Origin of the sequence: Streptomyces sp. NPDC060194, from assembly GCF_042728285.1 — a bacterium.
In the GTDB taxonomy this organism is placed as follows: Bacteria; Actinomycetota; Actinomycetes; order Streptomycetales; family Streptomycetaceae; genus Streptomyces.
The window spans coordinates 1-40,959 of record NZ_JBHWZH010000049.1 but is presented as its reverse complement, the minus strand read 5'-3'; the positions used below and the strand labels follow the sequence as shown (position 1 = coordinate 40,959).

Annotated in this window: 35 protein-coding genes and 1 tRNA gene; 18 read left to right on the top strand and 18 right to left on the bottom strand. The window is 72.8% G+C overall.

The genetic code is table 11. The annotated features are described in order from the left end of the window. The first annotated feature begins 235 nt into the window (after nucleotides 1–235). The 3 genes from ACFWEG_RS13700 to ACFWEG_RS13690 all read left to right on the top strand — a co-directional run bounded on the left by ACFWEG_RS13700 (nucleotide 236) and on the right by ACFWEG_RS13690 (nucleotide 4,402). Nucleotides 236–1,702, top strand: coding sequence for an FG-GAP and VCBS repeat-containing protein (locus ACFWEG_RS13700; RefSeq protein ID WP_387213626.1), 1,467 nt, complete (start codon nucleotides 236–238; stop codon nucleotides 1,700–1,702). A gap of 214 nt (nucleotides 1,703–1,916) precedes the next feature. Beyond that, on the top strand, nucleotides 1,917–3,338 hold the full coding sequence (locus tag ACFWEG_RS13695) for an FG-GAP repeat domain-containing protein (protein ID WP_387213623.1): 1,422 nt from the start codon (nucleotides 1,917–1,919) through the stop codon (nucleotides 3,336–3,338). A 50-nt stretch (nucleotides 3,339–3,388) separates the two neighbouring features. Beyond that, nucleotides 3,389–4,402: a Yip1 family protein gene (locus tag ACFWEG_RS13690; RefSeq protein ID WP_387213620.1), complete on the top strand. Its 1,014-nt coding sequence runs from the start codon at nucleotides 3,389–3,391 to the stop codon at nucleotides 4,400–4,402. A gap of 93 nt (nucleotides 4,403–4,495) precedes the next feature. On the opposite strand, the gene ACFWEG_RS13685 is transcribed toward ACFWEG_RS13690, so the two are convergent. Both ACFWEG_RS13685 and dcd read right to left on the bottom strand, forming a co-directional pair. Then, a complete protein-coding gene (locus tag ACFWEG_RS13685; protein ID WP_387213617.1) occupies nucleotides 4,496–4,993 on the bottom strand; it encodes a phosphoribosyltransferase in 498 nt (165 codons plus the stop codon). Between the two features lie 19 nt (nucleotides 4,994–5,012). Beyond that, the gene (gene dcd / locus ACFWEG_RS13680) at nucleotides 5,013–5,588 is read right to left on the bottom strand and encodes a dCTP deaminase (RefSeq protein ID WP_387213614.1); all 576 of its coding nucleotides are present in this window, start codon (nucleotides 5,586–5,588) and stop codon (nucleotides 5,013–5,015) included. 390 nt (nucleotides 5,589–5,978) lie between these two features. Here dcd and ACFWEG_RS13675 point away from each other — a divergent pair. The 7 genes from ACFWEG_RS13675 to ACFWEG_RS13645 all read left to right on the top strand — a co-directional run bounded on the left by ACFWEG_RS13675 (nucleotide 5,979) and on the right by ACFWEG_RS13645 (nucleotide 11,079). Continuing rightward, nucleotides 5,979–6,052, top strand: a tRNA-Gly gene (locus ACFWEG_RS13675). Nucleotides 6,053–6,222: 170 nt separating this feature from the next. Beyond that, a complete protein-coding gene (locus tag ACFWEG_RS13670; protein ID WP_387213611.1) occupies nucleotides 6,223–7,452 on the top strand; it encodes a hypothetical protein in 1,230 nt (409 codons plus the stop codon). A gap of 48 nt (nucleotides 7,453–7,500) precedes the next feature. After that, nucleotides 7,501–7,815 carry a hypothetical protein gene (locus ACFWEG_RS13665; RefSeq protein ID WP_387213608.1) on the top strand — a complete coding sequence of 105 codons (315 nt, stop codon included), beginning with the start codon at nucleotides 7,501–7,503 and terminating at the stop codon, nucleotides 7,813–7,815. Between the two features lie 172 nt (nucleotides 7,816–7,987). After that, entirely contained in the window at nucleotides 7,988–8,488 is a 501-nt protein-coding gene (locus ACFWEG_RS13660; RefSeq protein WP_387213605.1) for a hemerythrin domain-containing protein, read from the top strand. 114 nt (nucleotides 8,489–8,602) lie between these two features. After that, nucleotides 8,603–8,857 (top strand): hypothetical protein, encoded by a 255-nt coding sequence (locus ACFWEG_RS13655; protein ID WP_387213602.1) that lies wholly within the window; start codon nucleotides 8,603–8,605, stop codon nucleotides 8,855–8,857. A gap of 137 nt (nucleotides 8,858–8,994) precedes the next feature. Further along, complete coding sequence (locus ACFWEG_RS13650) at nucleotides 8,995–9,483, top strand: MarR family winged helix-turn-helix transcriptional regulator (protein WP_387213599.1); 489 nt, start codon at nucleotides 8,995–8,997, stop codon at nucleotides 9,481–9,483. Between the two features lie 105 nt (nucleotides 9,484–9,588). Beyond that, nucleotides 9,589–11,079 carry an MFS transporter gene (locus tag ACFWEG_RS13645; protein ID WP_387213596.1) on the top strand — a complete coding sequence of 497 codons (1,491 nt, stop codon included), beginning with the start codon at nucleotides 9,589–9,591 and terminating at the stop codon, nucleotides 11,077–11,079. A 126-nt stretch (nucleotides 11,080–11,205) separates the two neighbouring features. On the opposite strand, the gene ACFWEG_RS13640 is transcribed toward ACFWEG_RS13645, so the two are convergent. The 9 genes from ACFWEG_RS13640 to ACFWEG_RS13600 form a co-directional block, all read right to left on the bottom strand. Then, entirely contained in the window at nucleotides 11,206–11,544 is a 339-nt protein-coding gene (locus tag ACFWEG_RS13640) for an SCO5918 family protein (protein ID WP_387213593.1), read from the bottom strand. 145 nt (nucleotides 11,545–11,689) lie between these two features. Further along, on the bottom strand, nucleotides 11,690–13,228 hold the full coding sequence (locus ACFWEG_RS13635; RefSeq protein WP_387213590.1) for a DEAD/DEAH box helicase: 1,539 nt from the start codon (nucleotides 13,226–13,228) through the stop codon (nucleotides 11,690–11,692). 255 nt (nucleotides 13,229–13,483) lie between these two features. Further along, entirely contained in the window at nucleotides 13,484–13,687 is a 204-nt protein-coding gene (locus ACFWEG_RS13630; protein ID WP_003991681.1) for a cold-shock protein, read from the bottom strand. A 294-nt stretch (nucleotides 13,688–13,981) separates the two neighbouring features. After that, the gene (locus tag ACFWEG_RS13625) at nucleotides 13,982–15,484 is read right to left on the bottom strand and encodes an aminotransferase class I/II-fold pyridoxal phosphate-dependent enzyme (RefSeq protein WP_387213587.1); all 1,503 of its coding nucleotides are present in this window, start codon (nucleotides 15,482–15,484) and stop codon (nucleotides 13,982–13,984) included. Continuing rightward, nucleotides 15,474–17,681 (bottom strand): germacradienol/geosmin synthase Cyc2, encoded by a 2,208-nt coding sequence (gene cyc2 / locus ACFWEG_RS13620; protein ID WP_387213584.1) that lies wholly within the window; start codon nucleotides 17,679–17,681, stop codon nucleotides 15,474–15,476. The genes ACFWEG_RS13625 and cyc2 overlap by 11 nt, the downstream gene beginning before the upstream one ends. A 145-nt stretch (nucleotides 17,682–17,826) precedes the next feature. Beyond that, nucleotides 17,827–18,156, bottom strand: coding sequence for a fluoride efflux transporter FluC (locus ACFWEG_RS13615; RefSeq protein WP_387213581.1), 330 nt, complete (start codon nucleotides 18,154–18,156; stop codon nucleotides 17,827–17,829). Continuing rightward, entirely contained in the window at nucleotides 18,153–18,578 is a 426-nt protein-coding gene (gene crcB, locus ACFWEG_RS13610) for a fluoride efflux transporter CrcB (protein ID WP_387213578.1), read from the bottom strand. Before crcB ends, ACFWEG_RS13615 begins: the two co-directional genes overlap by 4 nt. A gap of 28 nt (nucleotides 18,579–18,606) precedes the next feature. Beyond that, nucleotides 18,607–19,476, bottom strand: a complete 870-nt coding sequence (locus tag ACFWEG_RS13605) for an ABC transporter permease (RefSeq protein ID WP_387213575.1) — start codon at nucleotides 19,474–19,476, stop codon at nucleotides 18,607–18,609. Further along, nucleotides 19,473–20,543 carry an ATP-binding cassette domain-containing protein gene (locus tag ACFWEG_RS13600; protein WP_387213571.1) on the bottom strand — a complete coding sequence of 357 codons (1,071 nt, stop codon included), beginning with the start codon at nucleotides 20,541–20,543 and terminating at the stop codon, nucleotides 19,473–19,475. Before ACFWEG_RS13600 ends, ACFWEG_RS13605 begins: the two co-directional genes overlap by 4 nt. A gap of 236 nt (nucleotides 20,544–20,779) precedes the next feature. Here ACFWEG_RS13600 and ACFWEG_RS13595 point away from each other — a divergent pair, with 236 nt between their 5' ends. The 4 genes from ACFWEG_RS13595 to ACFWEG_RS13580 all read left to right on the top strand — a co-directional run bounded on the left by ACFWEG_RS13595 (nucleotide 20,780) and on the right by ACFWEG_RS13580 (nucleotide 24,986). Beyond that, nucleotides 20,780–21,205: a hypothetical protein gene (locus tag ACFWEG_RS13595; RefSeq protein WP_387213568.1), complete on the top strand. Its 426-nt coding sequence runs from the start codon at nucleotides 20,780–20,782 to the stop codon at nucleotides 21,203–21,205. Between the two features lie 234 nt (nucleotides 21,206–21,439). Continuing rightward, on the top strand, nucleotides 21,440–21,979 hold the full coding sequence (locus ACFWEG_RS13590; RefSeq protein WP_387213566.1) for a hypothetical protein: 540 nt from the start codon (nucleotides 21,440–21,442) through the stop codon (nucleotides 21,977–21,979). A gap of 79 nt (nucleotides 21,980–22,058) precedes the next feature. Then, nucleotides 22,059–23,000 carry an endonuclease/exonuclease/phosphatase family protein gene (locus tag ACFWEG_RS13585; RefSeq protein WP_387213629.1) on the top strand — a complete coding sequence of 314 codons (942 nt, stop codon included), beginning with the start codon at nucleotides 22,059–22,061 and terminating at the stop codon, nucleotides 22,998–23,000. Nucleotides 23,001–23,045: 45 nt separating this feature from the next. Next, nucleotides 23,046–24,986, top strand: coding sequence for an FUSC family protein (locus tag ACFWEG_RS13580; RefSeq protein WP_387213564.1), 1,941 nt, complete (start codon nucleotides 23,046–23,048; stop codon nucleotides 24,984–24,986). A 180-nt stretch (nucleotides 24,987–25,166) separates the two neighbouring features. Here ACFWEG_RS13580 and ACFWEG_RS13575 read toward each other — a convergent pair whose 3' ends face one another. Continuing rightward, complete coding sequence (locus ACFWEG_RS13575) at nucleotides 25,167–27,218, bottom strand: PhoX family protein (protein WP_387213560.1); 2,052 nt, start codon at nucleotides 27,216–27,218, stop codon at nucleotides 25,167–25,169. 337 nt (nucleotides 27,219–27,555) lie between these two features. On the opposite strand from ACFWEG_RS13575, the gene ACFWEG_RS13570 reads away from it, so the two are divergent. Then, nucleotides 27,556–29,100 carry a VWA domain-containing protein gene (locus tag ACFWEG_RS13570; protein WP_387213557.1) on the top strand — a complete coding sequence of 515 codons (1,545 nt, stop codon included), beginning with the start codon at nucleotides 27,556–27,558 and terminating at the stop codon, nucleotides 29,098–29,100. Between the two features lie 81 nt (nucleotides 29,101–29,181). After that, the gene (metG, locus tag ACFWEG_RS13565; protein ID WP_387213554.1) at nucleotides 29,182–30,786 is read left to right on the top strand and encodes a methionine--tRNA ligase; all 1,605 of its coding nucleotides are present in this window, start codon (nucleotides 29,182–29,184) and stop codon (nucleotides 30,784–30,786) included. A 74-nt stretch (nucleotides 30,787–30,860) separates the two neighbouring features. On the opposite strand, the gene ACFWEG_RS13560 is transcribed toward metG, so the two are convergent. The 3 genes from ACFWEG_RS13560 to aspS all read right to left on the bottom strand — a co-directional run bounded on the left by ACFWEG_RS13560 (nucleotide 30,861) and on the right by aspS (nucleotide 33,880). Next, nucleotides 30,861–31,448, bottom strand: a complete 588-nt coding sequence (locus ACFWEG_RS13560; protein WP_387213551.1) for a Uma2 family endonuclease — start codon at nucleotides 31,446–31,448, stop codon at nucleotides 30,861–30,863. A gap of 71 nt (nucleotides 31,449–31,519) precedes the next feature. Next, nucleotides 31,520–31,891: a DUF6344 domain-containing protein gene (locus ACFWEG_RS13555; RefSeq protein WP_387213548.1), complete on the bottom strand. Its 372-nt coding sequence runs from the start codon at nucleotides 31,889–31,891 to the stop codon at nucleotides 31,520–31,522. A 195-nt stretch (nucleotides 31,892–32,086) separates the two neighbouring features. Beyond that, entirely contained in the window at nucleotides 32,087–33,880 is a 1,794-nt protein-coding gene (aspS, locus tag ACFWEG_RS13550) for an aspartate--tRNA ligase (protein WP_387213545.1), read from the bottom strand. 166 nt (nucleotides 33,881–34,046) lie between these two features. On the opposite strand from aspS, the gene ACFWEG_RS13545 reads away from it, so the two are divergent. Beyond that, complete coding sequence (locus tag ACFWEG_RS13545; RefSeq protein WP_387213542.1) at nucleotides 34,047–36,137, top strand: SpoIIE family protein phosphatase; 2,091 nt, start codon at nucleotides 34,047–34,049, stop codon at nucleotides 36,135–36,137. 7 nt (nucleotides 36,138–36,144) lie between these two features. Here ACFWEG_RS13545 and ACFWEG_RS13540 read toward each other — a convergent pair whose 3' ends face one another. From ACFWEG_RS13540 to ACFWEG_RS13530, 3 genes are all read right to left on the bottom strand, one after another. Then, nucleotides 36,145–37,257 carry an AI-2E family transporter gene (locus tag ACFWEG_RS13540; RefSeq protein ID WP_387213539.1) on the bottom strand — a complete coding sequence of 371 codons (1,113 nt, stop codon included), beginning with the start codon at nucleotides 37,255–37,257 and terminating at the stop codon, nucleotides 36,145–36,147. A gap of 64 nt (nucleotides 37,258–37,321) precedes the next feature. Beyond that, nucleotides 37,322–38,290: a pirin family protein gene (locus tag ACFWEG_RS13535; protein WP_387213536.1), complete on the bottom strand. Its 969-nt coding sequence runs from the start codon at nucleotides 38,288–38,290 to the stop codon at nucleotides 37,322–37,324. Between the two features lie 151 nt (nucleotides 38,291–38,441). After that, on the bottom strand, nucleotides 38,442–38,885 hold the full coding sequence (locus tag ACFWEG_RS13530; RefSeq protein WP_387213533.1) for an SseB family protein: 444 nt from the start codon (nucleotides 38,883–38,885) through the stop codon (nucleotides 38,442–38,444). 188 nt (nucleotides 38,886–39,073) lie between these two features. Between ACFWEG_RS13530 and ACFWEG_RS13525 the strand changes: the two genes are divergently transcribed. After that, entirely contained in the window at nucleotides 39,074–40,906 is a 1,833-nt protein-coding gene (locus ACFWEG_RS13525; RefSeq protein WP_387213529.1) for an acyl-CoA dehydrogenase, read from the top strand. The last annotated feature ends 53 nt before the right edge of the window (nucleotides 40,907–40,959 follow it).

The window sequence follows — 40,959 nt, the reverse complement described above, 5'->3', positions numbered from 1 at the left end:
GCCCCCACGGTTGTGGGGGCCGGCCGCCGTTCGCATGCCCTCACCTGGCACGTCGCGGAAGAAAGCGGGGGTGGGCATACAACCCTCCCCCCACCCCGCGGGTCTCCTGTGCACCTACCGCCTCACGCGCACGTGTTCGACCCCGGACGGGTGCGGACGAGTGGTGGCGAAGGCACACCATCGACTGCGAGGCCGGAGCACCCGGCCTCCCCGCATGCCGCAGGAGACACTCCGCATGCAGCACCAGTTCCGCACCGCCCTGGCCACCGCGGCCGCCGTCGCGCTCACCGGCGGCCTGCTCGTCGTCGCAGCCGGCACCGCGACCGCCGCCGACCCGACGAAGACCGCCCAGGCGGACTTCAACAACGACGGCTTCGGCGACGTCGCCTACTCCGCCGGCTCCTCGACCGTGGCCGGCAAGAAGACCGCCGGACAGATCGTCATCGTCTACGGCACCCCCTCCGGCATCTCGTCCGCCAAGCGCCAGACCTTCAGCCAGGACTCCGCCGGCGTCCCCGGCACCGCCGAGACGGGCGACGGCTTCGGCTGGACCAGCGCCTACGGCGACTTCAACAGCGACGGCTTCGACGACCTGGCCGTGGGCGCGCAGTGGGAGGACGTGTCCGGCGACACGGACGGCGGCACCGTCGTCGTCCTCTGGGGCTCGGCCTCCGGCCTCAAGGGCGGCACCACCGTCGCCGACCCGGCTCCCTCCGCACACGACAAGTGGGGCGGCTCGCTGGCGGCCGGGGACTTCAACGGCGACGGCAAGGACGACCTCGCCGTCGGCACCACCTCGAACACCGTGCACGTCATCCGGGGCGGTCTCACGCCCTCCGGCGCGACCGGCGGCCGCTACACCGTCAAGGCCCCGATCATGGCCCAGGGCAACGGCTCCCGGATGCTCACCGCGGGCGACGTCACCGGCGACGGCCGCACCGACCTCGTCGTGGAAGGCTTCACCGACAAGGCGCCGAACTACTTCGCGGAGAACTACTTCTTCCCCGGCAGCTCCTCCGGCCTGACCGCCTCCGGCATGAAGAAGCTCAAGCCCGGCATCATCACCGACATCGGCGACGTGAACGGCGACGGCTACGGCGACATCGTCTCCGGCGTCGACTGGGACGCCGTCGAGGACGGCGTCACCTACCCGGGAGCCCACAAGGGCGGTCAGGCGAACATCACCTACGGCTCCGCGAGCGGCCCGGCCGCCTCCGTCGCCGTCCACCAGGAGACCGGCGCCGTGCCCGGCGGCTCGGAGACGGACGACTTCTTCGGCGGAGAGCTCTCCCTGGGCGACATCAACGGGGACGGCTTCCTCGACCTCGCCGTCGGCGCCTACGGCGAGGACCTCGGCAGCTTCCGGAACGCCGGTTCGGTGACCGTCCTCTACGGCTCCGCGAGGGGCCTCGACACCACCGGCGGCATCCAGTACTTCCACCAGGACACGCCGGGCGTCCCCGGGTCCTCCGAGACCGACGACGGCTTCGGCACCGAGATCAAGCTCGACGACCTCAACGGCGACGGCCGCGCCGACCTCGCCGTCAGCTCCGCCTACGAGAACGCCGGCGACGGTCTCGTGACCTACCTGCCCTCCGACGGCACCCGGATCACGACCGCCGGCAGCCGCACGATCTCGCCCTCGGCCGTCGGCGTCTCCACCGCCGGCACCCCGCTCTTCGGGGCCAACGCGGCCAACTGACGTCCCGCTTCACCCTGTTCCGAGATGTTTCACGTGAAACATGCCCTCATGTTTCACGTGAAACACGAACGCGGTCCCTCCGGGCCCGTCCCCTCGCGGGGACGGGCCCGGATGCCGTTGCCGACCCTCCATCCGTCACACTGTCTTCATTCGCCCCACACCTCCCGGTCGCGCCGCGTTCCCGGCCGCCCGGTTCTCCCACCGGAGTTGCGCCATGCGCCGCCACGCACCCGCTCGCCGCCTCCTGACCGCGTCGCTCGCCGCGGGCCTGCTCACCACGGGTCTGCTGACGGCCGGGGCCGAGGCCGGCACGACGGCGGGCGCGACGACCGAGGCCGTGTCGACCGAAGCCGCGGCGGCGCCCGCCGCCGCGCCCCGCGCCCCCACCCGCGACGCCCGCCCCGGCGACGACTTCAACGGGGACGGATACCGCGACTACGCCAACGCCGTCCCCGACTCCGCCGCCGGCGCGGTGGAGATCGTCTACGGCGGCCCCGAAGGCCCCGGCCTGCGGACGCAGACCGTCGACCAGGACACCCCGGGCGTACCCGGCGGCAACGAGCGCGGCGACGACTTCGGCGGCCACCTCGCGGCGGCCGACTTCGACGGCGACGGCTACGGCGACCTGGCCGTCGGGGCCGCCTACGAGGAGTGGGGCGGGGCGCGCTACCAGGGCAACGTCACCCTCCTGTGGGGCTCCCCCGACGGCCTGCGCTCCGGCACCACCCTGCCGAACACGGATCCCGCCCCCTGGGGCCTCTTCGGCCGCGAGCTGGCCGCCGGGGACTTCGACGGCGACGGGACGCCCGACCTCGCCGTCATCAACCGGAGCACCACCTACCTCTACACCGGCGGCCTGGACCGCGAGGACGGCCTCGCCGACGGCGGGCGCGTCGTCCCGCTGAAGCGGGACGACCTGCACGCCAAGGCCCTGGTCGCGGGACGGGTCACCGGCTCGGCGGCCGACGACCTGGTCGTGATCGGCGGCCTGGACGGCCGGCCGGACGCCTCCTCCGGGGCCTGGTTCGTCAAGGGCGGCGCCACCCCCGACCCCGGCCCCCTCCTCCGGCTGAAGAGCACGGCCGCCTCCGGCTTCCCGGTCACCGGCACGGTCGCCGACTTCGACGCCGACGGCTTCGGGGACATCGCCCTCGGCCACCCCTACGCCGACGACGAGGCGGGCGAGCTCGTGATCTGGCCCGGTGGCCCCGCAGGGCCCACCTCGTCCGTCACCTTCGAGCAGGGCAAGGACCTGCCCGGCGTCTGGGAGAGGGGCGACCACCTCGGCAGCGTGGTCTCCGCCGGGGACGTCGACGGGGACGGCCGCGCGGACCTCGCGCTCGGGCTGGAGGGCGAGGACACCCTCGGCATGACCGACACCGGCGGGTTCTTCGTCCTCTACGGCTCCCCCGGCGGCATCACCGCGGCACGGGCCCAGTGGCTCGACCTCGCGGCGAAGGGCGTCGACCGTCCGACCATGTCCGCCGCCCGCTTCGGCTCCCAGGTCCGGCTGCGCGACGCGGACGGCGACGGCCACGCCGACGTCTTCGCCGACGGCCTGCTCTTCCCCGGCTCGGCGAACGGGGTCGTCACCGTCCACCCGCGCGGGACGATCAGGGCGGGGTTCGTGAACTGACGGTCCGTAGGCCGCGACCTGCGGTTGTCCCCCCAGGGTTCCCCTAGGGGATGTCACAGCTCGGCCGCAAAGGCCGGCCCGGTCCCCCCGGCCCGGCCCGTCCACCCGCGGAACCAGGTACGTTCGACGACGTGGCTGGATTCAGGATCGGACGCGGCCGGGACAACCGCACGCAAACGCAACAGCCCCGTCGGCAGCCCTCGCAGGCGCCCCGGGGCCCTCAGCCGTACGGCGGCGACCCGCACGGGCAGAACCCGCCACCGTACGGCCGCCAGGGGTACGAGCAGCAGGGCCACCAGGGGTACGGCCACCCCGGGCAGCAGGGCTACGGCACCCGGCCCGGGCCCGCGCGGCACGGCGGCCAGGGCTACGACGAGCCGGAGTACTTCGGCGGGCAGCCGGAGCACGACCCCTACGCGCCGCACAACAACCCGGGGCACACCCAGGCGTTCCAGGTCGGCGAGGACCCGTACAACGACGGCGGGACCTACCGCGCCGGCGCCCACAACGCCCCGCCCGCCGGCCCCCGGCTGCACTGGAAGGACCTGCTGCGCGGCATCGTCGTCCGCCCCGAGCAGACCTTCTTCCAGATGCGCGACTACCCCGTGTGGGGCCCCGCGCTGATCGTCACGTACCTCTACGGGATGCTCGCCGTCTTCGGCTTCGACGCGGCCCGCGAGGACGTGATCAGCGCGACGCTGACCTCCGCGATCCCGATCGTGCTGTTCACGGGCGTCGCGGTCCTGATCAGCTACCTGATCCTCGGGGTGGTGACCCACACCCTGGCCCGGCAGTTCGGCGGCGACGGCGCCTGGCAGCCGACCGTCGGCCTCGCCATGCTGATCTCGGCGATCACCGACGCCCCCCGGCTGCTGTTCGCGATGTTCCTCGGCGGTGACAACACGCTGGTCACCGTCCTCGGCTGGGTCACCTGGCTGGCGGCCGGCGCGCTGCTCACCCTGATGGTGAGCCGTTCGCACGACCTGCCGTGGCCGAAGGCGCTCGGCGCGTCGGCGGTGCAGCTGCTGGCGCTGCTCTCGCTGATCAAGCTCGGCACGATCTGAGCGCGCGTCGATCCGAACGCGGCACACACGCGAAGGGGCCCCTCCGGTATCGGAGGGGCCCCTTCCGCACGGCTCACGCGCCGTGCGCACGGCTCACGCGTCGAGGATCTGCCCCTCGCGCCGCACGACCGGCGGCTCGACGCTCCACGGGAAGTTGATCCAGTCGTCGGTGCGCTTCCACACGTACTCGCACTTCACCAGCGAGTGCGACTTCTCGTAGATCACGGCGCTGCGGACCTCGGCGACGGCGCCGAGGCAGAACTCGTGGACGAGCTTCAGCGTCTTGCCGGTGTCGGCGACGTCGTCCGCGATCAGCACCTTCTTGTCGGTGAAGTCGACCAGGTCGGGGACCGGGGCGAGCATGACCGGCATCTCGAGCGTGGTGCCGACGCCGGTGTAGAACTCGACGTTCGCCAGGTTCAGGTTCTTCACGTCGAGCGCGTAGGCCAGGCCGCCGGCCACGAAGACGCCGCCGCGGGCGATGCTGAGGATGATGTCGGGCTCGTACCCGTCGTCCGCGACGGCCTGCGCCAGCTCGCGGACCGCGACGCCGAACTTGTCGTACGTCAGGTTCTCTCGTACGTCACTCATGTCTGCCTGCAGCCGCCCGTCACACCTGGGTCCGATGGAAGTTGAGGAAGGAACGCGAGGCCGTGGGGCCGCGCTGTCCCTGGTACCGCGAGCCGTACCGCTCGGAGCCGTACGGGTGCTCGGCGGCCGAGGAGAGGCGGAACAGGCAGAGCTGCCCGATCTTCATCCCGGGCCAGAGCTTGATCGGCAGGGTCGCCAGGTTCGACAGCTCCAGCGTCACGTGCCCGGAGAAGCCGGGGTCGATGAAGCCGGCCGTCGAGTGGGTGACCAGGCCGAGCCGGCCGAGGCTCGACTTGCCCTCCAGGCGGCTCGCCAGGTCGTCGGGGAGCGTGATGACCTCGTACGTCGACGCCAGCACGAACTCGCCGGGGTGCAGGATGAACGCCTCGTCGCCCTCCGGCTCCACCAGCCGCGTCAGATCGCCCTGCTCGACCGCGGGGTCGATGTGCGGGTAGCGGTGGTTCTCGAACACCCGGAAGTAGCGGTCGAGTCGCACGTCGATGCTCGATGGCTGGACCATCGACTCGTCGAACGGATCGATCCGCACCCGGCCGGCGTCGATCTCTTTCCGGATGTCTTTGTCAGAGAGGAGCACGAGCCGAGGATACGCAGGACGCACGCGACCCCCGCAATCGGGACGAATCCCGGGCGGGGGCGGCGTCCGGGCGGCTACCGCCCGCGGTTCGGGCCCACCGGCACGGCGTGCCGCAGGCGCGCGCACCGCGGACACCGGATCAGCCGCCCCGGCCCCAGCCGGGACGCGCTCTGCATCGGAAACGACGCGGTGCTGAAGACATGCCCCTCGGCACAGCGGACGACGGTGCGTTCCATCGGGCTCTCGCCCCTTTCCCCATCCACACACATGACGACAAAAGCCACGCTAGGGGATCCCCCGGACACCTCTCCACCCGCCGCACCGCGCATTCACCGCGGGCCGCACATGAGGTAACGTATGCACCGTCGCCGTGCCCTCCGGCGCGGCCGCGCGAGTGTAGTTTAATGGTAGAACATAAGCTTCCCAAGCTTAGAGCGCGGGTTCGATTCCCGTCACTCGCTCCATACGAAAGGCCCAGGTCAGCGACCTGGGCCTTTGTCGTGTGCGGGGGCGGCGGCAGTGGGACGACGGGGCTTTCGCGCGGGCGGCAGGGCTGGGCCATCTGCGGGTGTGCGGTGGCGGGGGTGGGGGTGGGGGCGTTCGGTGGGAGGGGCCGAGCGGACGGAGGTGCGGGATGAGCGGGGACGGTGGGCGGGTGCGGGGGCGGCGCGGGAGGGCCGTGGGGGCGGTGGTGCTGATGCTGGTCGCCGCGCTGCTGACGCCGCTCGCCGTGGTGGCGGTGTGGGCGAGTGACGTGGTCGGGGACACGGACCGGTACGTGGCGACGATGGCGCCGCTCGCGGACGACCCGGACGTGCAGGACGCCGTCGCGGAGCGGGTGACGACGGCGGTGATGGAACGGCTGGACCTCCCGTCACTGATCGACGGGGCGGACGCCGCGGACCGGCCGCTGCTGGACGACCTGTTGGGCGGGCTGAGCGAGCCGGTGACCAGCGGGCTGACCGGGTTCGTGCGGGACCGGGTGGACGCGTTCGTGGCGAGCCCGGCGTTCGCGTCGGTGTGGGACGACCTCAACCGGGCGGCCCACCAGGCGGTCGACAACGCGCTGACGGGGAACGACGAGGGTGTCGTCGAGTTGACGGACGACACGGTGACGCTCGATCTGGCGCCCGTCATCGAACGGGTGAAGCAGCGGCTGGTCGACGACGGGCTCGGGGTCGCGGACCGGATCCCGGAGATCCACACGGACTTCGTGCTGGTGCGGTCGGACGACATCGGCGCGGCGCGCAAGGGGTTCCGGCTGCTCCAGATCCTCGGGGTGTGGCTGCCGGTCGCCGCGGCCGTGATCGCCGCCGCGGGCGTGCTCGTCGCGGTGCGCCGCCGGCGTGCGCTGGTCGCCGCCGCACTGGCCGTCGCCGCCGGGGCCGCGGTGCTCGGGCTCGCGCTGTGGGTGTTCCGCGCGTTCTACCTCGACGGCCTGACGGAGGGCGTCTCGCAGCCGGCCGCCGCGTCCGTCTACGACACCCTGACGCGCTTCCTGCGGGACGCCGTGCGGACCGTAGTGGTGCTGGGCGCGGTCGTCGCGGTCGGCGCCTGGTTGGGCGGGGCGGGCCGCTGGGCGGTCCGGGTGCGGTCGGGGTGGGCGGGCGGCATCGGGGCGCTGCGGCGGGCCGTCGGGGTGGGCGGCACCGGAGCGGTGGGCAGGTGGGTGGGCCGGGCCCGGCCGTGGGCGGACCGGACGGTGGTCGCGGTCGCGGCGGCCGTCTTCGTGGTGTGGGACCACCCGACGGGCGCGGTCGTCGTCGGGATCGCGTTGTGCGCGCTGCTCGCGCTCGCGGTGATCGAGTTCCTGGACGAGGGCGGCGCCCCTGAGAGGGTGCGGGCCGAAGTGGGGGATCTGTAGGGGTTCTCCCGGATTGCGGGGGTGACGGCCAGCCGGTTTCGTGGGGGTATGCGAAAAAAGAACCGCGGCAAGGACGCGAAGGCCGAGAAGCACGACGACGGGGCGGGCCTGCCTCCGACGCGTCCCAAGGGCCTGCGCGGCTCCAAGGCGGGGCTCGCGCTGAGCCTCGGCAGCAGTGCGCTGGCCGTCACCAGGTCGATCAAGCAGGCGCGCAAGGTCCACGGCACCCACGACAAGCTGCGGATGGCGGACGCCGTCGCCGGGGCCGTCCCGGTCGTCACGTCCGCGGCGCTGATCGCGCGGGAGCTGCGGCGGGCGACCCGCAAGGGCAAGGGCGCCGACGGGAGGCCGGCGGCGGCGTAGCCGGTCGGCCTGCGCGCGCCCGCGGCACCTGACGCGGGCGCGCCCGCACGAGGCTGATCCCGGGCGCACCGGGAGCCCCCGATCCCGCGCGCACCCGGAACCGCTGATCCCGGGCGGGCGGGGTACGCGCACCGCGGAGGACCGCTACGCACCGCACACCGAGGAGCCCACCATGCCCGCGCAGCACGACGTCGTCGCCCTGATTCTCGAGGACCACCGCACGATGGAGCGCCTGTTCCAGGACATGCGCAGCGTCGAGGCCGACCGCGCGAAGGCGTTGCGCGAGTTCGCCGCCCTGCTCGTCGCGCACGCCGAGGCGGAGGAGTCGGAGGTGTACCCGGCGCTGAAGCGGTTCCGGAACATCGACGACGACGAGGTCGAGCACGGCTCGGAGGAGCACCAGGAGGGCAACGAGGCCCTGCTCGCCCTCATGGAGGTCGACGACGTCGGCTCGGACGAGTGGGACGAGAAGCTGGAGGAGCTGGTCGAGGCGATCACCCACCACACCGACGAGGAGGAGCGCACGATCCTCAACGGTGCCCGGGAGAACGTCCCCGACGACCGCCGGGCCGAGCTCGGCAGCGCGTTCGTCGAGGCCCGCGCCCGCCTCCTGAAGGAGGACTGCGGGAGCGTCGAGAACGTTCGGAAGGTCGTCGGCAAGGACAACGGGTAGGGCGCGACGGCGGGGCGCGGGCTGGCTCCGGAGGCGTGAACGGCGGCGCACGGGACACCCGTGGGGCGAGCCCGCGGTCGAGCCGGCGGGCCGGCCGACGAGGGGAGTCGCACCATGGAACAGGGTGACGCGCACGCGCCGATGTCCGATCTGGAGCCGGGTACGGTCCAGCGCCGCCAGCTGCAGATCCGGATCTCCGACATCGCCTGGACGGCGCTCTGCGTCCTGCTCGCCCTCTGGGCGCTGTGGGGCGCGGTCGGGATCTTCCGCGGCGTGGGGACCGCGTGGGCGTACTGCCTGGCCGCCGCGGTCCTGTTCGTGGCCGCGACCGGGGCGCGGATCGCCGCCACCCGCCGCAGGCACCTGTGAGGGCCGCTCCGACCTGACGGCGCCGCGGACCGGCGTCCCCGCGTCCGGCCGACCGGCCCGCCCCGTCCCGTCGCGCACGCCGGATCCGGACGCTCACGGATCATCTCTCACGGAACGATGGTGAGTACCCTGGCCGCATGACAGCCATGGCACCCGCCCGTCGCGAGCCCGACCTCTCCTACCTCCTCGACCACACCAGTCACGTCCTGCGCACCAAGATGGCCGCCGCGCTCGGCGAGATCGGCCTCACCCCGCGCATGCACTGCGTCCTCGTGCACGCCCTGGAGGGCGAGCGGACCCAGGCGCAGCTCGCCGAGCTCGGGGACATGGACAAGACGACGATGGTGGTCACCGTCGACGCCCTGGAGGCCGCCGGTCTCGCCGAGCGCCGGCCGTCGAGCACGGACCGCCGGGCGCGGATCATCGCCGTCACCGAGGAAGGCGCGCGGACGGCGGAGAAGAGCCAGCGGATCGTCGACGGCGTGCACGAGGCGGCGCTCGGCAGCCTGCCGGCGACCGTCCGGGACGCGTTCCTGCGCGCGTTGGACGAGCTGACCACCGGCCACCTCTCCGAGCCCGTCGAGACCCCGCAGCCCGCCCGCCGGGCCCGCCAGCGCGCCCGGTGAGCGCCGCTCCCTGAACCCTTCACAAACTCGTCCCGCTATATATCGTCTCTAACAAAACTATCTGCTACGGTCACTCCTGTCGCCACTTCGACAGGAGATCCGGCCATGACCGTCGCCCCCGACGCCGCCCAGGCGTCCACTCCCCCGTCCTCGCCCCCGCCACCGCCCGCACCGCGCCCCCGCTCCCCGCGACTCGCCCTCGCCGTCATCGCCGGCAGCATGCTGATGATCGTGCTCGACGGCAGCGTGGTGACCGTCGCGATGCCCGCCGTCCAGGCAGACCTGGGCTTCACGCCCGCCGGGCTCAGCTGGATCGTGAACGCCTACCTGATCGCGTTCGGCGGACTGCTGCTGCTCTCGGGGCGGCTCGGCGACCTCATCGGCCGCAAGCGGATGTTCCTCGCCGGGACCGCCGTGTTCACCGGCGCCTCGCTGCTCGCCGGGCTCGCCGGGAGCCCCGCGATGCTCATCGCGGCCCGCTTCCTGCAGGGCGTCGGCAGCGCGATGGCCGCGGCCGTCAGCCTCGGCATCCTCGTCACGCTGTTCACCGAACCGCGCGAACGGGCGCGCGCCATCGCCGTGTTCAGCTTCACGGGAGCGGCCGGCGCGTCCATCGGCCAGGTGCTCGGCGGCGTCCTCACCGACGCGCTGGACTGGAACTGGATCTTCTTCATCAACCTGCCGGTGGGCCTCGCCGCACTCGCGCTGGCCGTCCCCGCCCTGCCGGCCGACCGGGCCGGCACGGGCACGGGCGTCCGCCGGCTCGCGGCACGGGCCGACGCCTTCGGGGCCGTCCTCGTGACGAGCGGACTCGTCCTCGGGATCTACACGATCGTCGAGGTCGAGTCCCGCGGCTGGCTGTCCGCGCACACGCTCGGGCTCGGAGCGCTCGCCGTCGCCCTGCTCGGCGGGTTCGTCGCCCGGCAGGCGACCGCCCGCACCCCCCTGCTGCCGCTGCGCCTGCTGCGCTCGCGGGCGGTGGTCGGCGCGAACCTCGTCCAGATGCTGGTGATGGGCGCGATGTTCGCCTTCCAGGTGCTCGTCGCGCTCCACATGCAGCGGGTGCTCGGGTACGGAGCGGCGGAGACCGGTCTCGCGATGCTGCCGGCCGCGGTCGCGATCGGGGTCGTCTCGCTCGGCGTCTCGGCCCCGCTGATCGCCCGGTTCGGCGAGCGGGCGGTTCTGCTCACCGGTCTGACGCTGCTGCTCGCGATGCTCGCCCTGCTGGCCCGGGTGCCCGACGACGCGGACTACGCCACCGACCTGCTGCCGCTGATGCTGCTGATCGCCGGCGGCGGGCTGGTGATCCCCGCGCTGACCTCGCTGGGCATGTCCGCGGCGGGCGAGGAGGACGCCGGGGTCGCCTCTGGCGTCTTCAACACCACCCAGCAGATCGGGATGGCGGTCGGCGTGGCCGTGCTCTCCACCCTGGCCGCCGCGCGGACCGCGCGCGGTACCGCGGCGGGCGCCGACGCGACGGCCGCGCTGGCGGACGGCTACCGGTTGGCGTTCGGGGTCGGAGCGGGACTGACCGCGGCGGCGATCGTCGTCGCGGTGGTCGTCCTGCGCCGCCCGCCGCGGCCGGTCGGCCGGTGACCGGAGCGGTCACGGAGAAGGCCCCTGGGCCGGACACCTCGCGGGTGCCCGGCCCAGGGGCCGTGCCGTGGGCCCGCGGGCCGGCAGCCGTGGGCCGGCAGCCGCGGGCCGTACGGCTGCGGGCCGTCAGCGCTCGCCCTCGCCGGGCGGGTCCGCCTGCGGCGTGCCGCCGAGCAGCACCGAGGCCTCCTCCAGCACGCTGCGCCGGTCGGCCGGAGCCGGCACCGCCCCGGCGGCCGGGTGGCAGGTGAAGCCGAGCTTCGTGAGCGCCCGGACCACCTCCGCCGCCGAGAAATCCCGACGGTCCTGGCGGGTGATGATCTCGCCCACCTGCTTGACGGGGAACGCGCGGCGGCCGATCGTCACCGACTCACCGGTCACCGGCTCCGGTTTCCGGCCCTTCATCGCCTCCTGCACCTCGCTCTTGGTCAGGTCGAAGGGGTAGCGGGCGATGACGAAACGCATAGTGCCTCAACAGGGGTGAGTGGAAACGGACATGCGAATCGCGAGCATCCCACAGGGGGCGACGGGGAAGAAATGTGCGTTTACCGTGCACTCGAAAACGCGGTCGACTTCGAGGTAAATGTTCGCAATTCCGCGAAACGCCGGGTCAGGCCGCCCGGCGCACCCGCGCCGCCGCGCGCGCCTCAGCCGTCTGCCGGGCCTCCACGGCGCGCCGCGACTCCCCGGAGCGGCTGCCCCGGCCGCGGAACGGCGCCCCGCCCCGACCCGCGCCGCCTCCACGCGGCCGGCGGCCGGCCGCGGACTCCTCGCGCGGGGAGCCGACCGTGACCGGCACGCCCGACGGCGCCTGCGCCCCGGTGATCCGGCTCAGCTCCGCCTCGCCCGACCGCACCTGCGCGACCCGCGGCGTGATGCCCGCGTCCCGCATCAGCCGGTCCATGTCCCGGCGCTGCCCCGGCAGCACCAGGGTGACGACCGAGCCGGACTCGCCGGCCCGCGCCGTACGGCCGCCGCGGTGCAGGTAGTCCTTGTGGTCGCTCGGCGGATCGACGTTGACGACCAGGTCCAGGTTGTCGACGTGGATGCCGCGCGCGGCGACGTTCGTGGCGACCAGGGCCGTGACGTCGCCCGTCTTGAAGCGGGCGAGGGTCCGGGTGCGCTGCGGCTGCGACTTGCCGCCGTGCAGTGCGGCGGCGCGGACCCCGCTGGCGAGGAGGTGCTCGGTCAGCTTGTCGACGGCGTGCTTGGTGTCGAGGAAGAGGATCACGCGCCCGTCGCGGGCGGCGATCTCCGTGGTGGTGGCGTACTTGTCGGCGCCCTGCACGTGCAGCACGTGGTGCTCCATCGTGGTGACCGCGCCCTGGGACGGGTCGACCGAGTGGACCACCGGGTCGCTGAGGTACTTGCGGACGAGCAGGTCGACGTTGCGGTCGAGGGTGGCGGAGAACAGCATCCGCTGCCCGTCCGGGCGCACCTGGTCGAGCAGCTCGGTGACCTGCGGCATGAAGCCCATGTCGGCCATCTGGTCGGCCTCGTCCAGGACGGTGACCGCGACCTGGTCGAGCTTGCAGTCGCGCCGCTCGATCAGGTCCTTCAGCCGGCCGGGGGTCGCCACGACGACCTCGGCGCCGCCACGCAGCGCGCTCGACTGCCGGCCGATCGACATCCCGCCGACGACGGTCGCCGTCCGCAGCCGGAGCGCCCGGGCGTACGGGGCGAGGGCGTCGGTGACCTGCTGGGCGAGCTCGCGGGTGGGGACCAGGACGAGGGCGAGCGGCTGCTTGGGCTCGGCGCGGCGGCCGGCGGTGCGGGCGAGCAGCGCGAGGCCGAAGGCGAGCGTCTTGCCGGAGCCGGTGCGGCCGCGGCCCATGATGTCCCGGCCGGCCAGCGAGTTCGGCAGGGTGGCGGCCTGGATCGGGAACGGCTCGTGCATGCCCTGGTCGCCGAGGGCCTTCTTGACGACGGCCGGCAGCTCCAGCTCGTCGAAGGTCGCGGCGGCGGGCAGCGCGGGGGTGACCGTCTCCGGCAGCGCGAACTCGGTCGGGCGGGCGGCGGCGGGCCGGCGGCCCGGGCCGCGGCCCTTGGGGGCGCCGCCCCGGCCGGCGGGGCCGCCGGCGCGGTTGCGGCTGAAGCCGTAGCGCTCGTCGGGACCGGATCGGGACGTGCGGGACGTGCGGTGGTTCATGCGGAACCTTCCTCGATGGCATGCGGTGCGTGCGGCACGTATCGAGGGATCCGCGGGCGCACGGGGGCGGCCGGAGGAAGCGCAGGAACGAGCCGGATGGGGGAACGCGGCCCTGGCCGGGCTGGACGTCACCGGCGGGCGACGGTGGCCGCGAGAGGTGGTGCTGACGGCGCGCGGTGCGCCGGAGAAACGGCCGAGGCCCGCACCCCGGGGATGCGGGCCTCGTCCATGGTAGACGCGAGTGCGTCCTCCGCGTCAGGCGGGAACGATGTTCTCGGCCTGCGGGCCCTTCTGGCCCTGCGTGACGTCGAAGGTCACCTTCTGGCCTTCCTGAAGCTCACGGAAGCCGGACGTGGCGATGTTCGAGTAGTGGGCGAAGACGTCGGGGCCGCCGCCCTCCTGCTCGATGAAGCCGAAGCCCTTTTCCGAGTTGAACCACTTCACGGTGCCAGTAGCCATGATTTCTCTCCTTCTGGGCAAAGCCCGGGAAACGCACTGCGCGCATCCCGCGTCGCGGAGACGATCACCACGCCCGGAAGAAGATCCGGAAATACAAAAGTGCTCCCGCGACGTCGTGTCGCAAAGAGCACTTCAGGTCCTTGGTAACCACAACTGCAACTGGTCTCCAGACTAGCACGAGGAGCTGCGGCAGGCCCGTTATTCGCACGTCCGCGGCGCGTCGGCGTGTGTTTTCCCGCCGCGTTTCCCGCGGTTATTCACGCGCCGCTCACCTCGTATTCGCCCGGGGGGCGCTCAGATCGGACGGCGTTTTCCCGTGGACGCCTCCTCGTCGAGCACCCGGATCGTGCGCAGCTCGGGGTCGGCCGGGTCCGGCAGGTTCATTCCGGAGGCGAGGCCGGTGCGCAGGTAGCGCAGCACCAGCTCGGTGAGCCGCTCGCCGGGCAGGGCGGCGGGGATGCCGGGCGGGTACGGCGTCAGCATCTCGGCGGCGACCCGGCCCACGGCCTGCGAGACGGGCACGTCCTCGACCCGGCCGAAGTAGGCGTCGCGGGGCGGCACGACCTGCTCCATGCGCAGCTCGTCCGGCGAGGGGATGTACACCTCGGGCGCGGGGCGCAGCTCGTCGGCGCGGCGGACCAGGTCCTCGAGCGCGGTGAGCAGCGCGCCGGTGGTCTGCTCGTCGTCGGCGTGGGTGAGCAGGGCGCTGATGCGGCGGTGGTCGCCGAGGTGGATGTCGATGCGGTGGTTGCGGCGCAGCCAGTCGGCGGCGTCGTAGCCGGTGATGCCGAGCCGGTACAGGTCCATGGTGACCGGCAGCGGGTCGAAGCCGTGCCCCTTGCCGGGCCCGCAGAAGTCCTGCTCGTCGTTGACGTGCAGGTCGGGGTGGATGCGTGCGATCTCGCTCCGGACGTCGGCGGCGCGGGCCAGTGCCCCGCCGAGCAGGGCGCGGCCGTTCAGGGCCATCTGCCGCCGCCAGCCGTCGAGGCCGGCGTAGATGAGCGTGGACGGGCTGGTGGTGCCCAGGAGTTCCGCGCGGGAGCGCACGACGGCGGGGTCCACCAGGTTGCCGCTGAGGTGGATGACCGAGCCCTGCTCCAGACCGCTGCCCATCTTGTGGATGCTGGTGACGCAGAGGTCCGCGCCCGCGTCCATCGCCCAGGTGGGCAGGTCGGGGTGGAAGGGCAGGTGGGCGCCCCAGGCCTCGTCGACGATCAGCGGGCGGCGGCGCGCGTGGCAGACCTCGGCGATCCCCCGCAGGTCGGCGCTGGTGCCGTACGGGGTCGGGCTGGTGACGAGGGCGCCGCGCGCGTCGGGGTGCTCGGCGAACGCCTTCTCGTAGGCGGCGGCCGACGGGGCGTGGGCGAGGTGCCGGTCGGCGTCCCACTGGGGCTCGACCCAGATCGGGCGGATGCCGGCCAGGATCAGGCCGGAGACGACCGACAGGTGGACGTCCCGGCCGATGAGGAGCTTCTCGTGCGGGTGGGCGACGGCGAGCATGGCCGCCTTGACGGAGAGCGAGCTGCCGCAGGTGGTGAAGAAGGTGTGCTCGGCGTGGACGGCGTCCGCCATCAGTTCCTGGGCCCGCTCCAGGACCCGGCCCGAGGTGGTGCGGTCGTCCAGGCCGCCGGAGGCGAGGACGTCGCCGAGGAAGACGGCGTCGCCGAGCACCTCGCGCACAGCCGGGTCGGCGCCCCGCGCCTGCTTGTGACCGGGCGGGGTGAAGGCGATCTCGCCCGCCTCGTGGTACCGGCGCAGGGCGTCGAGGACGGGTGCTTCGCGGTGGTCAGGAGCCATGGAGGACGGGTGCCCCTGGGCCGGGTGGGGCAATCACGGGTACGCCCGTTCGCGGCGGGTGGTGCGGTCGGCGCAGGGTGGGGGCGGCGTGCGCGCGCAGGTCCTCCTCGCGGTAGCGGCGGCAGTGGCGGTGCCAGTTGAGGATGCCCGCCAGCCAGTTGCGGAGCTCCTGGACGTAGCCGTCCATGATCGCCCGGGTGCCGTGGTCAAGCCGGAAGTCGTCGTAGAGGAGGGGCAGTTCGTGTGCGACGACGTGCTGGAACTGCCGCATGCGCTGGTTCGTCAGGTCGGCGACGACGGCGAGCGCGGCGGGGTGGTCGAGGCCGAAGAAGTTCTGCGTGACGAGGACGGCGTTGTGGATCTCGCCCTCGTACTCGATCTCCTTCTGGTAGGAGAAGACGTCGTTGAGCAGGCAGGCGTAGTCGGCTGCGGCGTTCTCCAGGGAGCGGACGGGGCCGCTGCGGTAGACCTCCGGGGGGACGAGGCCGCCGTGGGAGAGGCGGGCGAGGCTCATCGTGAAGTCGGAGCCGAAGGTCCTGCGGCGCATCTCCAGGTAGTCGACGGGGTCGGGGACGCGGTGCTGCGCCTGGTTGCCGAGCTCCCAGAGCCAGCTGTCGAGCATGTCGTCGACGGCGGTGCGGAAGGCGCGGCGGTCGGCCGGGGCCATGGGGGCGGTGGTGGCGGTCCAGAGGTCGGCGAGTCCGCGTTCGAGGGCGTTGGCCGGGGGCGTTGGGGCGGTCGCGGGGTCGAGCGGCATGCAGGCCTTGAGGCGTTCGGTGCACAGCCGGGCGGCGGGCAGGTCGCGGGCGTGGCCGAAGACGACCGGGTAGTAGTCGTCGCCGTAGGTGCCCCAGGCCAGCCAGGCCGAGGCACGGTCCAGTGCGGCCGGGTCGGCGTCGGGGTGCAGGCCGGCGGCGCACAGCGGCAGGTCGAAGTCGCGGAGCTTGCGCGCGTCCCAGATGCCCTCGTCGAGCAGTCCGACGCGCCGCGCCCAGTCGGTGAGGTGGTGGCGGGCGGTCTCCAGGTGGGGGCTGAGGTGGAGCTCGAAGGGCATGAGGAACTCGGGTAGGTCGGTCGGACCCACCCGCTGGAACGGGACGTGCGCGTGCCGGCGGAGGCGGGCCGCTCCTGCCGCGGCGAGCAGGCTCCGGACGTCGGCGGCGGAGGTGCCGAGGCCGCCGGGGACGGCCCAGGCGGGGCCGGTGGCGGCGCCGTCGTTCATGTAGCGGCTGGAGCGGCAGTGCCATTCGTGCCCGCCGCTCTGCCAGTCCTGCAGGCCCTTGGCGTACGCGGCGACGGCGGCGACCTCGCCGGGGGTGAGGCCGGTGTCCAGGGCGAGGGCGGGGACCTCGGTCAGCGCGGTGTGCTCGAACTGGTGCATGCGGGAGGTGAGGACGTCGTTGACGGTCTCGGCGGCCTCCTGGGTGGAGCAGCCGAAGAACGTCTCCAGGACCAGCACGCCGTTGCTCAGCTCGCCCTCGTCCTCCACCTCCCGCTGGTAGGAGAAGAGGTCGTTGCGCAGGTGGACGGCGTCGGAGAAGGTCTCCATCAGGACCCGCAGCGGGCGGGAGCCGGAGACGGACGCGGGGATCTCGGCCGTGGCGTACTCCACGAGGCCGGCCGACCAGGGGGCGCCGCCGACCTTGCGGCGCATCTCGATGTACTCGACCGGGTTGGCGATCCGGCCCTCGTTGATGTTCGACAGCTCCCACAGCGACTCGTTGAGCAGGTTCTCCGTGGAGGTGGCGAAGCGCCGCCGCCAGTCGGGGCCCATCGCCGGCACGGTCCGCGCCCAGAGATCGGCGAGGCCGGCCTCGACGGGGTTGGCCGGCTCGGGGGTCACTGCTCCGTCGGCCATCGGCATGAACAGCGGGAGCCGGTCCAGGTACGCCTTGCCGCCCGCGCGGTCCTGGGAGCGCTTGAAGGTCTCCAGGAAGTGGTCGTCGAAGAAGAAGACCCACACGTACCAGTCGGTGATCAGGTCGAGGGCGGCCGCGTCGCAGTCGGGGTGGGTGTACGCGCACAGGAGCGCGTAGTCGTGCGCCTCCAGGTCGGCCGAGGTCCAGACGCCGGAGCCTTCCAGCATGCGCATCTCGCGGGCCCAGGCGCGGGTGTGGGCGCGGGCGCCCTCCAAATGGGGGTTCAGGCGGGCCGGGTGCGGCAGGTAGAAGGCCGGGAGGGTGAAGGGCTGCGTCATGGGGGCGCGCTACCCAGGGCCGCGGCGGGGCATCCGGGGCCGGTTCCGGGATCGCCGGAAGGGGTGAAGGGGGGCGGTTCGGGTGCGGGGGCGGGCGCGCGTGTGATGGCGCGCGGGATGACGGCCGAGAGGCGCGGCCCGTGCCTCAGAACAGCCCGTAGGCCGCGTACGCCGCCCCGAATCCGGCCGCGACGCTGACGGCCGCGTTCGCCACCGCGGGCAGCAGCGGCAGCCGCAGCGTCTCGTAGGAGAACGTCGAGTACGTGGTCAGGGCCCCGCACAGGCCCGTCCCCAGCAGGAGCTGGAGGTCGGCGCCGACGCCGGTCAGGGCTCCCAGGAGCGCGGAGCCGGCGACGTTGACGGCGAGGATCCCCCAGGGGAACGCGTCGCCGAAGCGGGAGCGGGCCGCGGTGTCGGCGAGGTGGCGGAGCGGGGCGCCGACCATGCCGCCGGCCAGGACGAGCAGCCAGTTCACGGGCGGGCCTCCGCGGCGCGGATCCGGTCGCCGGCCGCGATGCCCGCCCGGGCCGCGAGGAGCGCGGCGAGCAGCGTCAGCAGCAGGTAGGCGGCGGCGACGGCGGCCCGGTCCGCGCGGACGAGGCCGGCCGCGTCGACGGCGTAGGTGGAGAAGGTGGTGAACCCGCCGAGGATCCCGGTCGCGACGAACGGCCGCAGCAACGGGTGCGCGTGCGGCCGGAGCAGGGCCAGGAAGAGCCCGATGGCCGCGCACCCCACCATGTTGACCGCGAAGGTCGTCCAGGGGAACGCGCCCTCCGCCGTCGGCCAGAGCTGCGCGGCGGCGTACCTGGCGAGGGCTCCGACACCGCCGCCGACCGCCACCGCGCCGACCACCGGCCACTCGACCCGTCGCCGGCGCAGTTCGTACTCGTCCACCACATGGCCACGGTAACCCGTGGCCACCGGGCTACTTGCGGTTGTAGAGCCGCATGGTGACCGGGCCGAAGACCAGCAGGAGCACCGCCGCCCAGCCGAGCGACCAGGCGATCTCGTCGGCCGGCCAGTTGCCCGCCATCAGCTCGCGGACGGCGGTGGCCAGGTGGCTGATGGGGCTGTTGTTCACGAACGCCTGGAGCCAGCCCGGCATGGTCTTCGGGTCGACGAAGACGTTGCTGAGGAAGGTCAGCGGGAAGATCACCATCATGCTGACGCCCATGACGGACTTCTCGGTCCGCAGCAGCAGGCCGAACATGGTCCAGATCCAGGAGAAGGCGAAGGAGAACACCAGCAGGAGCGCGACCCCGGCAAGCACGCCGACCACGCCGCCGTCGGGCCGGAAGCCGATGAGGAGGCCGACCGTGATCATGACCGCGGACGCCATCAGGTAGCGGAGCACGTCGCCGAGCAGGTAGCCGACCATGGGGGCGGGCCGCCAGATCGGCAGGGTGCGGAAGCGGTCGAAGACGCCCTTGGTGATGTCGGTGTTGATGGCCACCCCGGTGTACATCGTGATCATCACGATGCTCATGACGAGGATGCCGGGCAGCACGAACTGCACGTAGGCGTCGACGGATCCGGCGATCGCCCCGCCGAAGAGGTACGTGTACATCAGCACGAGCATGATCGGGAAGGCGGTCACGTCGAAGAGCTGCTCGGGCACGTGCTTGATCTTGAGCATCGCCCGCCAGCCGAAGGCCAGGGAGGCGGCCAGGGCGCTCGGCCGCGGGGGCCGCTCCTTGGCGACGAGCAGGGCGGCCAGCGACTCCGTGCTCACCTCGGCGAGTTCGGCGGCCGTCGGGGCGGCGGTCTTGGCGGGGGTGTCGGTGACGGTGCTCATGCCGAGGCCTCTTCCTTGCGGATCTCGTCGTGGATGTCGGGTTCGCCGTCGCTCCCGCCGTCGTCGCCGCCCTCACCGCCGGCGGTGGCCTTGCGGCCGGTCAGGGCCAGGAACACCTCGTCCAGGCTGGGCTGGCCGAGGGCGAAGTTGTCGACGGTGATGCCGGCCCGGGCCAGCTCGGAGAGCGCGCGGGCGGCCTGCTCGGCGGCCCCGTGCCCGTTCGACTCGCCGTCGCCGACCCGGGCGGTGAGCGCCACCGGGTCGGCCTCCAGCAGGACGTCGACGCCGTCGCCGCGCAGGGACCGCCGCAGGACCTCCCGCGCCTCGTTCCGCTGGGACGCGTCGCGCAGCCGCAGGTGCACGGTGCCGGCGCCGACGGACGCCTTCAGCTCGCCCTTGGTGCCCTCGGCGATGACCTTGCCCTGGTCGATGACGGCGATCCGGGAGGCGAGCTGGTCGGCCTCGTCGAGGTACTGGGTGGTGAGCAGCACCGTGGTGCCCTGGGAGACGACGGCCCGCACGATGTCCCAGACCTGGTTGCGGCTGCGCGGGTCGAGACCGGTGGTCGGCTCGTCGAGGAACAGCAGGTCGGGGGTGTTCAGGATGGACGCGGCGATGTCGATGCGCCGCCGCATGCCGCCGGAGTAGTTCTTGACCTGCTTCCCGGCTGCCGCGGTCAGCCCGAACGCCTCCAGGAGCTCCGCCGAGCGCTCGCGCGCGGCCGGCTTGCCGTGTCCGAGCAGCCGGCCGAGCAGGACCAGGTTCTCGGTGCCGGTCAGGTCCTCGTCGACCGAGGCGTACTGGCCGGTGAGGCTGACCCGGCCGCGGACCGCGTCGGCCTCGCGCACCACGTCCTTGCCGAACACCAGCGCCTCGCCCCCGTCCGGCCGCAGCAGGGTGGCGAGGACCTTCACGGCGGTGGTCTTGCCCGCTCCGTTCGGCCCGAGGACGCCGTAGACCGTACCGGTGGGGACAGCGAGGTCGACCCCGTCCACGGCGCGGGTCTCACCGAAGGTCTTCACCAACCCCCGGGTCTCGATCGCCAGGGGCGTGTTCTGTCCGCTCATGGTGCCGCCGTCCCTTCTCGCGTTCCCACCGTCCGTGAAAACGTCTCGCCCCTAAGACCGTGCCTGGCGCGAGAACTCATCGCATGCGGAAGGAGAATTTCTACGCTTTCCTTGAGGTGACGGTCCGGACGGGCGCCTACCGGCGTGACGGACGGGCCTCGGCGCGACGGTTCGGGTGGGGCTGGTGCGTGGCGGACCGGTGCCGGATCTGCGGGGGCGGAGAAACGGAGCCTCAGATGACGCAGCTCGCAGCTCGCGACGTTCCCCTCCTGCGGCCCTCGAGCCGGTCGACCCCACCGCCCGCCCGTCCCGCCGACCTCACCCGGCCGGCCATCGGCGCCGCGGTCCTCGCCGGGCTGGTCTTCGGCATCTGGGGGGCCTTCAACCAGCGCGACGCCGGTGCCTTCACCTGGGGCAACGCACTGTTCGGCATCGTCCTCGCGGTGATCGGCGGCGGGGTGGTCCTCGCGTTGCACCGGTTCGGACCGCTGCTCCCGAAAGAGGTGCGCGCCGGGTCGTGGGGTGCCGTGACCGGCATCGGGGTGGGCTTCCTGGTCTCCCTGACCCCGGCCGACTGGCTGTGGTCGTCCGTCCTCGGCCTGCTGGTCGCCGCGCCGACCGCCGCCGCGACGCTGTACCGGCTCAACACGCGGCACGACTGATCGCCGACCGGGCCGACCCGTCGACGTTTCACGTGAAACAGTGCGGCACTGTTTCACGTGAAACATCGCGTTCTTGGCCGGGCTCGTTTCACGTGAAACATCGCGTCCGCGACCAGGCACGGTCATGTGAGACATCCGCCGACCGGACCACCGGCCGGGCCCGTCCGCGTGAAGTCCGCTCCTCGTCCGGCCGTCCGCGTAGCGGCCGCCGGGCTCCCTCGGCACGCTGACCGTATGAAGATCACCCGTGCCCTCGGCGCCCTCGCCGCCACCGCCGCCCTGCTGCTGACCGCCACCGCCTGCTCCGACGACTCCGACCCGTCCGGCTCGGTCTCCGACATCACCAAGGAGGCGAATGACGCCGCGTCCTCCGCGCGGGAGAAGGCCGGCGAGGTGGCGAGCGCGGCGTCCGAGAAGGCCGTCGACGCGGCGAGCCAGGCCTCCGACGCCGCCGCCAGGGCGCAGGCCTCCGCGTCGGCGAAGGTCGCCGAGGTGAAGGGGGCGGTCAGCGGCAAGGACGACATCGAGCTGGGCGACGTCACGACCAGCGGGCAGCGCAGTTCGGTCGAGCTGACGGCCGACAACAGCACCGACGAGCAGGCCAGCTACACGGTCACGGTGAACTTCCGCGACCAGGACGACAAGCTTCTCGACGTCACGGTCGTGGACGTCAAGGACGTGGCGCCGGGCAAGTCGAAGAGCGCGACGGTCCGCAGCAACCGCGAACTCAGCGGCGAGGTGAAGGCCGACGTCGGCCAGGCGCTGCGGCGCTGAGCCCCCTCGCGCGGAGAACGGCGTGGTCCGCGCAACTGCCGCGGCGGCCACGCCGTCCCTTCGGGGTGTGGGAGTGAGAATGCGGGCGGCGGCGGTGTGGGGCGCGGGGCTGCTGCTCGCGGGGGTGGGCGTCGTGATCGGGTTCCGGGCGGCGGACGCGGACGGCGTGACGCCGGTGCCGCAACTGCTCGCGTTCCTGCCCTGGCTGCTGCTGCCCGGCGCGCTGGCGCTGCTCGTGGCGCTGCTCGCCCGCTGGCGGGCGGGGGTGCTGTGGACGGTGGTCGTCCTCGCCCTGACGGCCTGGTTCGTCCGGCCGTACGAAGGCCCCGCGGGGGCGGCGGGCGGGGCGGAGGCCGCCCGGTTCACCGTCCTGACGTCGAACGTCGAGTTCGGGCGGGCGACGGACGGGCTCGTCGCCGCGGTCGAGCGGGAGCGGCCGGACCTGGTCTTCGTGCAGGAATGCGAGTTCACCTGCGCCGACGTCCTCGCGCGCCGGCTGTCCGCCGCGCGCTATCCGTACCGGAACGTCGTGGCCGCGGGCGGTTCGGAGGGCTCGGCGATCCTCAGCCGCTTCCCGCTGACGCCCACGGCGGGCATCGCGGGGACGCTCGCGATGCCCGGCGCGGTCGCCCGGATCGGCGGGCGCGACGTGGCGGTGCAGCTCGCCCACCCGCTGCCGCCGATCCCGGGCGGGGTGGGGAACTGGCGCCGGGAACTGGGCGCCGTGCGGGAGTTCGCGGCCCGCAGCGAGGGGCCCACCGTCCTCGCCGGCGACTTCAACGCCTCCCAGGACCACGCCGCGTTCCGTGCCCTGCTCGACACCGGGCTGCGGGACGCGGCCGCGACGGCCGGCCGGGGGCGTGAGCCCTCGTGGCCGTCCCGGACCGCCCCGCCGCTGGGTGCGCAGATCGACCACGTCCTCGTCGGCGCCGACCTCTCGGTCCGCGGGGCCCGCTTCGTCGACCTCGCCGACACCGACCACCGGTCGCTCCTCGCGGAACTGACGCTCCACGAGGGCTGACGGGCGCGTGCGGCCCGCCGCCGGGGGCCCGCACATACTGGTCGTATGCCCCTCGTCCCCCCGCCGTGGCTGGTCAGAAGCCTCAAGCCGGCAGCGGCCCCCGTCCCCTGGCCCGCGGTCCTGCGGGCGGGCGTCGCGCTCGCGCTCCCGCTGGCGGTGGGCACGGCCGCGGGGCAGCCCGCGCTCGGGGCGCTGGTGTCGATGGGCGCGCTGTCCGGCGTCATCGGGGACACCGCCGACGCCTACCGGATGCGGATCCTGAACATCGCCGTGCCGCAGGTGTTCGGCGCCCTCGGGGTGCTGATCGGCTCCCAGGTGTACGGGCAGGGGTGGGTGGCCGTCCTGGCGCTGACGCTGGTCGCGCTGGTGTCGGGGATGATCTCGTCCGTCGGGGCCGTCGCCTCGACGTCCGGGCTGCTGCTCCTGCTGAACGCGGTGATCGGCGCGGGGCTGCCGCTGCCGGGACCGTGGTGGAAGGCCCCACTGCTGCTCGCCCTGGGCGGGCTGCTCGTGCTCGCGCTGGCGCTCCTGGGCTGGCCCTGGCGGCGCAGCGGGCCGGAGCGCGCGGCGGTCGCGGACACCTACCGCACGGCCGCCGACCTGTTCGCCGCCGCCGGCGGCCCGGGCGAGGTCTACTCCGCGCGCCGCCAGGACGTCACCCGGTCCCTCGACACCGCCTACGACCTGGTCCTCGCCCGCCGGGCCCGCTCCCACGGCCGCACCGACTCCCTCGTGCGGCTCCTCGCCCAGCTCAACGCGGTGATCCCGCTGGTGGAGGCGGCCGCGGCGGCCCATCTGTACGGGGCGCCCTCCCGACGGCCGGAGATCGCCGCGGCGGTGCGGCAGCTGGCCGACGCGGTCGCCGAGGCGCGCCGCGGACCCGACGCCGTCCCCGCGCCCGCCCTGCCGGAGCCGCTCGGTCCGGCGGACCGGGCGGTCGAGGCGGCGCTGCGGCACACGGCGGACGTGGTGCGGACCGCGGAACCCGACTCCTACCCGGCCGACGACCGGCTCGGCCGGCCCGCGCCGCCCCGCGTGCGGCTGCGGCGGGCGGCCAGGACGGTGCTGCTCTCGGGCGCGTCCTGGCGGTACGGGCTGCGGCTCGCGCTGTGCATCGGGATCGCGCAGGCGCTGGTGTCGCTCGTCGCGGTGCCGCGCTCGTACTGGGTGGCGCTGACGGTCACCTTCGTCCTGAAGCCGGACTTCGGGTCGGTGTTCTCGCGGGCCCTGCTGCGCGCGGTCGGCACGGTGGTCGGGCTGCTCGTCGCGGCGGGCGTGCTCGCGCAGGTGCCGCGGGGGTGGTGGGACGTGCCGGTCATGGTGGTGCTCGGGGCGCTGGTCCCGGCGGTCTCGGCGCGCGGGTACGCCTTCCAGACGGCCGCCGTCACCCCGGTCATCCTGCTGCTGTCCGACACCCTCAACCACCAGGGCGTCGGCCTGGTGTGGCCGCGGCTCCTGGACAGCCTGCTCGGCTGCGCGATCGTCGTCGTCGCCGGCTATCTGCTGTGGCCGGAGAGCTGGGGCACCCGGGTCGCCGACCGGCTCGCGGAGGCCATCGAGGACACCGCCCGGTACGTCGAGTGCGCCTTCGGGCCCGGCGCGGAGGCGCACCAGGGCGAGCGGGTGCGGCTGCGGCGCCGGCTGTACCGGGACCTGGCGCAGGTGCGCTCGGAGTTCCAGCGGGCGCTGACGGAGCCGCCGCCGACCGGGCGGCGGGCCGCCGCGTGGTGGCCGCTGGTCGTGGCGGTCGAGCGGATCGTCGACGCGACGACCGCGGCGCGGGTCCGGGTGAACCACGGGGCGGCTCCGCCGCGACCGGAAGAGGCGGCCGAGATCGCCGCCCAGCTGCGGGAGTTGGGCGGTGGTCTGCGGGACGCGACGACGCTCGTGGAGGTGCGGGCGGCGCTCGGCGGGGACGAGGAGGGGGTGCTCGCGCCGCTGCGGCAGGAGGTCGGTGCGGCACGGGCGGTGTCGTCGGGCGGGTAGGTGCGCCCCGCCGGTGACTCCGGACGGGAGGACGCTCCGTGCGGGTCGCCCCCGGACGCCTCCGGTGCGGCAGCGCCGCACGGGCTGCAGCCCACCACCCGGACCGGCTCCTCCGGCCCACGGCTCCGCACCCGGCGGGCCCCGGAGGCCGGTGTCCCCGGGGCCCGCCGCGCGCGTCGCTCAGACGCCGATGTCGCGGCCGTCCTCGCGCCAGACCGCCACCACCGAGGGGCGGACGATCTTCCCGGGCCCGTCCGGCCAGGTCGACGCCGGCTTCTCGACGCTGGCGCCGTCCACCTCGCCCGGGTGCTGCACGGCGACCAGGACGCGGCGGTCCTGGATGACCGGGCCGCAGGTCTCCGCGCCCTTCGGGACGGTGAGGAACTGCTTCAGCTCGCCCCGCCGCTCGCCGCGCACGGCCACCCCGAACAGCCCGTCGTGCGAGCCGAGCTGGTTGCCGTCGGTGGAGATCCACAGGTTGCCGTGCGGGTCGAAGGCCACGTTGTCCGGGCAGGAGATCGGGCTGACCTGGTCCTTCGGGAAGCCCGCGAAGTACGTCGCGGGGTCGTCCGGGTCGCCCGCGACGAGGAAGAGCCGCCAGGCGAAGCCGTCGGCCGCGGGGTCGTCCCAGTGCTCGGCGAGCTCCAGGATCTGGCCGTGCTTGTTGAGGTTGCGCGGGTTGGCCTCGTCCGCGCCCGCCTTCCCGGGCTTGCCGCGGTCGGTGTTGTTCGTCAGGGCGATGTAGACGCGGCCGGTGCGGGGGGACGGCTCGACGTCCTCGGGGCGGTCCATCTTCGTCGCGCCGACCTTGTCGCCGGCGAGGCGGGTGAAGACGTAGACCTCGTCGGCGGTCATGCCGGGGACGTGCGAGGTGGTGCCGGTGGCGAGCGGGATCCAGACGCCGCTGCCGTCGAACTCGCCGTCGCCCGGGAGCTTGCCGGTGCCGTCGATCTCGGTGCCGGGGCTGTCGCCGGTCAGCTTGGCGACGTACAGGGTGCCCTCGTCCAGGAGCGTCAGGTTGTGCTCGCGAGCGGCCCGGGAGTCGCCCTTCTTCATCCGCTTCGAGGAGACGAACTTGTAGAAGTAGTCGAACCGCTCGTCGTCGCCCATGTAGACGACGGGGCGGCCGTCGTCGGTGAGGCGGGGCTGCGCGGCCTCGTGCTTGAAGCGGCCCAGCGCGGTGCGCTTGCGGGGCGTGGAGTCCGGGTCGTACGGGTCGAGTTCGACGACCCAGCCCTGGCGGTGGACCTCGTTGGGCTCCTTCGCCAGGTCGAACCGGTCGTCGAACCGCTCCCACTTGCGCTCGGTGGCGCCGGTGCCGACGCCGTAGCGCTTGTCGGTGGCGCTGGAACCGTTGGCGAAGTACTGGTTGAAGTTCTCCTCGCCGTGCAGCGTGGTGCCCCACGGGGTGGTGCCGCCGGCGCAGTTGTTGAGCGTGCCGAGGACCTTGACGCCCTTCGGGTCGGCCTTGGTGCGCAGCAGCGGGCTGCCGGCGGCGGGGCCGGTGAGCCGGAACTCGCTGGTGGTGTGCAGCCGCCGGTTGAGGGGGTGGCGGGGGACGGCCGTCAGCTTGCCGGTGCGGCGCTCGTCCTCGACGACCACGACGGACAGGCCGTGCGCCGCCCACGCGATCTCGACCTGCTCGCGGGTCGGGTTCGCCGCGTCGTAGCCGGCGAACATCAGGACCTCGTCGGTGTACTCGTGGTTCGCGACGAGCAGCTGGCGGTCGCGGTCCAGGGGCAGCAGCGAGAGGAAGTCGTTGTTGTAGCCGAACTGCCGGGCCTGCGCCGCGGCGCTCTGCCCGTCCGCGCGGAAGGCGGGCGCGCCGCGCAGGATCGGGTCGCCCCAGCGGATCACGACGTTCTGGCCGTAGCCCTTGGGGACGGTCACCTTGTCGGCGGTGTTCGGCGCGACGGGCGCGAAGCGCAGACCGCGGGCGCCGTCCGGCGTCGGGCCGCCGTGCGGTCCTGCCGGGGTGCGGCCGGAGGCCGTGGCCGGCGGGGCGGCCTGCGTGAGGGCGGTGGCGCCGACGGCGGTGGCCGCCGTCACCACGGCGGCGGTGCGCATCACCGAACGGCGGGAGACGGCGCGGGCGATGATGTCACCGGCGTACTCGTTCCCGCTGGTGTTCGGTATCTCGTGGAAGCAGGCGTCACCGCAGCGGTAACGGCAGGTGAGGGCGGAACGCCCACCCGCGTGCGGTGAGCTCAGCAGCGGCAGCAGTTTGCGCACGTGCCCCTCCGTGGGGATGTCTCGGACGACTCGGGTGACGGTTCGAGACGGTAGGGAGGCGGATCTGACGGGCGGCCGACTGGGCGTGAACGCGCGGTGAACTCGCGCCGTCCGGGCGGCCGCAGGCGCGGCGGCCCACGGCGCGGACCCGTCCGGGGTGTGACGGGGCGCGCGGAAGGGGAACCCCGTCCTCTACCCTGCGGCTTCCGGCACCGTGCGGCCGCTAACCTTACGTGTCCGCCCTGGCCAGGGCTGATTTGCCGCAGTACGGACATTTGATGGCACTCAACTCCCCCGGAGGGTCGCGCACATGGGCATTCTGAGTCGAATCCGGAACGTGTTCGGCCGGTCGGAGAAGGGCCAGTCCGCACCGGCGGCCGCCCCCGTCCCCGCTCCCGAGGCGCGTGAGGAGTCCGCGCCCGCCGCGGCCGGGGCCACGGTGCCGGCGCCCGCCAAGGAGGCGGACCCGGAGCCCGGTTCGGACCGCCCGGCGACCATTCCGGCGCCCGCCACCGAGCCCACCCCGGACCCCGAGCTCTCGGACCTCGTCGCGGCGGCGTTCGACAACCCCGACCTGCGCAAGCCGGTGCCGTCGCAGAGCCGGCCGGCCGAGGAGGGGGCGCCGGTGCCGGAGGCCGAGCGCGCGCCCGAGCCGGCTCCGGAGGCCACGGCCCCGGCCGTCGTCGCGCCGGACCCGGAGCCGGCCGTCGAGCCGTCGGCGCCGGTGGAGGCGGAACGGCCCGCGGAGAAGGCCGCGCCGGCCGCGGACGGGGCGGAGGAGACCGCCCCCCTGGCGGAGCAGCCCGCGCCCGCCGCGGACAAGACCGCTCCCGTCGCCGAGCAGTCCGCACCCGCCGTGGACGGGACCGCTCCCGTCGCCGAGCAGCCCGCGCCCGTGTCGCCGGAACCCGCGGCCGAGGAGCGGCCGGAGCCGGTGGCGGAGCCCGCAGCCGTCACCCCCGTGACGCCGGAGCCCGTGACGCCGGAGCCCGTCGCCCTGGAGCCCGACGCGCCGGAGCCCGTCGCCCCGGCCGTCCCCGCCGAGCCCGTCGCCGCCCCCGTCGAGGAGGACCCGGCCGCCGCGGAGCCGGCCACCGCCGCCGAGCCGGTCGCCGCGCCCGCCCCCGTGGCCGACCCCGAGCCCGAGACCGCCCCCGTGGCCGTCCCCGTCGCCGCGCCCGTCGCGTCCCCGCAGCCCGCCGACAAGGTGCTCACCCCCGCGCGGCTGAAGGCCCGTGCGCCCGGGCTCGCCGCGCCCCACCGGGCGGCCGGCACGGCGCTCGGCAAGGCGGGGCTCACGGGTGCGCGGGCCACGGTCTACCTGGTGCTCGACCGGTCCGGATCGATGCGGCCGTTCTACAAGGACGGCAGCGTCCAGCACCTCGCCGACCGGGTGCTCGCGCTCGCCGCGCACCTCGCCGCCGAGCCCGTGGTGCGGGTGGTCTTCTTCTCCACCGACATCGACGGCGGCGGCGACCTGACGCTCGACGGGCACACGGGCCGGATCGGCGAGCTGACCGCCGGCCTCGGCCGGATGGGCCGCACCAGCCACCACCGGGCGATCGAGGAGGTCGTCGCCCTGCACGCCAAGTCCGCGGACCCGAGCGCGCCCGCCCTCGTCGTCTTCCAGACCGACGGCCCCTCCGACGTGAAGCGGCTCGCCCTCCAGGCGCTCCGGGACACCGCCGACGAGCCGCTCTTCTGGCAGTTCGTCGCCTTCGGCGAGGAGGACCCGAAGACCTTCGACTACCTGCGCAGGCTGAACGCCGACCACACCGGCTTCTTCCACGCCGGCGCCACCCCCTCCACCCTCCCCGACCGCACCCTCTACACCGCCCTCCTCGCCGCCTTCCCCACCTGGCTCGCCGCCCGCGGGAAGTGACCCGTTCGGGGCGCCGGCGGCTCCCCTCACCGACGGTTATCGCGGTGAGGGGAGCACGCCGCGGCCGTTAGGATTTCGACCATGGCGGCCACTGGAACCGAGAAGCAGGGGGAGACGTACTACGTCTCGACCCCCATCTACTACGTCAACGACGCTCCTCACCTGGGCCACGCCTACACGACCGTCGCAGGCGACGTGCTCACCCGCTGGCACCGCCAGCGCGGCGAGAAGGTGTGGTACCTCACCGGCACGGACGAGCACGGTCAGAAGATCATGCGCACGGCCGAGGCGAACGGCGTCACACCGCAGGAGTGGTGCGACAAGCTCGTCGAGGAGGCCTGGAAGCCCCTCTGGCAGCACCTGGACATCGCCAACGACGATTTCATCCGCACCACCGAGGAGCGGCACACCGCCCGGGTGCAGGAGTTCGTCCAGGACCTCTTCGACAAGGACGAGATCTACAAGGGCGGCTACGAGGGCCCGTACTGCGTGGGCTGCGAGGAGTACAAGCTCCCCGGCGAGCTGCTCGACGGCGAGGACGGCGCCAAGCTCTGCCCGGTGCACAAGCGGCCGGTCGAGCTCCTGAAGGAGGAGAACTACTTCTTCAAGCTCAGCGCGTGGGGCCCGAAGCTCCTGGAGTTCTACGAGGCGAACCCCGGCTTCATCCAGCCCGAGTCGGCGCGCAACGAGGTGCTGAACTTCGTCCGCCAGGGCCTGCAGGACCTCTCCATCTCCCGCTCCACGTTCGACTGGGGCATCCCGGTGCCGTGGGACGAGAAGCACGTCATCTACGTGTGGGTCGACGCGCTCCTGAACTACGCGACGGCCGTCGGCTACGGCGCCGACCAGCAGAAGTTCGACTCGACGTTCCCGGCGAACGTGCACATGGTCGGCAAGGACATCCTGCGCTTCCACGCGGTGATCTGGCCCGCGATGCTGATGGCGCAGGGCCTGCCGGTCCCCGGAAAGGTCGCGGCCAACGGCTGGCTGATGGTCGGCGGCGAGAAGATGTCGAAGTCGAACCTGACCGGCATCAAGCCGCAGGACCTGACCTCGCACTTCGGCGTGGACGCCTACCGCTGGTACTTCCTGCGCGCGATCGCGTTCGGCCAGGACGGGTCGTTCTCCTGGGAGGACTTCTCCGCCCGGTACACCAGCGAGCTCGCCAACGACTACGGCAACCTCGCCTCGCGCGTCGCGGCCATGGTCGGCAAGTACTTCGGCGGCGCACTGCCGGAGGCCACCGCGGACGGTGACGCCGAGCAGGCGGTCAAGGACGGTCTCACGAAGGCCGTCGCGCTCGCGGACGCGAAGATCGGCGAGGAACTGGACTTCCAGGGCGGCATCCTGGCGATCTTCGACTTCGTGAAGCAGGTCAACGGCTACATCACGGAGCAGGAGCCGTGGAAGGTGGCCAAGGACGAGTCGGAGGAGGGCCGGGCGCGCCTCGCGACGATCCTCTACACGGCGGCCGAGTCGCTCCGCGGTGTCGCGGTGCTGCTGAACGCGGTGATGCCGGAGACCTCGCAGAAGCTGTGGGACTCGCTCGGCGCGGAGGCCGTCCTCGGCCCGATCGCCGACCAGCGCGTCCAGGACGCGGGCACCTGGGGGCAGCTCCCCGCCGGCGCCACCGTCACCAAGGGCGCGGTGCTCTTCCCGCGTCTGGAGGAGAAGCCGGCCGCGTAGCGCCGACGCGGCGCGCGCATGCGTCAGGGCCCGGAATCCGCACGATTCCGGGCCTTTCGCATGTGCACGAGGGGTCAGTGCACCCAGTTCTTCAAGGGCTCGGTGTCCAGCTCGACGTTCACCGGCTCGGGCAGTCGGACGGCCTTGCCGAACGGAACACGGTCGAGGCGCTCGTAGCGCACCCCGTCGGGTTGCGAGTACACGAGTACTTCGCAGGACTCGCGGTCGATCAGCAGGTACACGGGGATCCGGCTCTCGGCATACGCACGCGGCTTGTCGACGCGGTCGCGACGGTCGGTGTCGGAGTCTCCGGAGGTCACTTCGACGGTCATCAGGACACCGTCCGTGGACGCCCATTCGCCTTGGCCGACGAACGTCTCGATCGGGACGAGTGACGCGTCGGGCCGCGCATTGCCTTTGAGGTACGTCTCGACGTGCAGGCCCTGCTCCGGAAAGAGCCACCATCCTGCGTCGGCCTGCATGCACAAGCGAGCAAGCCAGGCGATGATCCGCCCGTGGTCCCCGTCCGGCACAGCCTTGACCCCCAGTTTCCCTCCGATGAACTCCAGCCTCAGCGCCTCGTTCGTGCGTATGGCGTGACGGGAGAGCTCTTCGAAGTCGTCCTGGGTCAGGACTCCGGACCGGTCATCCACAAGGCCCACGACGTCTCCTCCGGGATCGGGTGACGTCTCCCACGATACGGCGGTAACCGTTCCCCAGCGGGGGAAGCCTGCTATTCCGCCGACGCGAGTGACGCGCCGACCGCCGCGTGGCGGGCGAGGTTGTCGGAGGACATCCGGGAGGCGGGGACACCGCCGTGGGCCTCCGCGGTGATGCGCTGCTTCATGGTGGGGGGCACGGAGCCGGCGGCGGGCAGCGGGGCGTAGGAGAACCAGCCGTGGGGGGCGGGCCCGTCGGGTTCGTGCGCTCGCGTCGTCTCGACCGTGCGGGCGGCCTCCGTCGCCGCGGGGCCGGCCGGCTCCGCGGTGGGCGCGGCGGCGCGGGGGGCGGCCGCGGCGGGGGCCGTGAGGCCGAGGGCGGCGAAGAGGGCGACGAACGCGCCGATGAGCGCCGTCCAGAGTGCGCTGACCTTGCTGACTGCCATGGTGAACCCCTCGATTCGCTTCCGAAGTACGTGCGGTTTATCGGACTTGTTCAGCATGAGGGGAGGTGAGCCGCACGAGGGGAGCACGCGGTACGTTTCGCCGATCTTCGTACGAACACCACCCGGTCGGCCCAACGACCGAGCCCCCGACCCGCGGACGCGGATCGGGGGCTCGGAAGAAACCGCAGGCCAGGGCTACTGCGCGGGCTTGGCGTCCGCGCCCTTCGCCGACGCGGCCGGCTTGCGCAGCTGGATGTTCAGCTCCCGCAGCCGCGCCTCCTCCAGCACCGAGGGCGCGCCCATCATGAGGTCCTGGGCGTTCTGGTTGAGCGGGAACGAGATCGTCTCGCGGATGTTCGGCTCGTCGGCGAGCAGCATGACGATGCGGTCGACACCCGGCGCGATGCCGCCGTGCGGCGGCGCGCCGAGGCGGAACGCGCGGAGCATGCCCGCGAACTCGCGCTCGACGGTCTCGGCCTCGTAGCCGGCGATGGAGAACGCCTTGAGCATCAGGTCGGGCTCGTGGTTCCGGATCGCGCCGGAGGACAGCTCGAAGCCGTTGCAGACGATGTCGTACTGGTAGGCCAGGACGTCCAGCGGGTCCTGCTCCTCCAGGGCCTTCAGGCCGCCCTGCGGCATGGAGAACGGGTTGTGGGAGAAGTCGATCCGCCCGGTCTCCTCGTCCTTCTCGAACATCGGGAAGTCGACGATCCAGCAGAACCGGAAGACGTTCTCCTCGAAGTGGCCGGCCCGCTTGGCCGCCTCGACCCGGACCGGGCCCATGATCTTCGAGACCTCGTCGAACTCGCCCGCGCCGAAGAACACGGCGTGGCCGGGCACGAGGCCCAGGCGGTCGGTGATGACCTTGACGTCGTCCTCGGTGAGGAACTTCGCGATCGGGCCGGCGAGCGTGCCGTCCTCGCCGACGCGGACCCAGGCGAGGCCCTTCGCACCGAGGGACACGGCGTAGTCGCCGAGGCCGTCGAAGAACTTGCGGGACTGGCCGGCGGTGTCCGGGACGGGCAGCGCGCGGACGTGCTTGCCGGCGAACGCCTTGAAGCCGGAGTCGGCGAAGACGTCCGTGAGGTCGACCAGCTCCAGCTTGGCGCGCAGGTCGGGCTTGTCGTTGCCGTACTTGAGCATCGACTCGCGGAACGGGATCCGCGGGAAGGGGGAGGTCACCTCGCGGCCCTGGCCGTACTCGGTGAACAGCTCCGTCATCAGCTTCTCGATCGGCTGGAAGACGTCCTCCTGCTCGACGAAGCTCATCTCGACGTCGAGCTGGTAGAACTCGCCCGGCGAGCGGTCCGCGCGGGCGTCCTCGTCGCGGAAGCAGGGCGCGATCTGGAAGTACCGGTCGAAGCCGGAGATCATGAACAGCTGCTTGAACTGCTGCGGGGCCTGCGGCAGGGCGTAGAACTTGCCCGGGTTGAGGCGCGAGGGGACGACGAAGTCGCGCGCGCCCTCGGGGGAGGTCGCGGTGAGGATCGGCGTGGCCAGCTCGTTGAAGCCGAGGGCGACCATCTTCGAGCGGATCGAGGCGATGACCGAGGACCGCAGCATGATGTTGCGGTGCATGCGCTCGCGGCGCAGGTCCAGGAAGCGGTACTCCAGGCGGCGCTCCTCGCCGACCCCGTCGTCCGTGTTGACCTGGAACGGCAGCGGGGCGGCCGCGCCGAGCACCTCGACCTCGCCGGCCTCGATCTCGATCTCGCCGGTCGGCAGCTCGGGGTTGACGTTCTCGGCGCCGCGGGCGGCGACCTTGCCGTCGATCCGGACGACCGTCTCCTTGGTCAGCTTCGCGAGCGCCTCGTTCGCCGGGGTGCCGGGGCGGGCGACGAGCTGCGTGATGCCGTAGTGGTCGCGCAGGTCGATGAAGAGGATGCCGCCCAGGTCACGACGATTGTGCAGCCAGCCGCTCAGCCGGACGTCGGTGCCGACGTCGGAGGCGCGGAGTTCGCCGCAGGTGTGGGACCGGTACGGGTGCATCGTTCATCCAGTTCTTCGCGAGACAGGCGGAAACCTACGGTTCAAAGGGTAACGGGAACCGGGAGGGCGGCTTGGGGCGATGTTTCACGTGAAACACCCGCCCGGCGTTTCACGTGAAACACCGACCGGTGGCCGGGAGACCGCCGATCTTCCTAGAGTGGGATCCATGCGCACTGAGGACGTCCTGGCCGCCATCCAGACGGGTCTGTGGCGCTGGGACAACGCCTCGGGCCTCGTCACGCTGGATGCGGAGGCGTCCCGGCTGCTGGGCCTGCCCGCCGAACGCTCGACCCTCTCGGAGGCCGCGCTGCGCGCGCGGTTCCATCCCGTGGACTGGATCGAGATCAACGGGATCATCAACCTCGCCGTCGCCGAGGACACCCTCGCGGAGGCCAGGCTGCGGGTCATGGACGAGGAGGGCCTGGTCCTGCGGACCGTGCGCAGCCGCTCCAAGCCGATGGCGGGCGGCGCGGACTTCGAGCTGGTCGGGACTCTCCAGGAGGTCGCCGAACCGCAGCCGGGCACGGTCGGCGCCCTCGAGGGCGGCCGCTCGCCCGCCCAGGTCACCGGCGACTGGCGGCGCTCCCGGGAGGCGTTCCTGCTCGACGCGGGGCGCGCCCTGGCGGAGGCCCGGTCCACGGAGGAGGTCCTGCGGGTCGCGGCGTCGCTGTCCATGCCGGGCTTCTCGCCGAACGGCCTCGCCGTCTTCGGCATCTCCGCGACCGGCGACCGGCTCTCCGTCATCGGCCACCACGGCCACCGGGACGGCGACGAGCGGCCCTTCCTCGACATGCCGGTGGAGACCGACTACCCGGCCGCCGAGGTGGTGCGAACCGGCCGGGCGGTCTACCTGCCGAGCCCGACGGAGTACGAGCGCCGCTTCCCCACCAGCTGGCCGCTGGCCAAGGGCTTCCGCCGGCAGTCGTGGGCGTTCGTCCCGCTGATCGTCGCGGGCCGGACCATGGGCGCCTGGATGGCCGGGTTCGCGCACCCGGTCGCCTTCACCCCCGACGAGCGCTCCGTCCTGACCACCGTCGCCCGGATGCTCGCCCAGGCCCTGCAGCGGGCGGGCGTGCAGGACTCCGAGCGCGAGCTGACCACGGGGCTCCAGCGGGCGATGATGCCGGTCGTCGGGCCGGACATCCCCGGCATGACGATCGCCGCCCGCTACGTGCCGACCGGCGGCGGCCTGGAGGTCGGCGGGGACTGGTACGACGCCATCCCGTTGCCCAACGGCCGGATCGCGCTGGTCATCGGCGACGTCCAGGGCCACGACGTGCGGGCGGCGGGCCTGATGGGGCAGCTGCGCATCGCGCTGCGGGCCTACGCGTCCGAGGGCCACCGCCCCGACGCCGTGCTCACCCGCGCGTCCCGCTTCCTGCACGGCATCACCGAGGCGGACGGCGCAGAGCCCCGCTTCGCGACCTGCCTGTACGTGGAGGCCGACCCGGTCTCCGGGGTCCTGGAGTTCGCCCGGGCCGGTCACCTCGACCCCGTGGTGCGCCTGGAGGACGGCACGGTCCTCGACCGGCCCACCGAGGGCGGTCTCCCGCTCGGGATCGTCCCGGACACCGACTATCCGACGACCCGGATCCTGCTCGACCCCGGCGAGACGATGCTGATCTGCACCGACGGTCTGATCGAGACCGGCGGCCACGACCTGGAGACCGGCTGGGCCAGGGTCCGCAAGATCATGGAGCAGCACACCGGACCCGACCTGGAGGAGCTCGCCGACGACCTCGTCCAGGCCGTCCACGGGCCGCTCTCCCACCACACCACCGGCCGGCTCGCCGACCGCCGCGAGGACGACATCGCCATCGTGCTGCTCGGCCGGCGCCCCGCCGACGAGGGCGCGGCGGCGGCGCTGCGCCGGATCGTCCTGACCATCGCCCAGGCCGAGCCCGAGCGGGTCGCCGGGGCGCGGGCCCAACTGCGGGCGCTGCTGCACGACTGGTCGGACGACGACCAGGTCGACTCCGCGGTGCTGATGCTCTCCGAGATGATCACCAACGTGCTGGTGCACACCGACGGCGACGCCCTCGTGGTCGCCGAGATCGCGCTCCCGCCGGGCGGTCGGCGCCGGATGCGGGTGGAGGTCTCGGACGGCTCCGACGACCTGCCGCACAAGCGCCGCCCCGGCGAGCTGGCCTCCTCGGGCCGCGGGCTCGTCCTGATGGACCTGCTGGCGGACGCGTGGGGGGTGGACCCGCGCGGGAAGGGGAAGTCGACGTGGTTCGAGATCGGGGAGAGCGCGTAGGAACCGGCTAGAGGGTTTTCGGCGCCTTGGGCGCGCGGGGCGGCGACCCGAGGTCGTCGACGCTCAGCCCGGCCGAGCGGCGCCGCAGCTCTCCGAGGACGCCGAACGCCGCCGCCGCGAGCGGGACGGCGAAGAGCATCCCCATCAGCCCCGCCACGCTGGCCCCGGCCGCCAGCGCCACCATGATCACGGCCGGGTGCATGTGGACCGTCCGCGACTGGACCACCGGCTGGAGGATGTGCCCCTCCAGCTGCTGCACGGCGAGCACGATCCCCAGGGTCCACAGCGCGATGACGAAGCCGCGCTCGGCCAGCGCCACCAGGATCGCGACCGCCCCCGAGACCGTCGCCCCGAGGTAGGGGACGTAGGCGCCGATGAACACGAGCGCGCCGAGCCCGAACGCGCCCGGGACGCGCAGGATCAGCAGGCCGACGGTGATGCAGACGGCGTCGATGAGCGCGATGAACGTGGTGCCGCGCATGAAGCCCTCGACCGCCTCGAAGGCCCGCCGCCCGATCGCCTCGACGAGCGCGCCCTGGCCGCGCGGGGCGACGGTGTGGGCGAGGGACACCGCCCGGTCGGAGTCGCGGAGGAAGAAGAAGGTGAGCAGCAGCGCGAGGACGGAGGTCGCGGCGAGCGCGCCGACGACGCTGAGGCCGGTGATCACGCCGCTGGCCGCCGTCGCCCCGTACTTGTCGACGAGGTCCTTGACGTTGGCGCTGAAGTCCTCCGTGCCGCCGAGGTCCTCCAGGCCCAGCCGGTCGCGGATCGAGTCCACGGCCTGCTGGAGGGCGTCGAGGATGTCCTCGCCGCTGTCGATCAGGGCGTGCACGAGGACGTAGCCCGCGCCGCCGACGACGGCCACCAGGGCGAAGCAGGTCAGCAGGGCGGCCAGCGAGCGGTTGAGGTGGCGCCGCAGCAGCCACCGGTGGACCGGGCCGAGCAGCGCGGTGCCGAGCAGCGCGAGCAGGACGGGGGTGACGGCCGCCTTGAGCGTCACGCAGAGCCAGACGAACACCGCCGCGACGCCGCAGACCAGCAGCACGACCAGGCACCAGGCCGCGAGGCGCCGGGCGCCGGGCGGCAGGAGCGGCTGGTCGGGGGAGCTTCGGGTCGCCATGCCGCCAGGCGATCACGCCGCGTGCGGGTCCGCCCGTCGGCGGACCCGCACGGGTGACGCGGCGTCAGTCCTGGGTGTGGGGGATGCGCTCGGAGGGGACGACGCCGAGCTTGCCGGCCTGGAAGTCGTCGAAGGCCTGCTGGAGCTCGGCGCGGGTGTTCATCACGAACGGCCCGTAGTGCGCCATCGGTTCGCGGATGGGGCGCCCGCCGAGGAGCACGATCTCCAGGTCCGGGGTGTTGCTGTCCTGGCGTTCGTCGGCGCGGAGGGTGATCGACGAGCCGCTGCCGTAGACCGCGGTCTGGCCGACGTGGATCGGGCGCCGGTCGGTGCCGACGGAGCCGCGGCCGGCCATGACGTAGGCGAGGGCGTTGAAGTCCTCGGACCACGGCAGGGTGATCTCGGCGCCGGGGGCGACCGTCGCGTGGATCATGCGGATCGGGGTGTGGGTGATGCCGGGGCCGTCGTGGCCGTCGAGCTCGCCGGCGATGACCCGCAGCAGCGAGCCGCCGTCGGGGGTGGTGAGGAGCTGGACGGAGCCGCTGCGGATGTCCTGGTAGCGCGGCGGCATCATCTTGTCCTTGGCCGGCAGGTTCACCCACAGCTGCAGGCCGTGGAAGAGGCCGCCGGACATGACGAGGTGCTCCGGCGGGGCCTCGATGTGCAGCAGGCCGGAGCCTGCCGTCATCCACTGGGTGTCGCCGTCGGTGATCGTGCCGCCGCCGCCGTGGGAGTCCTGGTGGTCGAAGACGCCGTCGATGATGTACGTGACGGTCTCGAAGCCGCGGTGCGGGTGCCAGGGGGTGCCCTTGGGCTCCCCGGGCTGGTACTCCACCTCGCCCATCTGGTCCATCATGATGAACGGGTCGAGGTACTTGTAGTTGATCCCGGCGAACGCGCGGCGAACCGGGAAGCCCTCCCCCTCGAATCCGCTCGGCGCGTCCACGACCGCGAGCACGGGCCGGGCGGCGGCGCCGGCGGGGGCGACGACCTTCGGCAGGGTCAGCGGGTTCTCGACGGTCACGGCGGGCATGGCGGCCTCCTCGGGTTCGAGCTCCAATGTAGTTGAACACTGAACAACTTGCAAGGCCGCCCGCATTCCCGGGGCGTCCACGCGCCCTACGCAATCACCCCCCGGGGCCGGATGGCCACGAGGGGTGAGGAACGACACTGTGCCGACCGCGTCAGCCGTACATGCGGCGCATCGCGAAGTCGACCATCTGCTCGACGGCCTTCGCGTCGAAGACCATCCGGTGCTCGCCCTCCATGTCCAGGACGAAGCCGTAGCCGGTCGGCAGCAGGTCGATGACCTCGGCGCCGGTGATCACGAAGTACTTCGACTCCTTGCCGGCGTACCGGCGCAGCTCCTTGAGCGTGGTGAACATGGGGATCACCGGCTGCTGGGTGTTGTGCAGCGCCAGGAAGCCGGGACCCTCCCCGCGGGGGCAGTAGACCTTGGACGTGGCGAAGATCTGCTGGAAGTCCTCCGCCGACATCGCGCCGGTGGTGAAGGCCCGGACCGCGTCGGCCAGCGAGGGGACCGAGGGCTCGGGATAGCCGCCCATCTGCTGGTGCGGCGCCTGGGCGTAGCCCTGCTGAGCCCCGGGGTGCTGGTCGTAGCCGTACATGGGGCAAAGAGTAGTGCGCCACACCCGGGGTCTGTCGGGCGCTTCGGGGTTGCGTCTTATTACCGATGGGTAGCATGATCTGTGTTACCGGTCGGTATCGGTATGCGTCGGTACGCGCTCAAGGCTCGCGTCGGAACGCGTCGAAGGCACGAATCAGGCACGCATCGCAGGCACGAGGAGCCGTCGCCATGGGGCACTACAAGTCGAATCTCCGCGACATCGAGTTCAACCTCTTCGAGGTCCTCGGTCGCGACAAGCTGTACGGCACCGGACCGTTCGCGGAGATGGACGTCGAGACCGCGAAGTCGATCCTGGACGAGCTGAACCGGCTCTCGGTGAACGAGCTCGCCGCCTCCTTCGAGGACGCCGACCGCACCCCGCCGGTCTTCGACCCGGCCACGAACACCGCGCCCGTCCCGGCCTCGTTCAAGAAGAGCTACCAGGCCTTCATGGACTCCGAGTACTGGCGCCTGGGCCTGCCCGAGGAGATCGGCGGCACCACCGCGCCCCGCTCCCTCATCTGGGCCTACGCCGAGCTCGTCCTGGGCGCCAACCCCGCCGTCTGGATGTACTCCTCCGGCCCCGCCTTCGCGGGCATCCTGCACGAGGAGGGCAACGACGTACAGAAGAAGATCGCGTCGATAGCCACCGAGAAGCAGTGGGGCTCCACGATGGTCCTCACCGAGCCCGACGCGGGCTCCGACGTGGGCGCGGGCCGCACGAAGGCCACCGAGCAGGCGGACGGCTCCTGGCACATCGAGGGCGTCAAGCGCTTCATCACCTCGGGCGAGCACGACATGTCCGAGAACATCATCCACTACGTGCTGGCCCGCCCCGAGGGCCACGGCCCCGGCACCAAGGGCCTGTCGCTCTTCATGGTCCCGAAGTTCCACTTCGACTTCGAGACCGGCGAGCTGGGTGAGCGCAACGGCGTCTTCGCGACCAATGTCGAGCACAAGATGGGCCTCAAGGCCTCCAACACCTGCGAGATGACCTTCGGCGACCAGGCGGACCACCCCGCGGTCGGCTGGCTCGTCGGCGACAAGCACGACGGCATCCGCCAGATGTTCCGCATCATCGAGTTCGCCCGCATGATGGTCGGCACGAAGGCCATCGCCACCCTCTCCACGGGCTACCTCAACGCCCTGGAGTACGCCAAGGAGCGCGTCCAGGGACCCGACCTGGCGAACTTCATGGACAAAACCGCGCCCAAGGTGACGATCACCCACCACCCGGACGTGCGCCGCTCGCTCATGACGCAGAAGGCGTACGCCGAGGGCATGCGCTCGCTCGTCCTCTACACCGCCACCGTCCAGGACGCCATCCAGGCCGCCGAGGCGGCCGGCGAGGACGCGAAGGCGCTGCACGGTCTGAACGACCTGCTGCTCCCGATCGTCAAGGGCTACGGCTCGGAGAAGTCCTACGAGCAGCTCGCCCAGTCGCTGCAGACGTTCGGCGGCTCGGGGTACCTCCAGGAGTACCCGATCGAGCAGTACATCCGGGACGCCAAGATCGACACCCTCTACGAGGGCACCACGGCGATCCAGGGCCAGGACTTCTTCTTCCGGAAGATCGTCCGCGACCAGGGCGCGTCCCTGAACGCCCTCTCCGAGGAGATCAAGAAGTTCCTGGCCATCGGCGCCGGCGGCGACGAGCTGGCCGCGGCCCGCGACAGCCTGTCCAAGGCGGCCGTCGAGCTGGAGGCGATCGTCGGCACGATGATCACCGACCTGACGGCCACCGGCGAGGACGTCCGGAACATCTACAAGGTCGGCCTCAACACCACCCGCCTGCTGATGGCCTCCGGGGACGTCGTCGTCGGCTACCTGCTGCTGCGCGGCGCCGCGGTCGCCGCGGAGAAGCTCGCAAGCGCCTCCACCAAGGACAAGGCCTTCTACACCGGCAAGATCGCCGCGGCGAAGTTCTTCGCGGCGAACGTCCTGCCGGGCGTCTCGGTCGAGCGCGCGCTCGCCGAGCAGGTCGGCCTGGACCTGATGGACCTGGACGAGGCGGCGTTCTAGGACCCGCCCCGGCGTCTCACGGCGGCCCGCTCCCGGCTCTCCCGGGGGCGGGC

What these genes read in the sequence shown, in the direction of transcription:
- ACFWEG_RS13700 (WP_387213626.1), top strand. Translation starts at nt 236, where the DNA reads ATGCAGCACCAGTTCCGCACCGCCCTGGCCACCGCGGCCGCCGTCGCG.
- ACFWEG_RS13695 (WP_387213623.1), top strand. Translation starts at nt 1,917, where the DNA reads ATGCGCCGCCACGCACCCGCTCGCCGCCTCCTGACCGCGTCGCTCGCC.
- ACFWEG_RS13690 (WP_387213620.1), top strand. Translation starts at nt 3,389, where the DNA reads ATGTCACAGCTCGGCCGCAAAGGCCGGCCCGGTCCCCCCGGCCCGGCC.
- ACFWEG_RS13685 (WP_387213617.1), bottom strand. Translation starts at nt 4,993, where the DNA reads ATGAGTGACGTACGAGAGAACCTGACGTACGACAAGTTCGGCGTCGCG.
- ACFWEG_RS13670 (WP_387213611.1), top strand. Translation starts at nt 6,223, where the DNA reads ATGAGCGGGGACGGTGGGCGGGTGCGGGGGCGGCGCGGGAGGGCCGTG.
- ACFWEG_RS13665 (WP_387213608.1), top strand. Translation starts at nt 7,501, where the DNA reads ATGCGAAAAAAGAACCGCGGCAAGGACGCGAAGGCCGAGAAGCACGAC.
- ACFWEG_RS13660 (WP_387213605.1), top strand. Translation starts at nt 7,988, where the DNA reads ATGCCCGCGCAGCACGACGTCGTCGCCCTGATTCTCGAGGACCACCGC.
- ACFWEG_RS13655 (WP_387213602.1), top strand. Translation starts at nt 8,603, where the DNA reads ATGGAACAGGGTGACGCGCACGCGCCGATGTCCGATCTGGAGCCGGGT.
- ACFWEG_RS13650 (WP_387213599.1), top strand. Translation starts at nt 8,995, where the DNA reads ATGACAGCCATGGCACCCGCCCGTCGCGAGCCCGACCTCTCCTACCTC.
- ACFWEG_RS13645 (WP_387213596.1), top strand. Translation starts at nt 9,589, where the DNA reads ATGACCGTCGCCCCCGACGCCGCCCAGGCGTCCACTCCCCCGTCCTCG.
- ACFWEG_RS13640 (WP_387213593.1), bottom strand. Translation starts at nt 11,544, where the DNA reads ATGCGTTTCGTCATCGCCCGCTACCCCTTCGACCTGACCAAGAGCGAG.
- ACFWEG_RS13635 (WP_387213590.1), bottom strand. Translation starts at nt 13,228, where the DNA reads ATGAACCACCGCACGTCCCGCACGTCCCGATCCGGTCCCGACGAGCGC.
- ACFWEG_RS13630 (WP_003991681.1), bottom strand. Translation starts at nt 13,687, where the DNA reads ATGGCTACTGGCACCGTGAAGTGGTTCAACTCGGAAAAGGGCTTCGGC.
- ACFWEG_RS13625 (WP_387213587.1), bottom strand. Translation starts at nt 15,484, where the DNA reads ATGGCTCCTGACCACCGCGAAGCACCCGTCCTCGACGCCCTGCGCCGG.
- cyc2 (WP_387213584.1), bottom strand. Translation starts at nt 17,681, where the DNA reads ATGACGCAGCCCTTCACCCTCCCGGCCTTCTACCTGCCGCACCCGGCC.
- ACFWEG_RS13605 (WP_387213575.1), bottom strand. Translation starts at nt 19,476, where the DNA reads ATGAGCACCGTCACCGACACCCCCGCCAAGACCGCCGCCCCGACGGCC.
- ACFWEG_RS13600 (WP_387213571.1), bottom strand. Translation starts at nt 20,543, where the DNA reads ATGAGCGGACAGAACACGCCCCTGGCGATCGAGACCCGGGGGTTGGTG.
- ACFWEG_RS13595 (WP_387213568.1), top strand. Translation starts at nt 20,780, where the DNA reads ATGACGCAGCTCGCAGCTCGCGACGTTCCCCTCCTGCGGCCCTCGAGC.
- ACFWEG_RS13590 (WP_387213566.1), top strand. Translation starts at nt 21,440, where the DNA reads ATGAAGATCACCCGTGCCCTCGGCGCCCTCGCCGCCACCGCCGCCCTG.
- ACFWEG_RS13585 (WP_387213629.1), top strand. Translation starts at nt 22,059, where the DNA reads ATGCGGGCGGCGGCGGTGTGGGGCGCGGGGCTGCTGCTCGCGGGGGTG.
- ACFWEG_RS13580 (WP_387213564.1), top strand. Translation starts at nt 23,046, where the DNA reads ATGCCCCTCGTCCCCCCGCCGTGGCTGGTCAGAAGCCTCAAGCCGGCA.
- metG (WP_387213554.1), top strand. Translation starts at nt 29,182, where the DNA reads ATGGCGGCCACTGGAACCGAGAAGCAGGGGGAGACGTACTACGTCTCG.
- ACFWEG_RS13555 (WP_387213548.1), bottom strand. Translation starts at nt 31,891, where the DNA reads ATGGCAGTCAGCAAGGTCAGCGCACTCTGGACGGCGCTCATCGGCGCG.
- aspS (WP_387213545.1), bottom strand. Translation starts at nt 33,880, where the DNA reads ATGCACCCGTACCGGTCCCACACCTGCGGCGAACTCCGCGCCTCCGAC.
- ACFWEG_RS13545 (WP_387213542.1), top strand. Translation starts at nt 34,047, where the DNA reads ATGCGCACTGAGGACGTCCTGGCCGCCATCCAGACGGGTCTGTGGCGC.
- ACFWEG_RS13540 (WP_387213539.1), bottom strand. Translation starts at nt 37,257, where the DNA reads ATGGCGACCCGAAGCTCCCCCGACCAGCCGCTCCTGCCGCCCGGCGCC.
- ACFWEG_RS13535 (WP_387213536.1), bottom strand. Translation starts at nt 38,290, where the DNA reads ATGCCCGCCGTGACCGTCGAGAACCCGCTGACCCTGCCGAAGGTCGTC.
- ACFWEG_RS13530 (WP_387213533.1), bottom strand. Translation starts at nt 38,885, where the DNA reads ATGTACGGCTACGACCAGCACCCCGGGGCTCAGCAGGGCTACGCCCAG.
- ACFWEG_RS13525 (WP_387213529.1), top strand. Translation starts at nt 39,074, where the DNA reads ATGGGGCACTACAAGTCGAATCTCCGCGACATCGAGTTCAACCTCTTC.